The sequence below is a fragment of the Microcoleus sp. Pol7_A1 genome (genome assembly GCF_036701085.1).
Classification (GTDB): Bacteria; Cyanobacteriota; Cyanobacteriia; order Cyanobacteriales; family Microcoleaceae; genus Microcoleus; species Microcoleus asticus.
On sequence record NZ_JAUBQD010000037.1, the window covers coordinates 1 to 57,671 of the forward strand.

A 57,671-nucleotide genomic window follows, 5' to 3' on the forward strand; every position below is an offset into this window, starting at 1 on the left:
ACTGAGTATGCTTTCATTGGTATAATATTATTTTTAGTCGATTCTATTGTACCTCATAACATCCGGAAGTGCTGTATATAGGAATTATATTAATTCCGGTTGTACCGAAATGATAGTATGGAGGACACGGCAATGCCGTTTCCCTACCCCAAAATAATTATCAGCACGACCTGAGAAATTTAACCATCCCCCGATTAATTGTAGGGAAATGACACAGCCGTGTCCTGATTGTGGGTAATATCAATTCCGATGCCACCGGATTTGATCTAATAAAACGAACGAGATCTACAAACCCAAAACACAAACCCGGTTTCTCCAAGAAACCGGGTTTAATCATCCGCGTTAATCCGCGTTCATCTGCGCTTAAAAAATCCTACAACTGCTTCACCTCAGAAACCAATTTGGCAACCACATCCTTAGCGCTACCAAACAACATCATCGTCTTATCCTTGTAGAACAACTCATTGTCTACACCGGAAAAACCAGCACTCATCCCGCGCTTAATCACGATCGTATGCTTAGCCTTATCAACCTCCAAAATCGGCATCCCGTAAATCGGGCTCGCCGTATCGTGACGCGCCGCCGGATTCACTACATCATTCGCCCCGATTACCAAAGCTACATCAGTTTCGTCAAACTGCGGATTGATATCGTCCATATCGTACAACTGCGGATAAGGCACGTTTGCTTCCGCCAACAGCACATTCATGTGCCCCGGCATCCGCCCAGCCACCGGGTGAATTGCGTATTTCACGTCAACACCCATTTTTTCCAAACCGTCGGCTAACTCGCGTACGGCGTGCTGTGCTTGCGCTACAGCCATCCCGTAACCGGGAATAATTACAACCGATCGCGCATAACCCAACATCATCGCACTTTCTTCGAGATTGATGCTGCGAACAGTTTTGTCAGTAGCACCAGCAGCCCCAGCAGCAGCCGCAGCACTTCCGCCACCGCTACCAAAGGCGCTAAACAGCACACTACCCAAGGATCGATTCATCGCCTTGCACATGATTTGCGTCAAAATAATCCCCGACGCGCCCACCAATGCACCAGCGATAATCAGCATATTGTTCATCAAAATGAACCCAGCCACACTCGCCGCAATCCCCGAATAAGAGTTAAGCAGCGACACCACCACCGGCATATCGCCGCCCCCTATCGGTAGCACAAACATGATTCCCAGAATATTGGAAATCGCCACCAAAGCCAGGAATACCGGCACATTTTCGGGATTCGTCAGCATATAACCGCTGCCGGCTAAAAGTGCGATCGCCAGCATGGCATTAAACGGCTGTTGCAGCGGAAACGTCATTGGCGCACCCGGTAGCAATTCTTGCAGCTTCGCAAACGCCACAAGGCTACCAGTGAAAGTAATTCCGCCGATCAGCACACCCAAAAGGATCGTGATTGTCGCATCAGGCGCAGGCGATTCCGGGATGCTGAGATAGCGCCAGAATTCTCCCACAGCAACGAGTGCAGAAGCCGCGCCCCCGAAACCGTTAAGCAAACCCACCATCTGCGGCATATCCGTCATCGCCACGGTATTCGCCATAATCGTTCCCAAAATGGAACCGACGATAATTCCGACAGCAATCAATTCGTAGCTGACTACTTGCTTTTCCAGCAACGTACCGACGATCGCAATTAACATCCCGATCGCAGCTAACACATTCCCTTGACGGGCGGTTGCAGGGGAACCCAACTGTTTCAAACCGACAATAAATAAAGATGCCGCAACTAAATAACCTAGTTGAATGCCACTGGGCAGAAAATCGCTCACGCTTTAACCTCTTTTTTCTTGAACATTTGCAGCATTCGATCGGTTACTAAGAAACCGCCGACTACGTTAATTGTGGCCAGGGCGATCGCGATCGTCCCCAAAATCGAAGTAACAGTCACATTGCCTTGGCCTGAAATCAGAATTGCACCTAAAACCGCAATTCCAGAAATCGCATTCGATCCGGACATCAAAGGTGTGTGCAGCGTCGGCGGGACTTTATTGATTACTTCAAATCCTACAAACGACGCCAGAGTAAACACCACTAAACCTGCAATCAATCCTTCTGCCATAACAATTGGTAATTGGTAATTGGAAATTGGTAATTTGTCATGGACTCGTTCCCAGCCCGGAGGCTGGGAAAGCATTCATGGGAGGCTCTGCCTCGGGTATAGACTGGAGGCAGAGCCTCCTGGAGTACATTACAATGCAGAGCATTGTAACGATAGACATTATGATTTAGGTTCCCTATAATGACTCCTAACTATTGACTGCTGAAGCCTCAGCCGTCAAAGCATCGCGAACTCGCTGGTTGCTAATCTCACCGTCGCGGGCAACGCAAGCACCAGAAATGATATCGTCTTCAAAATCCAAATTGAGTTCTTTATCTTTCACCATCAACTGAAGTAAAGCCGAGATATTCTTCGAGTAAGTTTCGCTAGCGTGTACCGGCATCGACGAGGGCACATTAATCGGGCCGATGACATTAACGCCGTTCCATTCAACATCTTTCCCCGCTTCAGAACATTCGCAATTGCCGCCTTGTTCGGCCGCGAGGTCAACAATTACCGATCCGGGCTTCATTTGAGAAACCATTTCTCTAGTAACTAAAATAGGTGCTTTTCTGCCGGGAACTTGAGCGGTTGTAATCACTGCATCGGAAGCGCTGACGTGTTGGGTGAGCACTTGGCGGGTGTATTCTGTGGCTGCTTCTGATAGCTCTTTAGCATAACCTCCGGCGGCGACGGTTTCTTCCTTGAGTTCGACATCAAGGAATTTAGCGCCCAAACTTTGCACTTGTTCTTTTGTTTCCGGGCGGATGTCGAAGGCTTCGACTACCGCACCCAAACGGCGCGCCGTGGCGATCGCCTGCAAGCCAGCAACGCCCACGCCCATTACCAAGACTTTCGCGGGGCGAATCGTACCCGCCGCCGTTGTCAGCATTGGGAAATATTTCGGCAAAGCTGCTGCTGCGATCAGTACCGCTTTGTAACCGGCAACGTTAGCCTGAGATGACAGTGCATCCATGCTTTGAGCGCGGCTGGTGCGCGGGATCATTTCCATGCTGAATGCCGTTACTTTGCGATCGGCTAAACGCTGCACTAAAGCTGGATCTCCCAGAGGATTCAAAAATCCGATGAAAACGCCTCCTTCCCGGAGTTGATGAACTTCTGATTCTTGCAGCGCCCCGATTTTCACGACGACATCGGCTTCGCCCCACAGCTTAGCGGTATCGGCGACAACCTGAGCTCCCGCTTCTTCGTAAGCAAGATCCGAGAAAAAGGATTTTGCCCCCGCGCCGGCTTCCAGCCAAACTTCGACGCCTTGTTTTACCAATCGGGCCACAGCGTCGGGTACTAAAGCCACCCGGCGTTCGCCTGCTTCTATTTCTTTTGCGATCGCTAATTTCATGAACTCTCCTTATTTAAGCCTTCCCAGGGCGGTTGAAACCGCTCCTACACAGACAAAACCTGCCTCCGCAGGTTTCTTGAATTGCGATTTTTCACCGCCAGATGCCTTGCTTTACATTTGAGCCGCCGTTGCCCTAAACTTCTCTCGTTGATAGTAAAGCCGATCGCCCAAATTCGAGCCGTATCTTTAACTTATCTTATACATTCAAATTCGCTAAATTGTTAAGTTTGCAACCGATTATGATATAATATTCTGTCGGCTAGTTCTGTAGTTTGAATGTCAGTTATCAGTATTACGCAAAAAAAATTGACGATCGAGCAATTTGTTCCCAGGTTCCCAGATTCAGCGTTTCGCAGACTTAGGATGGAGGCATAGAAAAGCCTCGGGTTCTAACCAGCCCCCAGATTCATTCTCAAAGCAGACGGAAGTAAATCTAAAATCTAAAATCTAAAATCTAAAATCTAAAATCGGATCGCCCTCATCAAATTGCTGAGACATTCGATATATTGTAGGCACGATCGCAAATTTAGGGCGATCGATATTTAAGGTTCACCAAGAGTTTAATTAGAGGAGTTGTTATGCGACGATTATTTTCAGCACTAGCGGTTACAGGTTGCTTGGTGGCTGGGTTGCCCGCCATCAGTTTAGCCCAGTCCATGCCAGGATTCACGATTTTCGGTGGCCCCGAGCGCGCCAACCAATTAAACTATCGCTTGGATTACGGCAAAGCGGGGATGAGCGGCGATAGATATCGGCTGCGAATTCCTTCCAAAAAAGTAAGTCTGGCGATCGCCCAACTCAACATATCCTATCCAGACTACTACAAAGGCGAATTCGACCAAAAAGACATTAAAGTGCGCGTCAAAGACAAAACAATCCAATTGCAAGAAGTAATCTGGGACAAAGAAAATCGTTTCATAGAAATTTATCCCGCAGAACCAATTGCTGCCGGCAACAATGTTGAGGTTGTGCTCTCCAACGTCAGAAACCCATCTCCCGGCGGAATGTACCATTTCAACGTCCGCATCCGGACCCCTGGGGACGTTCCCTTGCTGCGCTACCTGGGTACTTGGCTGTTGAGCATTGATTAGAAGCAGCGCAATCGGGTTGCGATCGTAAAATGCTCGTTTCCTGGTTTTGGAAAACCGAAAAATAGAACCTCCGGCTCATATAGCAATCCTAAACGATCGGTAAAATGAGTTTAGGGACAATCCCGCCGTGCCATTTGTTTCAACTTAAGATTGAAACCCATAATAAATGTCGCTTGTAGTCGAGTCTATATCTCCCTAAATCCCCCTTAAGAAGGAGGACGAAATATCGCAATCTTATTCCCCCCTTATTAAGAGGGGCTAGGGGTATCTCGCAGTTCGATACAAACAAGAGAAACAGAGGGTTTTAGTCTTAATTTGACACCAAGGGCGCGGGGAAACTACCCCTAAAAAATATTGACAAATCCCATAGGATTGCTCTAGCCGTACTCTTGCATGAATCTACTAGCAAAAATCAAAACAATAAAACTTCCTCCAGCGCTGCGATCGAGAAATTATCGCCTGTTTTTTGCAGGACAAAGCATCTCACTGATTGGCAATTGGATGACGCAAGTCGCTACTGTTTGGCTTGTCTACAATTTGAGCGATTCACCTTGGATGCTCGGCGTGGTGGGATTTACAAGTCAAATCCCCACATTAATTTTACTGCCTTTTGCAGGAGTTTTAATCGATCGCTGGAACCGCCACCGAGTCATAATTGCCACTCAAATATTAGCGATGGTTCAATCCTTAGCGCTAGCATTTTTAGCGCTAACAGGAGTCGTTAACATTTGGCAGATCGTGGTACTGAGTTTCTTTCAAGGCGCAATTAATGCCTTTGACGCGCCCGCACGGCAAGCTTTTGTGCCCGAACTCGTGGAAAAGAAAGAAGATTTAGCAAATGCGATCGCCATTAATGCTTCGATGTTCAACGCAGCCAGACTAATCGGCCCAGCAATGGCAGGTTTGCTGATAGCTACAGTCGGCGCAAGTTATTGCTTTCTCATTGACGGACTCAGCTACATTGCTGTAATTGCAGGCTTATTAGCGATGCAGATCAAAGCCCGTAAAATTGCAGCAACTAATACCAAACCCTTACAAAGATTAAAAGAAGGATTCGTTTATGCCTTCGGGTTTCCCCCGATTCGAGCAATTTTACTGCTATTATCATTAGTCAGTTTGGCCGGAATGTCGCACACAGTTTTAGTCCCAATTTTTGCCACCAAACTCCTGCACGGCGACGCCCAAACTCTGGGCTTTTTGATGGCTGCTTCGGGAGTCGGAGCCTTTACGGGAGCGATTTATTTGATTTCGCGCAAAAGTATAATTGGCCTCGGCAAGTGGATTGCGATTTCACCGGCAATTATGGGATTCGGACTGATAGGTTTTGGTTTGTCCCGCGTCTTGTGGCTGTCATTAATCATGATGTTGTTCGTTGGCTTTGGTTTCATTATCCAATTTGCCGGAGGAAACACATTTTTGCAAACAATTGTGGAAGACGACAAACGCGGAAGAGTGATGAGCATATACACGATGGCATTTTTTGGAGTGACACCCTTTGGGAATTTAGTTGCCGGGGGATTGGCAAATTATATCGGCGCTCCCTATACAGTCATCATTGGAGGTATAATTTGTATTTTAGGCTCGGTAGTTTTTACCAAACAGTTGCCAGCTTTAAAAAACATAATCCGACCACTGTATCAAAAAATGGGTTTAATTTCGCAGTAGGGATTTAGCGTCAAATCACAAATGCCAACATTAAACAAGATTCCCAAAGCTAATATCTGACTGTATCTCTAGCAATCCTCAACAATTTGTAAACTTCTCTCTTCTATTTCTCTGCGCCCTCTGGGCCCTCTGCGGTTAAAACATCCAAATTAATTACGCAACCAGAGGTTAAACCAATGGCAAATACAAGTGCAATTCCACAGCAGAGCGACGATCGAGTTCCCTTAAAAACCTGGATCGGCGTCATGGGAACAATTCTCGGCGCTTTCATGGCAGTTTTGGACATCCAAATCACCAACGCTTCTCTCAGAGATATTCAAGCAGCTTTAGGCGCAACTTTAGAAGAAGGTTCTTGGATTTCTACCGCCTATCTAGTCGCAGAAATTGTAGTAATTCCGATTACGGGTTGGCTGTCGCAGGTGTTTTCTGTCCGTCGCTACATCTTGGTAAATGCCGCTTTCTTTGTCTTCTTTTCCATGTGCTGCGCTTGGGCGTGGAATTTGAATTCAATGATTGTATTTCGGGCTTTGCAGGGGTTGTCAGGCGGCATTTTAATTCCGATGTCTTTTACATTTTTGCTGACGAATTTGCCCCCTAAAAAGCAGCCAATCGGCATGGCGATGTTTGCAATGACAGCTACTTTTGCACCATCCATCGGGCCGACATTGGGAGGGTGGCTGACTGAGAATTACGGCTGGCAATATGTCTTTTATCTCAATTTGGTTCCAGGGCTGCTGCTGCTAGCTGCTGTGTGGTACGCCGTCGCCCCCGCACCGCTGAAACTCGAACTTCTAAAAGGGGGCGACTGGTGGGGAATTGTCTCGATGGCGATCGGCTTGGGTTCCCTGCAAGTTGTGTTAGAAGAAGGCAGCCGCAAGGACTGGTTTAGTTCTGATTTTATTGTGCATTTAAGCATAATTGCAGCAATATTTATCAGCGCTTTTTTCTGGATTGAACTAACTCGCAAACAACCGTTTATTAACTTGCGCTTGCTGACTCGCCGCAATTTCGGTTTAGCTAGTATTGTGAATATTTCCTTGGGGGTGGGATTGTACGGTTCGGTGTACATTTTGCCCCTGTATTTAGGTCAGATTCAGCAGTACAATGCCATGCAAATTGGCGAGGTGATTATGTGGGCTGGGGTGCCGCAGTTATTCATCGTGCCTCTGGTGCCGAAATTGATGCAGCGAATCGATATGCGGCTGATGATTGGTATCGGTGTGAGTTTGTTTGCGGTGAGTTGTTTTATGAATGCCAGCATGACTCATGATACGGGTATCGATCAGTTGCGTTGGTCGCAATTAGTTAGGGCATTGGGACAGCCTTTAATTATGGTGCCGCTGTCAACTATTGCCACTGCTGGTATGGAGAAACACGAGGCTGGTTCGGCTTCCGGTTTGTTTAATATGATGAGAAATATGGGAGGTTCTATAGGGATTGCGGCGCTAGCAACTTTGGTGACGCAACGCGAGCAATTTCACTCGAATCGATTGGGGGAATCTGTTTCTTTGTACAATCCGGCAACGCAGGAGCGAATTAATCAAATGACTCAGTATTTTGTGAGTCGCGGTGCTGATTTAAGCGTGGCAAAAGACCAGGCAATTAAAGCAATTGATAATATTGTCCGCCGTGAAGCTTATGTGATGGCTTTTAATGATTGTTTTTACTTTGTGGGAATTGCTTTGCTGTTAAGCGGGATTGCTATTTTGGGTTTTAAAAAGGTGAAAGCGGGTGCGGGTGCTGGGGGAGCTCATTGATTCTGTAGGGCGCGGAGTGCGCTGCATCTTTGGGGCGGGCAGGATGCTCATCCCACAATATTTTTAAGAGTTTTAAAAATGCAACGTAAATGTTTTTTAGCTTGTTCACCATTCTTGTTGGGCTTCTGCTTCTGCTTGGATTAAATTTTGCCGCAGTTGCCCCCAATTTATTTGATGGGAGGGCAAATCTTCGATGAGCTTTCCGCGCTGTAAATGCAGAATTCGCGTGCTAAATTGCTCGGCTAATTCTAATTGGTGGTTGACCATTACAATTGTGGTTTTGCCGTTGGTTAGCTGTGTCAATACTTGCAAAAGGTGGGCGGCTTTTCCTGCGTCTAGGGCGGATGTTGGCTCGTCTAAAAGCAAGATTTTTGGTTGCAGGATGATGCCGCGGGCGATCGCCACGAGCTGTTTTTGGCCTGTGGAAAGCTGGAATTCGCTGCGATCGAGCCATTCTTGGGGTATGTGCAGTTGTTCGATCGCCCCGCTAATTCTCTCAGCAATGTTTGATGCAGTCACGCCCCGCAGCTTCAAAGGATAAGCCAATGCTTCTCGCACCGACATTCCCAAAAGCTTGGATTCTTGCAGGATGAGGGTGATTTGTTTGCGGAGTTCGATCGCAGGTATTTGGCGATATTCTGTATTTTCCAGATAAATCGAGCCGCTGGTGGGACTGCTGAGCCGATTTAGCAACCGCAACAGCGTTGTTTTCCCCGCACCTGAAGGGCCAACAATTGCCACGCGATCGCCCTTGTGTACCTGAAACGATATATTTTCCAACAAATGACTTGAGGCTATCGGTGTTTTTAAACTAACATTATCAATTCGCAGTTGAGGATTTGTTTCTGTATTATTTTCCGAATAATTAGGCATTTAATTAATTAAAAACATGACCTTCGTGGAACGGGCATCTTGCCCGTTCTTGAGGCAGGCAAGATGCCCACTCCACAATCCAACTCACTCTTTGTGGAACGGGCATCTTGCCCGTTCTTAAGGCAGGCAAGATGCCCGCCCCACAATCCAACTCAAACTCAAACTTTTACAGCTTTTTCTAAAGGAAAACCCAGCTTTTCGCGCTGTTCTAAATAAAGCTGAGCAACTCGCCGCGCCAAATTGCGAATTTTGGTGATGTAGCGGGTTCTTTCCGTTACAGAAATCACACCTCTAGCATCGAGTAAATTGAAAGTGTGAGAACATTTTAACACATAATCAAGGCTCGGTAAAACTAATCCTTTTTTTGTCAATTGTTCGGCTTCTTGCTCGTACAATCCAAATAGAGTAAACAGCAATTCGGGATTGGAAGCTTCAAAGTTATAATTACACTGTTCAATTTCTCCTTGCAGGTGAACGTCGCCGTAAGTTATGCCATCTTTCCACTGAATTTTCGTCATGGCATCGACTTCTTGGAGATACATTGCGAGGCGTTCTAGTCCGTAGGTAATTTCAATGGATACCGGGCGACAGTCAATGCTACCGCACTGTTGAAAGTATGTAAATTGGGTGATTTCCATGCCGTCGAGCCAGACTTCCCAGCCGACGCCCCAAGCTCCGAGGGTGGGCGATTCCCAGTTGTCTTCTACGAAACGAATGTCGTGGTCTTCTGGGCGAATTCCTAATGCTCTGAGGGAGTCTAAATAGATGTCTTGGATGTTGGGAGGAGAGGGTTTAATTAAAACTTGATATTGATAGTAATGTTGGAAGCGGTTGGGATTTTCGCCGTAGCGTCCGTCGGTGGGGCGGCGACAGGGTTCGATGTAGGCGACAGACCAAGGTTCGGGGCCGATTGCTCTGAGAAAGGTGTGGGGATTCATGGTTCCTGCACCTTTTTCTGTGTCGTAGGATTGGGCGATCAGGCATCCTCGATCGCTCCAGAATTTGTTTAAGGTGGCAATGACTGATTGAAAGTTCACTGGTTTAAATATGGTTAGTATGTGTCTCCACTTATTTAAGCATACTCAAGGCACGGTTTATTGAAATAAATCATAGCGAAATTATATAAGACAGGATTCATAGCGAAGTGCCCTACTCGGCTTTTTCACGTTTGCGTTTTTCGATTTCGGCGATCGGTAACAATAATGTATCCTCAATCTCTTCCCTTACTTCATCGCTTACCACACAACCACTGTTCAGACAGTCTATTAGCAGCTTATTTGCATTGTAATACTGTTTAAGTATTTTTTCTTGAGAATCACTTAACTCCCAGTCATGACCAAGATTACGGAATTCTAGCATTATAGATCGTATTTTCTTAACCCAAGACTTACCATGATATTTCCACCATTGGTTGAATAAATATTCATCTTCTATATGGTAAGGTAATTTAGGCTCAAGCTTTTGCAATGATTTCTCTAATTCTGAATCTAACTCAGGCAAACTATAAGGAGCTGGATAATAGCCATGTGCAAACTTATAGTCAATTAAAAGATCGTTACAAAAACTATAATTATCATCCAATTTACACTGAATATTAAGTTTATTATCAAGGGACTGAGCTAAACTATCGTCAAAAAAGCTAGAAAGACTCTCGACATGACTAAGGTCAAGAGATAGACGATGATTGAGAGAGCGAACAATAGCAAAATAGAAAGCTCTTAAAGCAGCCGAGTTATATTCGGATTGAACAGTAAATACTTTCGCATTTATATATACTAGCATTTTTTGATACTTATTTTCAACTTGTAAAAAGTTATCTATTTTTAGCTTAAAATCGATTAAAAATCTATCTACAATTTGTGTTTTTTCAAAGAAGAGCAAAAATACTTCTCGCCAATGCTCGTTAAAAGTATAGTTTACTAAATTCGTACCACAACAAGAAGTCAAAAAATACTGAGCGACTAAATACTCTTGAAACGTCAGGTGTGAAAACGACCAAACTTTCTGACTTCGCTCAATCAACAATCCATGCTGCGCTTCCATCGCCCTCAACACCGCCCGACTATCCCGCTGCCCAATCCCCAAAAACTCCGCAATATACTCCTCAATTTCTGCCTGCTCAAATAGCACATATTGCTCTTTTTCAAACTTCTTCACTGCCAGAAAGCTCAATAATTCTAGCTTTCGCTCCACTGACAAATCGCGATAAATTTCATCTCGCTCGATTCCCCTACGTTCGTCCCACTGCTTTAGCAATAACTCCAACCCCTCTTCATAAAGCTTGGAACGCTTCGAGTAAAACTTCCCCGTCTGGTGAAACACCGCACAAGTCAAACTCAGCAAAATCGGCGTAATTGCTAACTCCCGAATCGGCTTATTCTCCTCCAAAAAGAGCAGCCCCAGAAACTCCTGCGCTTTTGCCAGTCCCCCCGACTCATCCCCCATCACCGCCTTATACCAATGTTGGGCAAAAGCCCGCGCCTGCGTTTGATTAAAATCCGCCACCTCCACATAATCAAACCGCTCAAACCGCGATTTCTGACTCTGCGTTCGACAGGTCACAATTACCTGCACCTGCGGATAAGCGCGAGCAAACCGCTCGATTTCCAGGGCGATGTTCTTCCCATCTTCTCCCGTCACTTCATCCAACCCATCCAGCAGCACCAGCGCCCCACCTCGATCTAACGCCAATTTAGTTTCGGCATCCGACAACCGCCAGCACCGCTGTAGATAACGCTCTAGCGAGTAGGCAACCTCACGCCCATCCTCGACAAAACGCCCATCCTCGACAAAATCTCGCAGTTTAATCAAAACCGGAATCCGGCGCGCTTGTAAATTACCTGCGTTGCACTCCATCACGACTCGCTGCAAATACGTGGTCTTTCCCGAACCCGGTTTGCCCACTACCATCAGGTTCGCATTCTTTGCCAGCACCTCTAAACCTGATACCGGTTTTCGCTTTTTGCCCAAACCAATGCGATCGAAACTGCGGTAGCTGCGATTTTGGCTAAAGTCCTGCCACAAGTCATCCAATTCCGATTTACGACTACTACTGAGTTCCTCCTGAATATTGACATCCACAAACAAGTCAGCCAAAGGCACCCAGCGATCGACCCCCCAAAGCGGCATAGTGCCGTGCAACCGTTGGATGTCATCGTGGAGGCGCGATCGTACCTGCTGAACTAACGCATCAATATTTGCTTGACCATTACTACATATCTCTCCAGGCATGGATAATTGCTGATTATTGTCCCGTTGCCATTCTGGAAAACGAGATTCCCAAAGCCATTTATACCCTTGCTCCCACGGACTTTGACCTTTAGGTGATCTCCCTCGTTTGGGTTTATTAAATGGGCAACCATTATCTTCCAAGATTTTGCAAATATTTTGTAATTCCTCTTGAAGTTTCTGAGACTTATCTTCCGGTTCCTTGTTCCATGTAATAAAACTTACCAAATTAGAATTTATTGTATTAGCATTTTTGGGATTAAAACGTGCCAAGAATGCCGCTCGTGGATCGCCTTTCAGGTTTAGTTTCAGGGCGATCGCTTCTAAAAACTGTTGTTCTTCTGCGGATTTGATCTGAGAATCCACCTTTCACTAAGCTCCATTATCTATTTATTCTATTTATTTCTATTTGCTTTTCTATTTGTTAGCACTTTTTTTTCTATTTGACCACTTCTAATCTTAAAGGTATCAATATTTTACGATTGAGAGTGACAGATGAAACCTTCTAACAAAAAGAAACTTCTGAAAGTAAGCGAGTTTGCGGTGGTGGGTGTTGCCACTTGGCTCAATCCCCAAGCAGGATTTCTGCTGTTTCTGCTCAAGCTGTGCTTTCAAATCCTGACAGCATTGCAGAAAGATGAGACGAGTCAAATAGATAAAAGCTAGAAATCCCCGATCGCCTTTGCGAAAAAATTCAACAGGGCGATCGGTTCCCCAAAGTCCTATAGCGATATCGCAATTTCAGCAGATTGATTTCCCCCATTACGAGGGCGAAGATGTAAAGTAATTTCCGTATCGAGTCGCTTGAGGAAAAGCAGTAGTTTGCCCTCGCTGAACCGTTGAAACTCTCCGTTCATTAAATGAGAGACTTCTGGTTGTGGAATGCCCAGTAACTCGCTCATTTCACCCTGTTCCAAGTTGCGCTGTTTCAACAGACGAAGTACCTGAATTCCGATTTTACCCCGCGCAAAAAGTTCGTCAGCATCTGCCAATCCAAGGTCAGCAAATACATTACCGCTGCTTTCTTCAAAAATGGTTTCTTCTGTCATAATTGTTCCTCCCTCGCTAGTGCGTCTTGATAGCGTTTTTTAATTAAGTCAACATCAGCCTGTGGGGTTTTAATCCCTTGCTTTGATTTCTTCTGAAAAGCGTGCAACACATAAATTTTGTCACCAATCTTGACAGCATAAACCGCCCTGTAAGTATCCGTATCGTAACGTTTGACGATTTCATACACACCGCTTTCCACCCCTTTAAAGGGCTTGGCTGACAAAGGTGTTTCCCCAGCTTGCACCAGTTGTAGCGCATAACCTACCGCTTTTTGTACCTCTTCAGGAAACTCGCGGATATTTTTGCGAGAGTCTCCCATCCAAACAAGAGGTCGTAAAGGCACTTCTATAGTATCTTTGTTATCGACCATTTTATACTAAATTTTCTGTAAAAATCAAGTTTGACAATAGCATAAAATGTTGCCCAGCCTAAAAATCGATTTCTCGCATAATCGGTTCTTGTGTCATGGTTGTTCCTGTCTTGCCACGGTTCGCTAAGGCATCAGAAAAAGCAGCAGTCACCCGAGAAAGTAGCGAATCTCAACTCGGCGATAGCCTCAACAAACAAGCTCTCAAAAATGCCATTTTATTGTAGCGCGATCGGCCATCTTTCTACTGGCAAATAAACTGAGGCAGATATTGCTCTCTTGCGTCAGGTGTTGAGTGGAAGCGATCGCCAAATTGCCACTAAAAAACAGAATAGTCAGAACCCCGACTTATTCAATAAGTCGGGGTTCTGACAGTGAAAAAGTTGAGATTACTTTCTAGTTTAGTCTGCGGGAGCGAGGGAAACTAACAGAGTGATGTTGTCAACGCCGATGACATAAACCGTGTCTCCCGGTGTGAGGGTGATTTGGCGATCGCACCGTGCGGGCCACCAGCTACCTTGGAAGCGGACGCGACCTGTTTGATTCGGGTAAATCGATTCATCAACGACTGCTTCTTCGTTGAAGTAGTTAAAATTGGTGTTGATGTAGTTATCCATTAATAGATTGTTTCCTGTGCTGTAGGTGTGAGGAGAAAAAATTGAACCGAAAGCTTTTACTACGTTAAACATTTTTCTGACTCCTTTTGTGTTAATATATATCGAAGTTTAATCGCCTATTTCAAGCTATTTGAAAAGTGGCATTTCCTGGTTGAGATTAATTCCCAGGTCGTTCATGCTCTGATTTAGTCTGCGGGAGCGAGGGAAACTAACAGAGTGATGTTGTCAACGCCGATGACATAAACCGTGTCTCCGGGTGTGAGGGTGATTTGGCGATCGCACCGTGCGGGCCACCAGCTACCTTGGAAGCGGACGCGACCTGTTTGATTCGGGTAAATCGATTCATCAACGACTGCTTCTTCGTTGAAATAGTTAAAATTGGTGTTGATGTAATTTTTGATTAGCATATTGTTAGCTGTGCTGTATCCTTGGGTGGAGAAAATCGATCCGAAAGCTTTTACTACGTTGAACATGATATTTACTCCTGTTGTGTTAAAATATATGGATGTGTAATTGTCTGTTTATGCTAGTTGAGAAGCTGCATTTACTCGGTTGAGATTGATTGATTGCCGGATATTTCATTGTTCTTACCTTCCGTGGTTTTATCAGGATAAAAGGCAAAGAATTTTTGAAATTTGGAGGGGATTTTAGAAGCGGTTGCGGGGAGCCTAACTCCAGTAATTCCGAGGTATTGAATTAAGGATTTAGTTGTTGAGCCGTTGGTGGGATTTGCCTCAAGGGTAGATGTTGTTAGCTACATTAGAGATTGTCTGATTCCGCATTACTGCTACTGTGAAAATGTTTTATTTTTGGGTTGAATTTTTGGGTTGATTTTTTTGATTGGGTTGTGACTCACTTGCTTTACACTTACTAATTTGCCAGGAGTCGAATATCTTTGGGGCGATCGCCAGTCCACTTTCCGAGTCTGGTACTGGCACATGACACTTTTCTACCTGCCAGCAACGATTTTCCAAAGGTTTTTGCCTACAGATCGCGCTTGTAGCTGTGCCAATTTAGCCAACTGGACTACCGCGAACGGTGAATTATGAACTTACGCATTCTCGATCGCCCAATCCGGAATATCCATAAATATCTAGTCTGTAACTTATGCACCAAAGCCCTAAAAACCCGGTTTCTGACAACCGGTGCGCCATTAGGGGCCCGTAAGCGGATCTGTGATACAAGCAAGTAAAGTTGGGCACTAACCCGCCCTCCCCATGCGATGTTGATTTGTACCTACCTATTTAGGCATAGAAAATAGGCGATCGAGATTGACGCAGATATCAGGAGGCGGTAGGAGTTTTTGATCGATGGAGGTCGATCGCACCCTGTTATCCAATTATTGAACAGGTCGAACTTAAAATCCATTCATAAATTCAGAATCTTAAATTCATAAAAGTCATAATTATAGACAACCTGCTTGATACTGCATAATTGTTACAGGAATTTTGAATAAAGTTTTAGCTAATTGAGACAAACCGAACTTGAATTTAAGCGACTGCGGCAGTTGTTGTACGGAAACTTCTACGAATCCAAAGCGAGTATAAAATGATGCGAGTCGCTTTCCCAAACATTCTAAATATAGCGGTTCTGTAGCTTGTTGAATTAAATATTTTGTGAGGTAGCTTCCCAAACCTCGATCGCGCCAATCTTTCGCCACCACCAAACTGCCCAATTCTTGCGCGCCCGCAAAGTTCCGCAACTGTCCGCAAGCTGCCAATTTTCCCTCGCATTCGATGACCCAGAATTGCTCCCAGCGCAACTGAGTTGGATCGAGTTTGGCGCTCCACACTAACCTTCCAATTGATTTGATATCTTGAACTGAGGCCTGGCGGATGGCGCATTCAGACGGTAAGGAAAAAGAAGTTTCAGTCATTAGTTATAGTTGGTAACTACAGCAGCAATTCGTTTAAAAATGCGGAATACCTCGTAAAAGTCATTAGCGCGATCGATTACGAACTCATAAGATAAAGCGTACTGCGGAGTGTCTTGTTTAATCAATTTAAGAAATCTGAAGTTGCTGCCATTTGTCAGAAGCCCAAAAGTTGGTCTGTCTGGATTGGGGTTACTCAGCATATAAAAGAGTAGCTGGGGAAGTCCTGCCTCAAGGGAGTATTGAGCTCGCTTGGCTTCGATTGCCACAACCCAAAAAGATTCCATTAAAAGCAGAATATCAATGCTTCCTCTGACAAGTATATCTTCATCCACTGTAACCAGTTCCACCGATTTTTCTGACTCTATGTGAAAGGGAGTCAGGTAAAAATCTGCTAAAAATAGCAAGGGAGCCAGTACCACCATTTTTACGGTATCTTCTATCATGGGGTACTCAGCACTGTTAGTGTAGCCAGCTTTTACTTTGTCTAGATATCGCTTTTCTTCATCAGTAATTTCTGGTAAATCGTCAATCCACTCCGGAAAAAATTGCTCGTATTCTGCAAGTTGCAAGTTAAATTTTGTTTTAACCTCACGCAGTGTCAGTGTTTTTGCTTGAAGTGATTGTGTCATAGTTTTTTGTAGCGATTTGCAAGTGGTAATTTATTGTAGCATATCAACTGTCGATCGCCTCCCACAAAACCTCCGCGCCAAACCTTACGGGATCGGTACAAGGCAATGCCGTTTCTGCTTGAACTTCAGCTATTGCTAACAGCGCTTCTGCCTCATTTAAGTGATGAGTGTTGAGAGCGATCGCGCTCACTTTTCCCCCTGCAAAAGCACCCGCAGCAGCGGCTACCATTTCGTACAATTCAACCACTTTTGATAATTTGGGAATCGATACGTGCGGGTGATTGCGAATGCTAGTTTGTCCGGCTCGGTGGGCTAAAATTAAGTGAGTTGGCTGCGAACCCCGCAGCAGCGGCAGAGTCGCCGTCGAACCCGGATGCAATAGCGAACCTTGCCCTTCTACGTGCAGAATATCGCATTCAGAACCCAATTTTATCGCCATTTGTTCGACAGCACCGGCGGCGAAATCAACTCGCACTGCATCCAAAGGAAGGCCTTCATTTCCGATCATTAAACCCGTTTGACCGGTTGCCAAAAATTTGGAACGCAAACCCCGCCGCAAGCAAGTGCGATTGAGTTCCAGACTGGTTGACATTTTGCCGACGCTCATATCTGTGCCGACGGTTAACACGCGGCGACAGCTTAATTGAGCAGCAGCAGCAGAGGCGATAGCCCCTATGTTTTCCGGTTCCTGACGCACGTCCCAAATCCATTGATTTTCGGTTAACGGAACTGTTATCAAAGGTGCAAGTTTCGCGTGCAAACCGTTGACAACTGACAAACCTGCTGCTACCGCTTGGTTAATTTCTGGCAGCCATTCCACAGGCAAAAAACCGCCGGAAGTAGCGATACCAATTAGCAGAATATCCGGCGCAAGTTGCAGTGCTTCTGCAACAGAAGCAACTATCGGTACTTGTTGAGTAATGCCCGTTAATTCAGGTAAAGATTCTCCGGCACATTGGCGGTCTATTACTGCTACAATTTGTGCTTCGCTGTAGCGCAAAAATGCTAAACCTGTTTTGCCGGAATGGCCGAGAATTCCCTCGTGCAGCAGGATGGCAACTTTGCCATTTTTGAGCGGATAGTTTTTAGTCATTGGTTCACTTTTGAGACGGGCGATTTTAAATTTTAGCTTCAATCTAAAATCTAAAATCTAAAATCTAAAATCTAAAATCTAAAATCTAAAATCGATTGGGTGTTAGCTGTGATTTGGGATTACTCGTTCAAAGCATTCGGATCTTCTCCCAATTCTCGCAATCTGGCCTCTAGTCGCGAGGCTCGCTGGCGTTCCTGTTCCGCTCGCTGTTGAGCGGCTTCCGCTTGTTGTTGAGCAGTTTCCGATTGTTGTTGAGCGGCTTCGGCTTGCTGTTGAGCGGCTTCCTCCGGCAACAAAACTAAATTGCCAGATTCATCGAAAAAACGCACCCAAGTTGCTGTTTCTCGATCGACAATTCCTTCCCAAGTACCCAACCAAAAACCTAACGTTTCGCACCACAGCCAAGCCCGCTCGTTGGGGACTAACGGCTGATAGCGCAGGGTGGCATCTAAACGCCATCCTTGCAAAGAATTAGGCTCGAAAGGATCGAAAACAAAGTAATCAGGAGTTCTAAAAACCTGCTCGTAAATATCCTTTTTTTTGCCTGTATCCTAATTTGCCGTTGACGGCGACAGCAGTTCCACAATGACATCCGGGTAACGTCCGTTTTCTTCCCAAACTACCCAGCCTTGTCGGGAAGTATTGCTGTCAACACCCAACACAGCGAAAAAATCCGGACCTCGGAAATCCTGATTCCGAATCTGTTTAGCGCTGTAATAAATAAACATATTGCCACCGACAAAAAAATCGTTCCGGTTAGCTAAACCTTGTTCTACGGAACGGATTAAAACCGTCATTGCTATACGGTGGCGGTTGCTTTCCATTTCTGCACCATCATCAAAAATTAAATCCGTCGGCGGCTTGTGTTTTTCAAAGAAAAGCTTGGCTTCTCTATTAATTTGCTCTCCTATTGATTCTACTGGTATCATACTCTCTCCAGATGTATTTTGAGCGATACTTCTATTCTACAATGTCAATTCGTCGCACTCCCAATCCCGATCGCGCGTTTGGCATCAAACACCCATTTTCGACGATCGCACCGGTGAAAGGATCGTCTAATAAATTTAAGTGACTGTCCAAATCCAAATAGTCAGCTAGCGGTGAAAGTTGTGCTGCTGCTGTATTTGCGATCGCGCTATCTGAATAGCAGCCGAACATTACTTGCAAATTGCAGGCTTTTGCTGTGTGAATCATCCGCATTGCTTCGGTCAATCCGCCTGACTTCATCATTTTGATATTGATGCCGTGCACGCAGTGCGCTAACTTGGGTATATCGGAACTATTAAAGCAACTTTCATCAGCAAAGATTGGCAGGGGCGATTGACGGTACAGTTCTGAGAATTCATCCATATCGGCGACGGGTGAAAGCGGCTGTTCGACATAATTTATCTGGTATTTTTCCAGCCAGCGACACATTTCGATCGCGCTGTTTAAACTCCAACCGCCATTAGCATCTACACTGATTTTAAGGTTAGCTGGTGCTTCGTCAAGCACTGCTATTAACATAGCTTTGTCGGCTTCGATTCCTTCGGGATTTCCTAATTTAACCTTAACGGCGCGGTATTTGATTCTTTTTGGATCTGTCGCATCTTTGCCAAACCAATCACGCACTCTTTCTCTTGCACCAGACGGCGAATTAATGCCGATTGTGACGGAGGTGGGGACGATGCGCGATCGATCTAATCCCCACATTTTCCACAGCGGCAAGCCTGCTTTTTTGCCCAGCCAGTCGTGTATTGCCATGTCGATGCCGGCGCGGGCGGCTGAGGGTAAGTTGACCTCTGTTAATACTTGTTCGATTTTTTGGCGATCGAACGGAGTAAACTTTTCTAGCAGCGGTGCAACTTCCTGCAATGCGGCTAGCAGAATTTCGGTAGTTTGGGGCCGAGAACCTGTGGAAAACGGCGAAGCTTCTCCCCAGCCTTCGATGCCTTCGTGTTCTAGCTTCACCCATAAATTGGTACTTTGGGCTGTTGTACCGCGGCTGATGGTAAGGGCAAACCGCTTGCGGACAGTGAAGGTTTCAATTTGAAGGTGCATTGTCAGTGATTGGTAATTTTTTGTAGATAAAAATCTGAGGGGGCGGATTGCGCCGCTCTTGCGATTTTTTACTTTTTACTTTATAGTTTGATTTTGCTTGTTCTAGTTTATCAAAAACTTGATGAAATTCCTGATTTCTGTTTCGCCGAAGAGAGTTGCTTTCTCTCTCAGCATTTGGGTGCTCTTCTTTGCTGTTGCTGGTTGCATCATACAAGTTCTGCGGTACGGTTTTAACTATCAAGAACGCTGGATTAATTTGTTTAATTTAGACAGAGAAATAAATTATCCTTCGTGGTACTCGTCATTTACTTTGCTGTTTTGTGCGATTTTGCTAGGTATTATTGCTAGTGCTAAGAAGAAGCAGGGCGATCGGTATTTTGGGCACTGGAAAGCGCTGGGGTTCATCTTTGTATTTCTTTCTTTAGATGAAATTTTGAGTTTGCACGAAATATTAATTATTAACGACTTGCGAAAAGCACTGGATTTAGGGGGACTTTTTTACTTCATTTGGGTAATTCCGGGGGCTATTTTTGTTGGGGTTATTGGGCTGGCTTATCTGAAGTTTCTCCTGCACCTACCCCGGAAAACAAGGAATTTCTTTTTACTGGCAGGCAGTATATATGTCGGTGGAGCACTTGGCATGGAAATGGTTTGCGGCTATTATGCAGATGCGGTAGGTCAGCGAAACTTGATCTACGGTTTGATGGCTTCTGTTGAGGAAATTTTGGAAATGGTAGGGGTGCTCGTATTCATCTACGCCCTGCTATCTTACATCGGTTCCTATCTTGAAGATATTGATGTGCGCTTGAAGATAGTGGAGAATCAAAAGAAGTAAAGCTGACGATCGACCAAGATTATTAGGGCGGTTGAAATCGGAGACATTATGACTATCTACTTCTACACCACTGGCAGCGAATACGGCTGTTTTTCTAATTTTTCCAGTCATGGATTCGAGTTAGACGGAGAATATTGGCCAACTACTGAGCATTATTTTCAAGCACAAAAGTTTCCCGCAACGGCTGACTGCGACCAAATTCGCCAAGCAAAAACACCGAAAGATGCCGCCAAAATGGGACGCGATCGCTCTCGTCCCCTCCGCAAAGATTGGGAAGAAGTAAAAGATGATATCATGGGAAAAGCCGTACTCCGCAAATTTGAAACTCATCCCGAAATTAAAGAAATTTTACTAGCTACTGGCGATGAGGAAATAGTCGAAAATGCTCCTAGTGATTACTATTGGGGTTGCGGCAAAGATGGCAGCGGCAAAAATAGGTTGGGACAGATTTTAATGGAAGTAAGGGAGATTTTGCGAAAACGCACCTCAGAGTAAAACCGAACTTAAATTTCCCACACTAAAGCAGGACTTATTTAATCCTAAGTCCTGCAAGGCTCCTCAGCGAGCATTTTCTCAATTTTCTTAAACACTGAACTTAAAAATCGGCCTGAGCAACTGTCAAAACCTGTGTCAATCTCGTCAGGCTGTTCTAGTAGAGGGTTTCGCCTCTCCTCAGAGACTGCGAAGCAGGGGAAACGGTAAAAACCCTGCACCACTTTTTTTGTTTTAACAACTACTCTTAACCGGAATTAACTTTTATCGTCGCAAGTACAGCATTCTTAACCAGTCGCCTCCCTGACACCGTTCTCCTGAGGTTGGCGACTCACAGGTAAAACAGCAAAACACCTGTTCTGGTTAAAGTTTGTTTTTTATTTATGCTGTATCTTTACTATTGTGTGCGATTTGTGGAAAGTGTTAGCTGTTGTACAGAATTCTTTACAATTTTGATTTATTTGGATACAATCGCGCCGCTCTGCCGCAGTTGCTGTTGAATTCGGTTGAATTCTTTCTGTTCTGCGCTTAGCAAATTATTGTCGATCGGCAATCGCATATCCCACTGCAATTCGGACAACAACAACAAACAGCCGGCCATAATTATTCCTGTGGTTAGATATTGCCAAGGTGCAACTAATGTTAATAGAGGGATGCTAAATAAATGAGTTAGTCCGATCAGGAGAAAAGTGCGCGATCGCAAACCGAGTCCCGTACAAAAATAGCCGATCGCGCTCAACCCCAACCACAAATCGCACAGATGCAGCAGCAAACCTCCCCAACCGGCAAAAATACTGCAATCGGTCAGAACCAAACCAGTTATCATCAAAATCGCCCAAGAGTAAAGAATCCAGCTAACTCGCTCGACTCTTACCCAAAACAAAGTCAAAACTGCCATTACCGCAGTGCCAATTAGAGTCAAAGTTGACCACAGAATCGCCTGAAAGCTCCAACTGATGGGGACAAACTGAGCGGTGAAAAAAATCCCCGCTGTCACCAAACCCCAAAGCAGAAAAGTTTGGTCGATGCGGGTATAAAGTCCTGAGAAAAGAGTAATATTTCCAATTTGCCAGCGGAGTTGCAACAGGCCTTCGCGGTCTTGTACGTCGAGATGTTCCTGTTTGCAGCGGATTAGGGGTTCGGAGGCGTTGAAAAAGGTCATCCAGTGTTGGGGAAAGTATGAAGTTTTGTGTATTGTAACAAGTCTTAAAGAATATTTTTCAGGTTTTTTCTTGTTCCCAGGCTCTGCCTCCCGCGAGTCTGAGACTTGCGAGGCAGAGTCTCTGGGTATCGATTCCCAGGCAGAGCTGGGGAACCAGGGAACCAGTGATTATTTGTGTTTTTTGTTCAGGGTTTTGGTCAACTGAGTAATCGAGTTGAGCAAAGTTTGGGAAAAGTAAGCCATCGCAATAATCACGGCTACTGCAACTCCTCCGTACATCAGTAAGGGCATGAAACCTCCAGTTTCAGGCGGTGTTGCCGAATCAGTTGGAGCCGTAGAAACCAGAATGACTTGGTTGGTGCTAACATTAGACATAGAAACTCCTTGGTCTATACAAAGACCGTAAAAATGGGAAATTGACGAGCGTTTCTGGTTGCAGCCAGTCGCTCTGAAAAAAACAAGCGATCGAAAGCGTCTCTAGTAAAAGCTAGGGGCGCTTGTTTGCTTGTTAACGGCAGTCTAACACTGCTTTTGAAAATATACAACAAATTTAACGTACATTTTTAAAACCTATGGTAAATTAGACGTATAACTTGTCAAAGCCTTATCTAACAAGCATTTTCTCCTTCCCGGCTCTGCTTGGGGACGCTGATCCGGAGGCTCTGCCTCCTGTTTTCCTCCGCAACCGACGAGGCAGAGCCTCTAGATATAGGTTCCCAGGCACAGCCTGGGAACCAGTTAAACCCAATAGATATTATGAAAAATACATTTATCTCTCGATTTACTCCGAGCTTGATGTCACCAGAAACCCTGGAAGCTATCTTAGTACAGCGTCACGCACTGGCAGAACGTTTAGTAGAGCTAATTCGGGTGAGCGCCCTAACAGATAACAAGCATTTTCAACTACTAATTGGGCCGCGCGGCATTGGCAAAACGCACTTGGTTTCCCTGATTTATCATCGCGTTGCTAAGATGGAAGATTTGCGGGATAAATTGCTAATTGCGTGGCTGCAGGAAGAGGAATGGGGGATTGCGTCTTTTTTGGATTTATTGCGGGGAATATTCCGGGCAATTGCTAAAGAATATGAGGCAGAATATGAAGCTGAGTTACATGATGATGTTGAAAAGCTTTATGATTTGTCGCCGGAGCAAGCTGAATTTAAAGCCGCAGAATTGCTGAGAGACTTTGTTGGTAAGCGGGTGATGTTGTTGATTGTCGAAAATTTAGAGGACGTGTTTAGCGGGTTGGGGGATTTCGGGCAGAAGCAGTTGAGGGCGTATATTCAAAATTATTCGTTTTTGACAATTTTGGCAACATCACAAAGCTTGTTTGATGGAGTCAAGCTCTCTAATCATCCTTTTTATGGTTTTTTTGATTTACATGAATTAGATGAGTTTAAGCTCGATGATGCTGTAGCTTTATTAAATCATATTGCCAACTTAGAAGGGAATAGTGATTTAGCATCTTTTATTCAAAGTTCAACAGGGCGCGATCGCATTAAAGTTGTGCATTACCTTTCGGGTGGCAGTCCTCGCGTCTATATTGTTTTTTCGGCTTTTCTGATGACTCCTGAATCGCTCGATAAATTGGTAGAACCGTTCATGGAAATGCTGGATAGCCTCACGCCCTACTATCAGGATCGGATGAAATATCTATCAAATCAGCAGCGAAAAATTGTTGACTTTTTGTGCGATACAGGTGGTGCCGCACCAGTAAAACAAATTGCTAAACGCTGTTTTATTGAGCAGCGAACTGTCTCTAGCCAACTTAAAGATTTGCGAGATAAGGGTTATGTCAAAACCGAGGAAATTGGACGGGAATCGTGGTATGAATTGCGGGAACCATTGATGCGTTTTTGTCTGGAGGTAAAGAAGCAGCGAAATAAACCGATTCGATTAATTGTGGATTTTATTCGGGTTTGGTATACGCGGAAAGAATTGCAGCAGCGATTGGGATTGAGGATGGCGGATGTTGATATGGCGGAGAAAGAAAGTCATTTTCTGTATGGGCAAGGTTTGAAACCCATTCCACCTGATGCTGTGATGGAACGAGAATATTATACGCGGGCGCTTGAGGCTATTGAGAGAAATGAGGAAGACCCGCGTCTGAAGGCTTATTTTGATGAAATAAAAAATTGTCGCGAACAAGAAGATTATGTTTCGGCTTTAGAATATGCGGAAAAATTGGTAACAAGTCGCGGCGAGGCAAAGGATTGGGTAGAAAAGGGACGCTGTTTAAATAGCCTGGAACGCTACGATGAAGCATTAGAATGTTTAGATAAGGCTATTGAAGGTGACTCCCATTATGCGAAGGCTTGGCGTATCCGAGGTGATGTACTCGACGACCTCGAACGCTATGAAGAAGCTTTAGTATCTTACGATAGGGCGATCGAACTTGATGCCAGTTATCAGTCTGTTTGGGTTTTACGAGGCAATGTCCTCCACAACCTCAAACGCTATGAAGAAGCTTTAGCATCTTTCGATAAGGCGATAGAACTTAGTGCCAATTATCAGTCTGTTTGGGTTTTACGAGGCTATGTACTCAACGACCTCGAACGCTATGAAGAAGCTTTAGCATCTTTCGATAAGGCGATAGAACTTGGTGCCAATTATCAGTCTGTTTGGGCTGCACAAGGAATATCACTCAACAGCCTCAAACGCTACGACGAAGCTTTAGCATCTTTTGCTCGGGCGATAGATCTAGACCCCAACGATGGGGCAGCTTGGGTGATGCAAGGCAGTGTATTCTATAAACTCGAATGCTACAAAGAAGCTTTAGCATCCTTTGATAGAGCGAGCGAACTTGATGCCAATCATCAGTCTGTTTGGGCTTTACGAGGTTATGTACTCCATCACCTCAAATGCTATGAAGAGGCTTTAGTATCCTTTGATAGAGCGATTGAACTTGGTGCCAATTATCAGGAGATTTGGGTATTACGAGGTAATATACTCAACAACTTCAAACGCTACGAAGAAGCCTTAGAATCTTTTGAGAGGATGATCGAACTTGATGCCAATGATAAGTTAGCTTGGCGTATCCGAGGCAATGTACTCAACAACCTCAAACGCTATGATCAAGCCTTAGAATCCTTAAATCGGGCGCTCGAACTTGATGCTAATGATGCTTGGGCTTGGGCTAATCGAGGCAATGTACTCTACAATCTCAAACGCTATGATGAAGCCTTACCATCTTATGATCGAGCGATCAAACTCAGTTATCAAGATTCATCTGTCTTCTTCAATCGCGCTATAGCCATTCTTGGATTAAATCGTTGGGATGAAGGCTTCACCGCCTTAGACGACGCATTTCAACGCCTCGAACCAGAGAACGAGGCTAGTTCCGAAGATGCCGAGTTAATTATCCGCAACCTGTTCATCAACACGCACGATCTAGCGATATCTCAAACTCGCATCACCAGCCTGATTGCCGTTTACAAAAAATACGAATATCTCTCAATCTTAGGACAGGGAATCGTGCGAAACATCCCCGCGCTAATGTCAGAAATGGTAAGCGACAAAGCTGCACGCACTTGGTTAGAATTGTGGCAAGAACTAACCAGCAAGTACGATGAATTCAAAATTCCCATCCGCCTGCTGAAAGCGGCTGTCCCCTATAAGGAAACCAAGGGCGACAGACGAGTTTTGCTAGAACTTGCCATAGAAGAACGCAATTTATTAGAACCATTGGTGTCAACAAAACCAGAATAAGCTGAAAACTAAACTTGCAATAATTTAGATAAGCAGCAATTTACACTATACACTTAACATTGTGTAAGTCCTTTTATGTAATATGTTATGCAAAATCCCCGCCAAATAGCCTTTCTCGCACTCCGCGAAGTCCACCGCCGAGGTGCATTCGCAGATGCTGCACTCGATCGCGCTTTCAGCAATTCTCAACTCAACGACCTCGATCGGCGTTTAGTGACAGAATTAGTTTACGGTAGCGTCAGGAGAATGCGATCGATCGACTTCATCATCGACAAACTAGCAACAAAGAAATCCTCCCAACAACCGCCAGAACTCCGCACCATCCTACATTTAGGCTTATATCAACTCGAATATCTCAACCAAATTCCCCCCTCCGCCGCCGTCAATACCACCGTTCAACTAGCAAAAGAAAACGGATTTTCAGGACTCAGCAGTTTTGTCAACGGTTTGTTGCGCCAATACATCCGTTTAACAGATAACAACTTAAACCCATTAACAGTTACGAATTATAAATCAACCGTTGAACGCCTAGGAATTCTGCACAGCTTCCCTGAATGGCTGGTAAAATTGTGGATCGAACAAATAGGCGAAACCGAAACCGAACAACTCTGTGAATGGTTCAACCAATCCCCCACAATTGACCTGAGAATCAATCCTTTAAAAAGCTCGATCGCCCAAATTGAAACCGCCTTCAAATCCCACAACATCTCAACTAGCAGAATCCCACACTTACCACAAGCATTAAGACTAAATGGCAGCATCGGCGCAATTCAAAACCTCCCCGGATACAGCGAAGGTTGGTGGACGATCCAAGACAGCAGCGCTCAATTAGTCACCCATTTACTAGGGCCCCAGCCAGGGGAAACCATTATCGACGCCTGCGCCGCGCCGGGGGGAAAAACCACCCACAGCGCCGAATTAATGCAGGATGAAGGCACAATTTATGCCTGCGACAAAACCGCCAGCAGACTCAAAAAACTTAAAGAAAATGCAGACAGACTCCAGATGAAATCCATTAAAATTCATACCGGAGACAGCCGCCATTTCCCAGAGTTTGTTAACCTTGCAGACAGAGTTTTACTAGACGCACCTTGTTCTGGCCTCGGAACCCTCCACCGCCGCGCCGACGCCCGCTGGCGCCACACGCCCGAAAACATTCAACAACAATCTCAACTGCAATCGGAATTGCTAGCAAATGCAGCCACATTTGTCAAGTCCGGCGGCGTATTAGTTTATGCAACTTGCACAATTCATCCCTTGGAAAATGAAACAGTTATTCGATCGTTCTTAGACAGCAATCCTCACTGGCAAATAGAACCGCCAACAATTGATTTACCCGTACAGCCATCACCCGAAGGATGGGTGAAAGTGTGGCCGCACAGACATCACATGGACGGCTTTTTTATGGTGAGGCTAAAGCAATTGAAAAAAAACTAAAGTCTTTACTACAAACCGATAGTTTAATATCCCGGTTCTTGATAAGCAGGCTCTTGATAAGCAGGCTCTTGATAAGCAGGCTCTTGATAAGCAGGCTCTTGATAAGCAGGCTCTTGATAGGCCGGCTCTTGATAAGCCGGTTCTTGATAAGCAGGCTCTTGCGGTGGGTAATACTTCGGTTCAGGATTAGGATTGTAAGGTACGATCGCACCATCCTCATTCACAATCATCCCCCGAATAATCCTCTTAGGCTCCACCGGTTTTGCCTTAATACTGCCTTTGCGGCCCTCCAACTCCGGCAACTTCGGAAACTTCTCTACCGGCATTCCCTTAACAGCTTGACTCATAAAATCGCGCCAATTATACGCCGCCGTACCGCTAGTTCCCCAAGTCGGATAATTGTCATCATTCCCCAGCCAAATCCCAGTCACAAGCTGTGGAATGTAACCAATAAACCACAAATCCCGGACATTTTCCGAAGTACCAGTTTTGCCCGCTACAGCGCGATCGTTTAAAGCAGCAGGCCCCCCCGTACCGTCTTGCACAACGCCCTCTAACATCCAAGTAGTAATCGCAGCACTATCCTTATCCAAAACCCGCTTCGGTTTAAATTTAGCCTGATAAATCACATCTCCCCGCTGATTAATCACCCGCTTAATTCCGTGGGCTTCAATAAAGTTCCCTTGCGCGGCTAAAGTACCGTAAGCATTGGTTAACTCCAGCAAATTCACTTCCGAAGAACCCAAAGCCAGGGAATAAATAGGACTCAATTTAGACTTAATCCCCATATTGTTGGCTAATTTTATCGCCGGTTCAAACCCCACATCCATCAACACCTTCACAGCTACGACATTCACCGAACTCGTCAAAGCATCAGAGATCGATCGCCAACCGCTAAATTTTTTGCCATAATTATTCGGTTGATAGCCGTCGATAATAATTGGTTCGTCTTCGTAACTGTCATAGGGAGAAAAACCAGCCGCCATCGCTGCCGCATAAACCAACCCTTTAAACGTCGATCCGGGCTGCCGCAAAGCCTGTGTAGCACGGTTAAATTGACTTTCCTTAAAATTTCCACCTCCTACCAGCGCCTTGACTTCCCCAGTCTTAGTGTCCATAGAAACTAAAGCGGCCTGTTCAAAACCCTGACTGCGACCATCAACTTCGATCGCATTTTTAACCACCTTTTCCGCTATTTTCTGCCACTTCAAATCCACCGTCGTCTCGACAGTCAAACCGCCAGCTTCCAAAGCATCCTGAGAAACATAGCGCGGCAATTCCTTCCGAATGTAACTAGCAAAATAAGGCGCGACTACTTTAAATCGCTTCGGGGCACTTGGTTTAACCGCCATAGGTTCCGCCATCGCCTCCTTCGCCTGAGCCTCTGTAATTACCTTAGCTTCCTGCATTTCTTGCAGCACAAGATTGCGGCGTTTCCTAGCTATATCCGGATTAACCAAAGGCGAATATTCGCTTGGTGCCGGCGGCAAACCCGCCAAAGTTGCCATCTCTGCCAAGGTTAATTTATCGACAGTTTTGCTAAAGAAAACCGCTGCTGCATCTGCCACTCCGTAGGCATCCGAACCTAAATAAACCAGATTTAAATATCTTTCTAAAACTTGGTCTTTATTCAACTCTCGCTCTATTTTCTGAGCTAAAAGAGCTTCCCGAACCTTCCGCCTAATACTTCTTTCCTGATTTAGAAAAACAACGCGAGCCAATTGTTGCGTAATTGTACTGCCGCCCTGCACTAAATCTCTCGCTATCAAATTAGAAACAATCGATCGCACAATACCTTGATAATCCACCCCGCGATGTTTGTAAAAACGGCGGTCTTCTATGGAAATAAAAGCTTTAACCAACAGTTCAGGAATTTCTTTAAGTTTCAGTTTATCTCTAGTTGCAGGCCCCGACTGCAACAAAATCGTATTATCTGCCGCCTTAATTGTCAGCGTTCCGTCGCGGTTAAACGCTGACAAATCGTTAACATCCGGCAAACCTTTGTCTAATGTGTACAAAATCCACAAACAGTAGATTAAAGCGCCCCCGCCTATACTGGCAACACCTAAACCTATCCAAAATCTAGGGCCGCGAGGTATCCGTTTTTTAGTATTTTCCTGCGGTGCGCTATTTTCCTGCGGTGCGCTATTTTCCTGTAGTTCCGTATGTCTCTGCAATTCGGTGTTGTGCGGTGCGCTATTTTCCGGCAATTCGCTACTATCCGATTTTTGGGTTAATTTAGTTTCCAGCAAACTCAATCCCGGCCGCAACAATTTTTTTCCCTGGGTTTGCAAGCTGGTAACTTGAGGTTCAATTTCCAACCAAGCGATTAAGCGCTTCAACCCTTCCCAATCGCGCTTAACTATTTGATACCTCTGAATCTCCGGGTCTAATTCCCAATTTATTTCCGACTCTTCTAGGGGTGCAGGATCTTCTTCTACCACATACTCCGATCCGGCCGCCGTTGTCCGTGTAAAAAATTCCGCCTCGGTTTCGGGCGAGTTGAGCTTATTACCCTTCGCAGCCTTGGGCGGTTCTCGATCGGAATTACCGCTTATTGCGTTAGTGACTTTGCTCAATTTACCTTTGATATTTGAGAAAAATTCTGCCACGTTCAGACCTTCAAACCTCATCAAGTCCGATTAAAAATTAAAAATTCACAAAGCTAGCTTTCTTCAATTTTTAATTTTTAATTCGACATTTTTTCTTGAATAACACGCTGCCTTGAATTAATTTTTTTGAAGTCAAAACTTTTTAATTCAAAACTCAAAATTCAAAACTTTTCTTAACGCTGCGGAGTTTGGTATTTTTTTTCTAATTGAATTAGATTTTTTGAATTAAAAACTCTTTAACTCAAACCTCCAAACTCTGCTTAACTCGCATTACCCAGTGCCAATGCTGCTACCAGCATACCCAAAACCAAGAAAGGCTGAGCACTTGCCTGATATTTAACATCATTTTCCAGGGGATTACGCAAAAAGTACATATCCTGAAAAGTGATTTGGGGAATTATCAGCAGCAGGAGAATCACAGCGTAAAGGTTTTGGTGGATACTGATCAGGTAGCCTGCAATCCCAGCTTGAAATATGTCGATCATCAACACGCAAATCCAAGCTGCGGTGCCGATGCCAAACATCACTGGCAAAGATTTTAACCCTAATTGCCGATCGCCTTCAACACTTTTGAAATCATTGACGATCGCAATCCCCAGCCCTGCCAAACTGTAAAACAGGGTCAAAATCATAATGGTTGGATCTAGTGTACCAAACAAAGCTTGACCAGCCCACCAAGGCAGGGCAATGTAGCTAGCACCCAGGGCATAATTTCCCAACCAGCCATTCTGCTTCAGTTTCAGCGGGGGCGCAGAGTAGATATAAGCTAGAAACGCGCCGCCGAGAGTCAAAACAGTCATTATCGGGAATTCATGACCCGCCCACAAGTCTAGAGCATAAGCCACCCCAATGCCAGCGGCTAATAATACCAAAATTTGCGCGACTACTTGGGGAATCGAGATCATACCGGAGGGAATCGGACGGTAGGGCTCGTTAATGGCGTCGATGTCGCGATCGTAAAAATCGTTCAAAGTTTGAGTGTAACCGGCCAGCAACGGACCTGACATCAACATACAAGCTGCTGCGATCGAGAAATTCTCTAGGTTCCAAACATAGTTTCCAGAAGACGCCGCCCCGCACACCACGCCCCAAATTAAGGGAATCCAGGTAATCGGTTTCATCAGTTGCAAGCGAATTTTCCAGATGGATGTTTCCCCGCTAGCGGCCCCTTTCATGCCCAACAGTTGCCGAGTTTTGGCAGTGCGGTTTTCGGTAGCAGCACTTTCCGGTGCTGCTTCTGGGGAGATTTGAGATGGAGGAGAGTCAGACATAAGTGTGATTTTAGCGTTACTGCTACTATTGTGTCGTTCTGCGTTTCAATAATAATTCTGATAGGATACCACTGATATTTACTGATATTTAAGGCATCGTCTTGAAAACTTACCCCGTCTTGGAGTTGATGCTAGGGAAAAGTACGGGTTTCATCAATACATTTTAATATCATTATTCTGTGTAAATGTCAAGAGGATCAATACTTTTTTAATATTTTTGCTGGGCCCGCCTGCTGGGGGATATTTTTGCTAGCAGGTGCATTGAATGTCAATTACCAGGAGGCGATCGAGTTTTTTTTCCATGCTACCATTGAATCATCTCATCTGGGCCAAACCGGCGGCAGAAAGTCAATATGCCTTCTATTTCTGCAATCAGATTTTCCCAGTCGATGTTTGAATAGTCGCGACCCCGCAACTTTTCCACAGTGGTTTCAATCGATCTCAGGTAATCTGTATCATACAATTTTTGTCGGTCAACTTCTAATTTTGTTGTCATAACCTGTTCGTGCTAACAACGGCTAATTAACAAATATGGCGGTATGAATCAAAAGGCAGTCCCGTCCGCCGCTTGACTTCGACAACTGATTTGTAAGCGCCTTTTCTCTGCCTTTCTCTAACTATTTTTTCGGCAACAACCCGATCTAAACCGCTGGCGATTAACTCTTCCGGCGAAAGAATATTTAACCGTTTCCAAGTAAACTGCAATTCTTTTTGATAATTGTAGCTGAAGCAAATCATCGGGGCGATGCGTCTGACGTGACTTTCGGGAACTCCGGCTATTTCTGATAACTCTTCGGCGTGGGTAAAAATGTAGCCTTCGTTTTGCAAAGATTCAATATCGTTGGCGTAGACGATCGGCAAACCCAAGATTCTGACCATATCGTCTTTGGTACACTCGTTAATATCTATTTTGCCGCGCACGTTTGCCAGTTCTTCGGCATTGGTTGCAGTTGCCGGAACCAGTAAACCTCTGGGTGCGGTTTTGATGAGATAGCGCTTTTTTAAACTAAAAGCAGTGACAATTTGAGCTATCCACACGATCGTACCCAAATTAACTGAAGAAGATACCGCTAGTGCTGCTAAAGTAATGGCAACACCCCATCCCATCCAACTGCGAATATTTGACTTTTGGCCTGCATAGGCGATCGCCAATCCGCCGAAGTAGGGAATAAAAGCATACCACACCCAGTTTGGAGTTTGACGCAGCCAGTATAAATCTTGAGACACTTTAATTTTATCCTTAAATAGCTGTGATCTCACACTTACTTATTTCACTCCCACTTTTTAAATAGTGGGCTTCCTTCTTCCTTCTTCCTTCTTCCTTCTTCCTTCTTCCTTCTTCCTTCTTAATTACAATTCTCGCAGCAATTTTTGGCGTTTTTCTTCATATTCTTCTGCCGTAATTGCGCCCATATCGTAAAGTTTTTTTAATTCGCCGATCGCCCCTGTTACATCTTTTGCCGCTCTGAGGGCATACCCCGACGGCAGCGTACCGCCATTATACTGTACCTGAAAAGCTTGTTCCGACATCAGCAGCAGGCCGATAAAATCGAAAAATGCGATCAGTGACGGAATTAATGTCCAAGAAAATAGCAAGTATAATACCCCTGCTAAGTTATTGCCCAAATAAAATTTGTGAACTCCGAAACCTCCAACAAAGAAAGCTAACACAACTGCTACTGTTTTATCTTTTACCATTTTTACTTTCCCCAGTTTTTTTATTTGAACTTCCGCGCTCGACCTTTAACTATCGACCTTAAACGATCGAGCTAAGTAATCTTACTAATTTTTACTCATTTATTTGGGTTTTTGCGAAACTTAGACATCGCAAAATACAGCAGAACTATACCGGCTTGAGCCTCTAGAATGACCAAGTAGCCTCTCAAGAAATAATTGAGTTCGCTGCCTGAATTGAGAGAAAATATTAAAATGCCTAGGGCTGCGTAGGGTGCGAAACGCATCCAACTCGGCGTTCCCTCTAACTTGCGGCTGTTAAAATTGCTCATTGGGTTTAACCCTCATCCTAAATTAAAATTTAGCTAGAAATTGGCAGGATTGTCAACTTCCGCTTGGTGCGATCGCCCGGGCCAGTCTCTCAATCATCAGCCGACAAGATATTACTTCCATGTTAAACCAAGTTTTTCCGCTAAAGTAAGCGACCGGGGCGGGTCGATCTGGATCTGTTGCTGATATTAAAGATGAGGGTGAACCAGCCCCTACTGGAATTCGGATTATTTTACCGAACTAGATATTAGGGGCGCACCGAGCACCCTACTGCTGTTTTTGCCCTTGTCGATCGCCCTCACGAAAACTGTCAAAAAAACAACGTTAAGTCACAATTATTAACAACCGCCCGAATTAAGTGGCGCCGCCGCCCAAAAGAAACAGACTCAGGAGAGTACCGCTGTTCCAAAGACTGTGGAGAAGCATAGGAGCGAGGAGATTGCGCGATCGCGTGTACACAAACCCCAAAACCGCACCCAAAGTCGCCAAAGGCAGAATCTCTGACACATTCAAGTGAGCCACGGCAAACAAGAAAGCAGAACCTGCGATCGCCCCCCAAACAGGCAAATAGCGAGTCAGAGAAGGCAGCAGAAAGCCCCGAAACACGATTTCCTCAAAAACCGGAGCGGCGATCGCAGCAGTGCCGAAAAACACCGCCAAAGCCACGTTGTCCCTACCTTCGAGAACGATCGGCAAAATCGGATTGCTGCCACCTTGTCCCTGCCAGAATTGCTGATTGATCAGCGACACCAAAACTACCAAAGGCAAAGCAACAAAATAGCCGCCAAAACCCCACAAAAACCAATTTCCCCGCCAATTAATCCGAAACCAACCTTCCGGCAAAGGCAAAAAAGACTTGACCGAAAAATACAGTACCGAAAGCCCCCCAGCCGACAGCAACAAATAAGTCGCAAAGATATAAAAAGCCTTGTTGCGCGGGTCAAAAGTAGCTGGATCGAGTTTTAAAACAGTCAGAGAAACCGGCAGCAACAAATAGGGAATCAAGATTTGCCCGACAAAGAAAAAGCCGACAACCAGCACCTGCCAAACAATCTCGCCGTCCCAAGGCACATCCCAAGTCAAGCTCGCATTTCGCGCCAACAGCGGGCCGGAACCTGCTGTATCTAACTGCTTCCGCTGCAACAGCCACTGCACGGTCAAACCAACCAGCAAAACCGTACCAATACAAAGTGCGATCGCCGGAACGCCAACTATAATTGCCAATTTTTCTACAGCTTGCTCAGCCGTTGCTTGCTCTGCTGCTTGCAGCGCCACCAGTTCTTTAGAACGTTCTTGCAGCTTGTAAAGTTGAGCCAGAGCGCGATAGCGAAACCAGCCATCCAAAGACTTTTTAATGTTTTGCTCGGCATCCGGCAGCAGTTGAGCCGGATTGCTCCAAATTCCCGTTAAAACTTTAGCAGTTACCGCCGAAGGGTCGTAATCAATTTGAGTGTTGTACCGCTCAACTAAATTTTTCCAAGTTTGGATCGCCGCCTGAGTTTTGCCGCTGCTTGCCTGCAAAATTCCCAGGCGCAAGTCAAGTTCGTTTAGCAGCACTGACTGTTGCTCGAACGACTCTGACAAAACCTTAGTTTGAGCAGAATTCAGAGTATTATCATCAGACTTGGAGGCGACGGGCGACTGAATTTCTTTAAATTGTGCTTGAGTTGTTTCGAGAGTTTTGCGCGTCGAGTCTCGCGCTTCTTGATATTGCGTCAAAGCCGTATTTAAAGGATCTGCACCGACAATATTATTGCGCGCCGAACTTAAATTAGCACTCTGATTATTTTCTCCTTGCCACTCGGAGGCGTGAAGCAGCAAATTTGTCTGGTAGAGTTCCAGCCGACTTTGAATTTGTGGCTGGTTCCAACTAGCAACTAAAGATAAACCGACCAGGGCGATCGCGATCGCCGTTAAAATACCTAAAATCACCCGCTTCAATGTCATTCCTGCTTTTCCGTCCCGCGCGAATCCGTGGCTAAATCTTTTCCGTCTTTAATCATAGGTCGTTGCAGACGAGAGTATCCCGACAACTGGTAAAATTTCACTGGCTCATCTTTTTGACTCGCCTCAACAAGACTTGCGCCACAAATCCTTGGCCCGCCATGTATGGGTAAGGTGCGCACTGCGCACCCGCAGCGGGGTAGCAGGCTAAATCTAAAATCTAAAATCTAAAATCTAAAATCGAATGACTCGCATTATCTTAGTCCGTCACGGCAAAAGCACCTACAATCAAGAACGCCGCATCCAAGGCCGCCTGGATAAATCGATTTTGACAGAAGCAGGCCGCAGCGCCGCCCTGCAAGTAGGCGACACACTCAGCAGTATCGCCTTTGATGCCGCCTATACCAGTCCCCTGCAACGAGCCAAAGAAACAGCGGAAATCATCCTGTCGCGCTTGACAAATCCGCCACAACTCGAGCCAACTGATAATTTGATGGAAATCGATTTGCCTCTGTGGGAAGGAATGCTGCGCCAAGATGCGATCGACAAATTCCCCGAAGCATATCAGCAGTGGCAAAGACAGCCAGACAAATTTTCCATGAAACTGCCATCTGCTGACGGAGACATCGAACACTTTCCCGTATTGGCAATTTTTGCTAACGCCCGTCATTTTTGGCAAGAACTTTTATCGCGCCACCAGGACGGCACAATTCTAGTAATAGGTCACAACGGAATCAACCGCGCTCTCATCGCCACCGCCTCGGAAATTACCCCGGATTACTATCAATCAATTCAACAGTCAAATTGCGGAATTAGCGTCATTAATTTTGGAACTTCCCCTGTTACTAACGACAAACTCGGAGAGCCAAAAAAGAAAGTTGCAGTTCAATTAGAATCGCTCAATTTAACTTCCCATACCGGGGAAATTTTTCCCAAACCGAGGGACGGACACCGAGGCCCGCGCTTGTTGCTGGTACGTCACGGCGAAACAGACTGGAATAAAGCAGGTAAATTTCAGGGGCAAATTGACGTGCCTCTCAACGATAACGGCCGCGAACAATCCCGGCGGGCGGCAGAATTTCTCAAGGACGTAAAATTAGATTTTGCGATCAGCAGTTCGATGCTGCGCCCGAAAGAAACTGCGGAAATTATTCTCAAATATCACGGCGGTTTGCAACTGGAACTGCGCGATGAGTTGAGGGAAATCAGCCACGGACTTTGGGAAGGAAAGTTTGAATCAGAAATAGAACAATCCTATCCGGGTTTGCTGGAGGAATGGAAAACATCTCCTGAAAATGTGCAAATGCCCGAAGGAGAGAATTTGCAGCACGTTTGGACTCGGGCGATCGCATCTTGGCGAGAAATAGTACAATCAGTTTCTGGTACTGGGATTGTCGTTGCTCACGATGCCATCAACAAAGCAATTCTCTGCCACCTGTTCAATTTAGAACCCGAACATTTCTGGAAATTCAAACAAGGAAACGGAGCCGTTAGCGTGATTGATTATCCCCACGGCCCCGATGGTTTGCCGGTATTGCAGGCGATGAATGTCACAACTCATTTGAGCGGCGGCGTTTTTGACCGAACAGCCGCAGGAGCACTGTAATTAGTAAAGTGTTCAGCGCGAACCCGTAGCGGAAGGAACGCCCACCGCTACGCTTCGCCCGCCTGAAAAATGTTTGAATTTTGATAACAACCGCGCCCGACGCTTAGGAATTTCTTAATTCCTGAAACTAATGCGGTGGATTGCTTCTTCCTTCTTCCTGACATCCGTTACATCCGTTACATAATCCGTTGCCGAACTTCCTTCTTCCTTCTGCTATATGAGCCGCGAACTGCTACAAAATGTACGAGTGCTAGATCCAGTTTCAGGGAGCGATCGCATCGCTGATATTCTGATTGCTGAAGGTAATATCAAAGCAGTTGAAGAAAAAATTGCTGAGTTTCCCGCTGACACGGAAGTGCGGGATTGCCGGGGACTGATTTTGGGGCCGGGGTTAACTGATATCTACAGTCACAGCGGAGAACCGGGTTTTGAGGATCGGGAAACCCTGGAATCTTTGATGCAGGCTGCGGCGGCTGGGGGTTTTACGCGAGTGGCGATTTTGCCGGATACCTCGCCACCTGTTGACAATTTGGCCGGTTTAGCTTTGTTGCAGCAACATATCCGCAATTTGTCGCCCGGGGGGTCCCGCTTGTATTTTTGGGGCGCGCTGACAGCGGGCGTTAAAGGGCAGCAGATGGCGGAGTTGGGCGAGCTGGCCTCCTCTGCGATAGTGGGGTTTGCGGACGGTTTACCGCTGTCTAATCCGGCTCTGGTGAGGCGTTTGCTGGAGTATATCAAGCCTTTGGGCAAGTCTGTGGCTTTGTGGCCGTGCGATCGAACTTTGGCAGGAAATGGCGCGGTGAGGGAGGGTGCGGTGTCGGTGCGCTTGGGTTTACCGGGAATTCCGGCGAGTGCGGAAACTTCGGCTTTGGCGGCAATCCTCGAGTTGGTGGCATCTGCGGGCACTCCGGTGCACATTATGCGCGTTTCTACGGCGCGCAGCGTGGAATTGATTCGAGATGCGAAGGCGCGGGGTTTGCCGGTGACTGCGAGTGTGACTTGGATGCACTTGCTGTTGAATGTCGGGGCAATTTCAGGAAACTCTAAAGATTCCGGCGGGAAAAATGCTTTGACTGCTTTGTTCGCCTACGATCCGAATTTACGCCTAGAACCGCCGCTGGGCAATCTCAGCGACCAATTAGCGCTGATTCAAGCTGTGAAAGATGGCGTAATTGATGCGATCGCGATCGACCACAACCCGCATACTTATGAGGAGAAAACTGTGGCTTTTGCTGATAGTCCGCCCGGGGCGATCGGCTTGGAATTAGCTTTGCCTTTGCTATGGCACGGACTGGTAGAAACAGGCGAATTTTCGGCTTTAGAACTGTGGCGGGTTTTGAGCGCAGGCCCTGCCGTTTGTCTAGGACAAACCCCTGCCACGGTTGCGCCGGGAGTCTCTGCTGAGTTGATTTTGTTCGACCCGGAAATGAGTTGGACTGTTGAGGGGCCAAGTCTGAAGTCGCGATCGGCTAATACGCCTTGGTTGGGAAAAACAATAGCAGGAAAAGTTGTACAAACCTGGATTTATTAACATTTGGGATTGCCCTTCATCTGTTGTATAAAAGTCATCTTGCCTGTTTCTGGGAATGCTGCATGAGGTGAGTCATAAGAGAAGATAAATACATGATTACTGCTTTTGATTCGTGGAATTCCCCACCGCTCGACTTGACATTAGATGTGGGCGAAATTCATGTTTGGCGCGTCTCTCTGGCTCAAACAGAATCTTGCTTGCAGAGTTTACAACAGACTCTCTCTACCGACGAGCGGACAAAAGCCGATCGTTTTGTGTTTCCCAAAGGTCGATCGCAATTTATTGTAAGTCGTGGCGCGCTGAGAGCGATTTTGAGCCGCTATCTTAACATAAATTCTCACATTTTGCGCTTTGACTACAATCCTTACGGCAAACCCTCTCTCATCGCCGCCCAAGGTGGAAATACCCTGCGTTTCAATTTGTCTCACTCTGGCGGAATGGCTCTAATTGCTGTTACCAAAAATCGAGATATTGGTGTCGATATTGAAGGTATAAATCCCAACTTTCCTTATCTGGAGATTGCTGAAAAGTTTTTTTCACCTTTAGAAAGCTCTGTGCTGCGAGCGCTCCCCGAGCATCTCCAACCCAAAGCTTTTTTCACCTGCTGGACTCGCAAAGAAGCCTATATCAAGGCAGTCGGTAAAGGACTTTCTATTCCCCTGAATCAGTTTGATGTCAGCCTCGCACCAGGAGAACCAGCAGCGCTGTTAAATGTTGAAGAAAACCCTGAAGAAGCATCAAGATGGTCTTTAATTGAATTAATTCCCTGTTCAGATATGGTGGCGGCTGTTGCGGTTGCAGGAGATTGCTGGAAACTTCATTGTTGGGAGTGGACAGGGGAGTTTTGAGTTATGGTTTGCAGCCAGGAATGCAAGTCCTTCATCATCGGCTTAGAGAGCACTGGGTGCGCAATGCCAGCCCGATCGGGAGTGAATGCCGAGCCTGGTCTAAAAGTCTTGCTGTAGAAAGGTGACGGTGGCGCGAGTCCGCAATCAAAGGTGGTTTTTTCTTTTTAGGCGAACGTGGCTACTTAGCGAAAAAGCTCGCGCCACACAACTTTAAAAATAGTAGGTTCGTCGCTTATTTCTCAAATTTACCCAGCGACGAACCACGAAAGTGCAAGGGTTTTGAGCCTCGCTTATGCTATAACTTGCAGTTGTTAGGTCAAAACAAGATTAAAACTTTTATCTGGCCAGCCTTATGCTTTTATTCAGCAAGCCCTACACAGACCAATAAGGACACAACATTGTTGTGTCCCTACGTCTATTCGACTGCAATTTGCCACCCTACCACGCATTTAAAAAATTAACCAAATCGATAGCCGAACCCGCGTACCGTAATAATATATTCCGGTTTGCCCGGATCGATTTCCAACTTTTCGCGCAGCCAGCGGATGTGCACGTCAACTGTTTTACTGTCTCCGATAAAATCTTGACCCCAAATTTTTTCCAGCAAATGATCGCGAGACCAAACTCGCCGCGGATTACTCATAAATAGTTCTAGTAAGCGAAACTGTTTTGGAGAAAATTTCACTTCCACACCGCGAACCAACACCCGGCACTCTTCAGGATACAGAGTTATGCTCTTATATTGCAGGCTCACGGGTTGCGGCAACTGACCGAGGCGCTGGCGCCGCATCAGCGCCCTACACCGAGCGATAAACTCCCGCATTCCAAAAGGCTTGGTCAGATAATCATCCGATCCGGCTTCTAAGTAAAAAGCGCAATTGTTGGCACTTCCTCTAGCACCGATAATCAAAATAGGGACGGGATTTCCTTGATGCCGTAACATTCGACACAGATCCAAACCGTTAATTGAATCCATAATTAACAGGTTAAAGGCAAATTCACCGTGGTATGAAGAAGAAGCCTGTACAGAAGGCAGAGCGTTGCGCCCGTCGCTAGTAACCACCACCTCGTAGCCCTGTTCTTTAAGGGCTAAAGCTAGCATTTCCCGCAACAGGTCTTCACCTTCCAATAACAAGATTCGGCCGGCTTGTCCAACAGCCAACCTCGAAGGACTTTCGCTTAATTCAGCAGAAGACATAAATATCCGTGGGAGTTATGTTTGTATGTAGCTAGCGAGAGGGGCCTTGTTCGGTAGCTGAGGCACTCTCGCGCTGCGATCGCTTGTACGATCGCGATATGTTCGATCGCTTAGAATCCTTCTCCAGTCCATCCCACAGACACGCGCTCGATCTTTGCTACTTGCTCGTGCAAGGAATACAACCGTAGAGCAGTTGCCGGAGCCGCGCTGTCTGCCTGCGTCTTGGCCTCAGAAGTCTGGTCATTTTTAGGGGTCGGTGTTAATTTCATAAAACATTGCCCGCTGTTAATCGACCAGGTAACACCCAATCTATAGGGAGATGCTTGTTATACTACTCTTAAAAGGTTATTAAAAGGTAAAATTTGGGTAATCAATTGGTTAAATTATTAAGGTTAAGTAATATAAATGTAAAGTTGCGCTCGCACTGTAAAGGTTTTTTTAAGAATACAATAATAAGTTGACCCAGAGTCCTTTTTTTCCCGTGCCCGCTACGATCGACTATAGCAAGTAAAAATTCTGTAGACTGCCTATCATGTTGCTGCATTTGAGTACCTGGCCCGAGGTAGAAGCTTATCTCGATAGCTCCCGAGGCATAATTATCCCGATCGGCTCCACCGAACAGCACGGGCCCACCGGCTTGATCGGCACTGACGCCATTGCAGCGAGTGCGATCGCCCGCGGTGTCGGCGAAGCTGCCAATGCCTTAATCGGCCCGACAATTAATGTAGGCATGGCCTTGCACCACACCAGCTTTCCCGGCACCATCACCCTCCGACCGCAGACGCTAATACTCGTAATCAGGGATTATATTACATCTTTGGCCAAAGCCGGATTTGTAAAATATTTTTTCATTAACGGTCACGGCGGCAACATTGCCACGATGAAAGCAGCATTTTCCGAGACTTACGCGCATTTGTCAGACTTGAATTTACCGAATGCCGATCGAATCCAGTGTCAAATCGGCAACTGGTTCATGTGTGGTTCAGTCTACAAATTAGCAAAAGAATTGTACGGAAACCAAGAAGGCTCCCACGCCACCCCCAGCGAAATCGCCTTAACCCAGTACCTTTATCCAGAAGCAATCAAGCAAGCTCCGCTTTCGGAAGAAGTCGCTTCCGGGCACAAAATTTACGGTGCTGCTGATTTCCGCCGCCGATTTCCCGACGGTAGAATGGGTTCAAATCCAGGCTTAGCAACCCCCGAACACGGTCAGCAGTTTTACGAATTAGCAGTCAAAGAATTGACTGATAATTATTTGGAGTTTTTAAGTTCCGATTAACGTTTTTTCTTCTCGTTACCAGGAATATCCTGGTAACCATAAAAAATCTCAAATTCTATCGCTTTTCCTAATTGTTGATAATTTGTCGTGTTGATAGAACTGAGAATAATTTTAAGTTTTGACCAGAAATTCTCAACGGGCGAGAAATCTGGCGAAGAGGGCGATAAGTATTATATCTCCCGATTAATCAATCGGGAGAATATCAAAACTACTCCACAATCCAAGGAGTTAAACAAGGTGTCCAAGCACTCAATTCTTCTTCCTTGAACCAGAGACTAATTTCATCACGGGCAGTTTCCACAGCATCAGAACCGTGAATAATATTGCGGCCGACATTCACAGCCAAATCGCCGCGAATTGTCCCCGGTTCTGAATTCAGAGGATTTGTTGCGCCAATCATTTTCCTAGCCGAGGCCACAACGCCGTCGCCTTCCCACACCATCGCCACCATCGGCCCGGAAGTAATGAAGTCTACCAGTCCCGCAAAAAAGGGTCTTTCTTTGTGTACGCCATAATGCTGTTCGGCAAGTTCGCGACTCGCCGTGATTAGCTTCATGCCAACTAGCTTAAAGCCTTTGGCTTCAAAACGACCGATAATTTCGCCGACGAGTCCGCGCTGTACGCCGTCGGGCTTAATCGCTAAAAAAGTCCGTTCCAAGATTAACTCCTATAATTTTCTTAACTGATCCAAAAGATAGAGTAACTCAGAACGCATCCAAAGGCAATTCGCCATCGAAAATTGTCATCTATACTCATTGCCACACAAGTAACTGTAGGTTAAGAGTACCCTGCTTCTCAACCCAGATTTAGTGGTGGAACACAATATGATGCAAATCACACTTTGTGCTGACTACAAACACAAATAAACATGATATCAAATACAAAGATATTTCCTACAATACCTAGATAATCAAGCCAGGTGTGGAACCCCAGTTTAAACAACTTAGTGAGAGTGCGAGGCTATGAAAGAAGTTCTAGAGTTTATTCAAACAAAAAAGCAAGAATTTGCACACTTACCCTTATTTGCATTTCTAGGCGATAGAAATATTTACCTGCAACAAAAACTAATTTTTGCACCTATTCTCGCTCCTTTAGCTGTGAGCTTGAGCGATTTAAATAAATATGTAATCCGAGATTTTTATAGTGATAACAAAGTTCAGGAACTAATTAATAAATATACTTATAACCAAAACTATTACTGGCACGATTATCTAGAATACCTAGAGGAACTGGGCTTTAACCAATCAATGACTTATGGTGATTTTAGACTGCTTTGGGGTGAAGAAACTAAAAAAACGCGCTCGCTGTGTTCAGTGATCGAACGCTACGCTTGGAAAGCCTCTCCCATTCAGAAACTGGTGTTAGTGGAAGTCCTCGAAGGAACGGCGACAGTTTTTTTTGAGGCGGCGCTAGCAGTGGTAATGGAATTACAGCAAATTACCCAAAAAGAATATGTTTATTTTGGAGGAGGTGATGTGGGTTTAGAAAATTATCACCTTTTAAACACGCCAGAGATGTTGCAAGTTTTAGCAGAAATAAACCTTACTAATGCGGAACGCCAATCAGCTTTAGAATTAGCAAAAAATGTATTTGAAGTGTTTACAGAAGCGATGAACGAGCTGTTCCGACACAGCCAAACAAATTCTTGCAATACTGTGCTGCAAGTATCCTCAATTTCTGCATTCGCTCATTGCGCGATCGACTGTCTCGATATGTAGCAGTTTAAACAATCACTAAATTATCTCGGTGCACCGCCGTTTCTACACCCGCATAGCCTAAAATTTCAGCAATTTTATCGGACTTGCAGCCCTGGATTTGTCTCAATTCTAAACTGCTATAATTCACAAGTCCTCTAGCAATTTGCTTGCCCGTTGCGTCGCACAACTGCACGGAATCATCAGCTTGGAATTCTCCTTCTACTTGAGCAATACCCGCAGCTAAAAGCGATTTTCCGGCGTTGGAAATTGCCTTGACAGCGCCCGCATCTAAATATAGTTTTCCTGCCGGAATTAGCACGTTAGCTATCCAGTGTTTGCGAGCGTTTACAGGGCGCGGTTGAGGCTCGAATTGAGTACCGATAGACTCTCCGTTAAGTATTTTCTCGATATTTCCAGGAAAGCAGCCGTCAGTGATGACAGTCCGCACTCCCGATGCAGTTGCTATTCTGGCCGCTTCAATTTTTGTCACCATTCCGCCGGTTCCCCAACCACTGCGGGAATCTCCTGTTTGCACCTGAAATTCTGTGAGCTGTGCCATACTTTGGACTAGGACGATCGGCTGCGCGTCGGGATTGCTGCGCGGATCGGCAGAATACAGCCGATCGACATCTGTGAGCACAAACAACCAATCTGCTTCTACCAAACTCGCTACTAGCGCTGAAAGCGTGTCGTTATCGCCAAATTTGAGCTCGTCTACGGCTACTGTATCGTTTTCATTGACGATCGGAATCACGCCCAACCTCAGCAGTTGCTGAAAAGTATTGCAAGCGTTAACATAACCGTTACGTTGCACTAAATCGCCCCTGGTGAGCAATACTTGAGCGATCGGCTGTTGCAAAGTAGTAAACAAGTCATCGTACACCCGCATCAGCCGCCCTTGGCCCACAGCCGCCACAGCCTGTTTCAGAGCAATATTTCGCGGGCGTTCCGTCAAACCCAAGCGCGCGCAGCCAACCCCAACCGCACCCGAAGAAACCAAAACTACTCGATGACCTTGCTGCCGCAAACCGGCTAAAATTTCGACTAATGCAGCAATAGTTGAAAGAGCTAAGTTTCCGGTAGTCGATCGAGTCAGCGTCGAAGTTCCTATTTTAACAACAATAGTTTTAGTCTGTTGTCTGTTGACTGTTGACTGTTGACTGTTGACTGTTGACTGTTGACTGTTGTCTGTTGCCATTAGTTACCAATTCCCAATTCCTAATTACCAATGCCCAATTCCCAATTCCCAATTCCCAATTCCCAATTACCCATGCCCATTTTTAATCTTTAATTTTTAGAGATGCTCCCAAAGCTTGAGAAACCCAAACTTCAAAAGAGCGCACCGGATACTTGCGAAGCGCATACCCAGCATCAACCATTGGTTCCACTAAAATAGTGAACATACCCAAACGATTGCCTGCCAAAACATCAGTAAAAAGTCGATCGCCCACCATCGCCACCTGTTCCACCGGCAAATTCATCGCCGTCACTGCTGTTCGCAACTTGCGGCGCGACGGTTTAGCAGCACCCGTGATGTAAGGTAGATTCAAAGACTCAGCAATCCGACCGATCCGAGTCTGGCTTAAATTATTACTCGCCAACCACAGCGATACCACCGGTTTAATTTCTTCCACCCACAGGGTGAGTTCAGGAGAAGCATTCATTGCTGTAATGGGAACGAGAGTTTCGTCCACATCCAAAACTAATCCTTTAATATTATATTTATGAAGAATATCAGCCGTTAATTTCATGACTGAATCGCCGAGAACTAAGTCAGGCTGTAGTATTTTACCCCAAGTCATAATGATTTTAGATGTTAGATTTTAGGTTTTAGATTGAGAAATAAGAAAGTGGAAGTTAAAGATTAAAAAAGTAAAAAATCAAAAGTGAATAATTATTGCTTTTTTTGTTACTTTTGACTTTTTACTTTTGTATTAGTCATTCCCTATCTATTGAGTCGATCGCAACTGCTGGTCAACTTTAGCAATCGCAGCATCGTGTTCCGCCTGCGTGCGGCTAAAAATGTGAGTGCCGTCGTATCGAGCCATAAAATACAGGTATTCTGTATTTTCCGGAGTCAGAGTCGCTTCCAGACTTGCTATTCCCGGAGATGCGATCGGAGTTGGCGGTAGTCCTGGATTTATATAAGTGTTGTAAGGAGAAGGCGTTTCTACTTGCTTAAAAGTCAGAGGCTTTTCCTTAGTTTGCCTGATGCCGAGAGCGTATTCAACTGTCGGGTCAGAACCCAACGCCATACCCTTTTTCAGACGGTTGTTGAACACTCCAGAAATGCGGTTCCGCTCTGAAGCAACCACAGCTTCTTTTTCTACAATACTCGCCAAAGTCACCCATTCTTTGAGAGAGAGCTTGGTATTATTCTGATTTTTTTGATATACCGGCAAAGCTGTCTGCTCGAAACGGGTGAGCATTTGTGTGATCGCAGCTTGAGGAGTAATTCTATCGCCGTCTAGCTGATAAGTATCCGGGTACAAAAAACCTTCCAAATGAGGCAATCCGCTCGGCAGCCAAGGGTATTGAGCGTAAGGAATTTGACTCGCGGCCGCCATAAAATCCTTAGCCGGAAAAAAACCTTGTGCTTCAAAATAAGCACCCATTTGTTGCAGCGACCACCCTTCTGGAATCGTGAAACTCTGCTGTACGACTTCGCCCTTCCAAATTTTCTCAGCAACTGCACTCAGAGGCTGAGTCGGCGACAGTTGGTAAGTTCCTGCTTGAAAACCTCCCTCGCGGTTTTGCAGAGTCAGCCAGCGGGCCCACATATTCCATGCCGAGCTCGATCGAATCAACCCCGCGGCCTCTAAATCCCTGCCGATTTTTTGACTGGGAGTACCCTCCGGGATTTGAATAGAAACAACAGCATCCTCTGGCGTGGAAGTTGACGTTTCAGCTATTTTAGGAGGCGCCGAAGCCCAGCTCCACCAAGCCCAGCCTTGCCAAGCGCAAACTCCCCAGATTGCCGGCAGCAACGCCAGATAAAACAACCATTTAGAGACTTGCGGAGTACCTTTTCGGCTCTCGCGCGCGCTGCCTTTTGTCATTTGTTCTTTATTCATAGTCCGTTGTCCTGGATAAGCGGCGGTTAACTAGCGACTCATGACTGATGACCTGCGATTGATGACCGAAAAGTTACGAATACAAGCCCTTTAAAAGACCCAATTCACGCGGCCCAATTCAAAAGCCCGATCGCGAAGGCAGAAGCGGCCACCTCGAAAAAGTTCGATTTGGCGAGCAGTTTACTGTTTTATAAAATAGTAAAAAATTCTGCTTTTTGCCATCAGGCCTTGTGCCTGCAATTAATATCTAATCAAGCTCGTCAAAGAACTGGTCTTCCAGCATAGGTAACATCGGTTCCAGCCTTTGGAACTCTTCTTCCGAAAGCAATTCTGGCTTGCCGTCGTCATCCATTCTAGCCAAGATAAAGAACGGGTCGAGAGGCGTATAAATGGCATATTCCTGTTCTTCGTGGTAGAAGCTGGTCAGCCACATCAGCTCCTCGAACTCCGACTCCTCATCTGGATCGACATCGGATGCCATATCCTCTTCGGGAAATTCTGGCAACTCGCCAACCACAGTCAGCGTCACCGCCGTGCGTAGGAGCGTCAAGTTCTGCTCTTGCAGCACAACTTTAGCTGTATCAAAAATTTTGTCAATTTCGGTCTCGTCTTCTACAGGAATTGCTGCTTCGTCGTTATCGTCTCCCTGCCAAGTAAAAATTTCTACTGGCGAGTCAATTGGAAGCAGCAAAGCGTATTCTTGACCTTCTAGATTCATAGAATATTCTATGTTGCAAGTCAGCGATCGCCCAACTTCATCCGTCAGGGTGACGGACTCTTCGTTGGAATTGCCATTCTCTTTTTTGCGGTATGGGGATGAGGACATCGCGTGTATCTTATTTTCCGTCAATAATTCAGTAACGTTTGCTTGACAATGGGGAATTTTCGTGGCGATATTCTGGCTAAGTGGGCGATCGCCAGTCCACCAGCTTAAACCGCGAGACTCGCGGCCTTTTCCACAGGCGAGGAGTGCAGCGTTTAAATCTCAGTCGAGTCAGCAAGCGACACTGAGGACAAATCACGATTGTGTGCTTCTTCAGTACCGAGGTACAGCAGAATTTTCTCCAGTTTGTCAAGGGTTACAGGTGTGCGTAGCAAACTTGCACAACCAGGATATCACGCCTTTGTTACCAGCTATCAAGGATGGAGAGGGGCGGAGATATTTTGCCTCCGCTCGTCTAGCCACTGCTGCAAAATCAGGGCCGCTGCTTTGCGATCGATCGAACCCTTATTTTGCGACAGCGAAATCCCTTGTGCTTTCATCAATTCCTCTGCCTCAACCGAAGTCAGGCGCTCGTCCACGTACTCTAGGGGGAGTTCTAAGGCTGCGGCGATGCGATTAGCATATTTCTGCACCTGTCGGGCTTGAGCACCCAATTCTCCGCTCAGGGAGTAGGGCAAGCCTGCAACCAAAATTTGCACTCTCCGCTCTCGGACGAGCTCTCTGAGATAAGCTACGTCCCGATCGAAGGACGATCGTACCAGAGTTGTAATGCCCGTAGCTATTAAACCGGTGCCGTCACACCCGGCGATGCCGACTCGTTTGAGACCGATATCCAATCCCAGAGCTGAAATCCATAATTTATCGTTGGACATTCAATTTTAGATTTTAGATTTTAGATTTACTGTTTTTTTGCGGAAATAATCTTCTTTAACGAACCGCGAAGACGCGAAAAACGCTAAGCAAGAATAGAATAAAGCAAGAAGAATATAGGTAATCTTAAGTTGATATCAATCAAAAGCAGAAGGGATATTTTCGGATTATGACAGAAAAAAAGGAATTTCTTGGATGATTAATTTTCTTTTTTTCTGCCTTCTACCTTCTACCTTCTGCTTTCACTTATTAAGAATTGAGTTCTCCGGGCCAGCCTCCGTCTAGAGGCAATTCAGGCAATTTTAGAGGCAAAATGCTGCTGCTATCTGTTGCTGCTGATTCGGAATTTTGGAAGTTCAAGGGGTTAACTTGATTTGTTTGGCTGTTTCCTGAGTCAGCCAACAGGGGTTTAATCTCACAGGACGGGGGCCCTGCTGTCGCTTCCCCAGCCATCGGGCCGAGCCAGGACATCCGGCCCGGTACGGGTTTGCGAGTTGGCTGGAAGCTTTGCAACATTTCTGATAGCTGGAGTCCTTCGAGAGAGACCAACTTGGACTCGCGCAATTTGTGCCACACCGATCGAGACATCAGCAAACTGTGTTCCACGCGTACTGCTCCAAATTGCTCCAAATAAGCTTCCCGTTCCGGCTGATAGTCAGCCGAAGCCAGTTGCAGGCTTTGAACCGGGAAATCTTGAACGAGTCGCGCCATCTGGGATAGCAGTTCTGGGTAAAGCCAAGTGTAGGCCGGGTGTACCGTCAACTGGGCGACGTGCGGTTGGTGGCCGTTGCGGGATAGCTGCACCTGAAAATATCCGATCGCGGCTTTGCGCTGCGGTTCAAACACGTAACCGCTGACTACCTCTGTTTTGCCCAGCCACTGTCTGGCACCTTCGACTAAAGCGCCGAAAAAACTGGTTTTGAAATCTTGAATGTGGCGATCGAATACTTGGCGCACCAGCGGCGGCATAGAGGCGGTATCCAGTTGGTAGAGCAACTGAGCGTCGGCGTTGCTAACAGGCAGCAGGTTGGGCAAATCTGGCGTCGAGTTTGCCATTTCTTGAAGGCGTTCTGGGGCGATCGTCCAGTATGTCATCTGGGCCAAAGGCTGAAACCCGTTCTGCCGATACAAAGCCAACGAAGTTTTGTCGCCGACATTCACTTCCAACAGCCACGTCCGCGCCTCCCAGACTGCCTCAAAGCAGTAGCGCAGCAGCATGGAACCAATTCCTTTGCTGCGGGCTTCCGGGTCTACTCCTATGCGATCGATCCGCCAAGTGCTGCGGGTGCGGTTGAAAGGAGAAATCTGAATTATGCCCTTAACGCTCCCCTCTTCTTCGGCAACGTGGGCCCGGAACAGAGACTGACAAGGGTTGGGAAACCAGCTAAAAATCTTTAGCAGTCCGTACCAGCGGCGAATCTGCTGCAACTTTCTACCTAGTACCACGTCGCAGCTTCCGCCCTTGCGGTTTTCTGGCTCTTCGGCTGTTTCCGCGCACAGTTGTTCCATCACCTCGATGTCGCGATACTGAAACGGGCGAATCACAACCTGGTTTTGGTTTTGGGAGGGAAATGAAGTCATAGCAGGAAAGTGGGGAATGGAAATTTAAAAATAAAAATTCAGAAAGGGGAAGAGTTAGAGAAGTTTTGAGTTTTGAAAGCGTATATTTTGAGTTCAAAACTTAGAACTTTTGATTCTTCTCCCTTTCTCGATCGATCGAAAATTAAAAATTTCAAATCATCTTTTTGAATTTTTAATTTTCTGTTTTCAACTCAAGATTTTTGTGGCAGAGGTCGAATTAAAACGACCGGTGTGCGCTCGTCAGCATTCCCAGCGGGGTTGCTGCGCAAGGCTTGCTCTAAAAATGTTACCGATAAATCGGAGGTCGCTGCTAATATCTTAACTGCTTTCAAGTCATTAGCGTCTACGATCGCCGCCGCAAGTCCGGTTTCTCGTTGAATTTCTTCTACAACTTGCTGGGGATTGTCCGGGCCTAGGACAATAAATTGGTCGAAGGGCGGCAAAGTCCCGGTAACGTCGTCGATCAGCCTGGCTTGTTCGCCTGCTAGTTGGTAAAAGACTCCCGGTTTGCCGAATATTTTGGCCGCAGCGCCGATCGCAAATGCTGCTACTACGCGCCAAGGCCCAACTACATCCACCAACGTCTGCATTCCGCAAGCCGTGGCCAAACTCGACGTGGGCAAGAAAAACAAGCACACTCGCTTTGCCGCCCATCCGGGTTTGACTTCGCTGGGATGGCGGTAGCGTCCCTGCATCAAAGCTAGGGGAGTTTCTGCCAGGGCGACAATATCGCCTTTCTGGGCGCGCGGCAGCACGTACCGCTTGACAATTTCGACGGGATTGTCCAGTTCCGCCAGTATGTGGGTGCGAATCGGCAAGACTTCTGCAACTCCAACATTTCTGGCGATGGGTACGGTGTCCGAGTTCGGAAATTGCAGCGGGACTACTACGTTACGGACTTTGGGGATGCGCCCGCCCGGGCCGTAGGTGACGAAGTGTACTTGCACCCAAGCTGACTGCAATTTGGTTAAATCTTGCCCTTGAATGTCTACAGAAACTTTAATTTTCGTGGTTTTTTGGGCTTTAACAATATAGCCGAACCAGTAATCGTCTGCTCTGGCTGCTGCCTCTTTGTGGCAAGGAATCACCTTGGTCTGGGAAGTAACGCCATCCAAACTTCCGTCTGACAACAGTTTCACCTGTGCCCGCACTTCCGGCAACATAATCTCAAAGCGCTGTGTCAGGTTGCGGAACTCCATTTCCCCGACTAAAAGATAGCGGTTGGGTTCGGAGATGGCTAAGTGCCATTCTCCGGCTGTTAGTTCTAGTTTATTTGCACTCCCAGTCCGGCGATAGTTCAACTCTAGGCCCAATCCGCCCAATGCTAGCAGCGAACCGGCTGCTGCGATTCCTGTTGCTAAAGTCTCAATCACTCAAATCACCGCCAATAATATTTTGTGTTTACTGTAGTCGATCTCGGGTACTTTGAGCGACGATCCGGTAGTAATTGGATTGCGATCGGTTTGTTGGGGGCGATCGAACTTATGCCCAATTACACGTAAGTGCGATCGCGTCTAACGCCTAAAGCGGTCAATTTGCTGTTCAAAGAACTCGTTCGTGAGTTACATCGCTCCCAAATCTGGCGTTGCTTAATCAGGGTATGAAAAAAATAAGTTTAACATCCCGAAGCTTTGTGGATACTGGTTTCTCTGACTTGCCTATTTAGCGTTTCATAACGGAAATCACCAACGCTTACACCAAATGACTTAATTCAATAATATAATATTATAACTTTTATAAAAAACGATATAATATTATATTTATATCGTTTTTATACCTTAACTTATAAGCTGGCATTCAACATTTTTCTACAACTTTTGTTAAGGATTTACACCTATACTTATAGATGTTTAATAAATATTGCTTAGTCTGAGATATAAACAGTTAATCTGCTACCAAGTCTGTATACATAAGTTATTTTTGGATGGCTAACCTAAGACTGTGCCAGATGTGCGATCGCCTCCAACTTCTTCAAAGCCCAGTGAACATGGAATGAACGCCAGCGCTGCTAGCGTAATCAATGAGTAGTGCGATCGATCTACAACTGACCAATTCTTGTTTTTCCAAGCCAGTACAGTAAATAATGTGGGTAATCCCAAAGTCATGCCAGCAGTCACGGTGGAATATAAAGCAAGCCAATGATTGTGGCAGGTACACCATACAATAGTTTCCATACACCAATTCGCCAAGCTACTAAAGGTAGACCAATCAAGAAAACCAGATTCAGAATGCCGAGAGGCTGATAACTAAAAAAACCCGGTTTCTTTAATAAACCGGGTTTTTCATACTCAAACTGCGTGTTTTCGATACCAATCAATCGTATTTTTCAAACCTTCCTTAAACTTTACCTCAGCAACAAAACCAAACTTTTGCTTAGCCCTTTCCGTATCCAAACAGCGGCGCGGCTGACCGTTTGGTTTGTCTGTTTCCCAAACAATTTCTCCCTCAAATCCCATCAATTCGCAAATCGTTTCCACTAAATCGCGAATTTTAACTTCGCTATTCGTTCCCAAATTAACCGGGTCAGATTCACTGTAAAATTGAGCCGCCATCACAATTCCCCGTGCGGCATCTGTGGAATATAAAAACTCGCGGCTAGGGCTGCCGTCGCCCCAAACTGGCAGTGTTTTGTCTCCCCTTTGTTGCGCTTCGTGGACTTTGCGAATTAATGCGGGGATGACGTGGGAACTTTTCGGGTCAAAGTTATCTTCCGGGCCGTACAGATTTACTGGTAGCAAGTAGATACCGTTGAATCCGTACTGCTGGCGGTAGGATTGCAGTTGCACTAATAAGGCTTTTTTGGCAATTCCGTAAGGTGCGTTAGTTACTTCTGGATAGCCGTTCCACAGGTCATCTTCTTTGAAAGGAACTGGGGTGAAGTTGGGATAAGCGCAAATCGTGCCGATGCAGACAAATTTTTCGACTCCCGCTTCGTAGGCCGCGTGGATTAGTTGCGTGCCCATCATCAAATTGTCGTAAAATAATTCAGCCGGCTTGAGTTGGTTTAAACCGATGCCGCCCACGTGGGCGGCGAGGTGAATGATGAGATCTTGTTGGTCGGCGGCGCGCTTGCAGTTTTCCAGGACGCGGAGGTCGCAGTCGCGCGATCGAGTCACCGCAATTTTATCAGCATCGGCCCCTGCTTTCACTAACTGGTCGATTACCTGACGGCCCAAAAAACCGGCGCCGCCCGTGACTAGAATGCGTTTGCTGCTTAAATCCAAGCTTGTCATAATTTTAGCCTCGGGATTTTGAATAAGGGTCGATCGACAATTTCAATTCTAAAATTGTTGCTTTAGCAAAAAAAGCTTTCAACTACAGGACGCGGTTGCCCGCAAATCAGTTTTAGCTGCTGCAGATAGGGAAAATGTGAGCCGTGCACACCCGAAAGTTAGATTTATGAGTCGCGAGTCCTCAACTATCATTTTAATGTTTTTGTTAGCCCGCACATCTGAAAATTTTGCGAGCAATTAAGCTGGTTCTTTGAATGCCGATCGCGCTAATGAGTAGATGCTCGAAAAAAACCATAGTATATTGTGGGGGCGAGTACGGCTTAAGAGCGCGAGATACAAGCGAGTAGAGCAGTGAGTTCACCCGTCCTCCCATGTAGTGTTTATTTGTCGCCACCTACTTAGCTGTAACAATCCTCTAATCCTTTATGGATTGTGTGCAGGGGCAACCCCCCGGTGCGCGCCTTTCGCGAAAGGGGGTAGACACGCGGCACTACCCCTACAAATTGTTCGCACTGACGGCTTTGTTTAGCTACTCAATCAAATCCGTTGCCCGAACCCCGACCTTGCTGGTCTAAAGCTTTCATGTCAGCATCTACCATTAAATGTACTAACTCCTGAAAAGTTACAGAAGGTTCCCAATTTAATTGCTGGCGCGCCTTAGTCGAATCGCCAATCAACAGTTCGACTTCTGCCGGACGCAAGTAGCGTTCGTCAAACTCCACATATTTTTGCCAATCTAAATTGACGTAAGTAAAAGCCAAATCGAGAAATTCCTTAATGGAATGGGTCTCGTTAGTAGCTATGACATAATCGTCAGGCTTGTCTTTTTGCAGCATCAGCCACATCGCCTGCACGTAGTCTTTAGCATAGCCCCAGTCCCGCTTGGAATCGAGATTGCCCAAGTAAATCTTTTTCTGCTTGCCTGCGACTATTCTGGCAACGGCGCGAGTAATTTTTCGAGTTACAAAAGTTTCACCGCGGCGGGGAGATTCGTGATTGAACAAGATGCCGTTGCAGGCAAAAAGTCCGTAAGATTCGCGATAATTTACTGTTTGCCAGTGACCGTAAACTTTGGCGCAGGCGTAAGGACTTCTGGGATAAAAAGGAGTTGTTTCCTTCTGCGGAACTTCCTGCACCAAACCAAACATTTCCGAAGAACCTGCTTGATAGAACCGCACTTCTATGCCGGTGCGGCGCTGATAGTCCCGAATTGCTTCTAGCAGGCGCAATACTCCCATTCCTACTGTGTCAACCGTATATTCCGGCGAGTCAAAACTGACTCGAACGTGAGATTGAGCGCCTAAGTTATAAATTTCTACCGGCTGAACTTCTTCCAATATCCGGCGCAGAGTAGTACCGTCGGTTAAGTCGCCGTAGTGCAGAAACAACCGCGCTCCCTCGCTGTGAGGATCTACATAGATGTGGTCAATTCTATCGGTATTGAAACTGGAACTGCGCCGGATAATGCCGTGAACTTCATATCCTTTCTCTAACAGTAACTCGCTCAAGTAGGAGCCGTCTTGGCCTGTAATACCTGTTATTAGCGCTCGCTTGCGTTGCGTCATCTGATTTTCCTTTGACAGGCTGTGTTAATTCACTTCGGACTTTGTGGGCAGAGGCTGTTGTTGCCTGTAGATCCTCTTCTCAAACTCTACGTTAACTCACAATTCTTCGATCGGCATCAAGGAACTGTTTAGTTTTGACAAAGAGTTTGTCGCTTGCTGTCAGTAGTCAGCATCAGTGGCTAGTAACAAATAAAACTAACTACTGATTGCTGACTGCGGACAAAAATTAATATGCGCCGTTATTTTTGGGAAATATCACAACTCCAATTGTTTTGAATACAATCCACATATCCATCCAAAGGTTTTTGTCATTTGCATAATAGAGGTCGATTTGGACTCGGCGGGGATAGGGAATGTCGTTGCGACCGGACACTTGCCACAAGCCTGTAATTCCAGGTCTTATGGTGAGAATTTTGTTGATGTGACGGCCGTATCTCGGCAGTTCTTCTTCAACTAAAGGTCTCGGCCCGACGACGCTCATATCTCCTTTTAAAACATTCCAAAACTGAGGAAATTCGTCTAAACTTGTCATTCGTAAAAATCTTCCAATCCAGGTAATTCGAGGGTCTTGTTTCAGCTTGAAATTGTCCTCAAACTCTTGACGCAAATGCGGAGAATTTTCCATGATTTCCAGCAATATGTCGTCCGCATTTTCCACCATCGTTCTGAATTTAAGGCAATAAAACCTTTTACGGTTTTTGCCTACTCGTTCCTGTACGTAAAAAATAGGCCCGGACGAGCTTAAGGCGATTAAGAAAGCCAAAAGCAGGTAAACCGGAGCAAACAGGATCAGAACCGATAAGGAAAACAGGATGTCAAATAACCGCTTGAAAAGTTCTCCGTCGAGGCTCTGTAGAGAACGACTTATTCGTCTATCTCCTTGCAGGACAGGCCCAAAACCGCGTCTTGCGATCGCTCGAATTACCTTGCCGGAGATTAGTTGGCTGTCGGCAGTCATCTTACTCCTTCACTTCACACCACACACAGTCCTGATCATAAAGCCTCAAGACGCTTTGTTCTCTGAATTATGTTTCAAATACTCAATTTTCTGCATTCTGAATACTTGAGAGGGCAGAATGCAACTGTGTTAAAGGCAGCGGAAGCTTAAGGCATAAGGCTTCTGAAGGAAGAAGTCCGATGGAAGCGGTCAAGAGTAAAGAGGGCACAAGGCACTTATGCAGAGGGCTTCTGAAGGCACTTATGCAAAAGGCACTTATGCCTAAGTAAGATTTTCCCCTTCTGACCTTCAGGTCTTCAGGCTTTCTCCCACTCTCCCCCTCTCCAACTCTCTCAACTCCCAGACTTGGTAAAATCGCGGGATTGAAATTCCTGATAGCAGTGTTCCACAAAAGCTAGATAGCGCTGCCCAAAGACTTCGGGGGCAAACTGTTCAGCGCGCAACCTGCAGATTTCTGGCTCAAATTTGTCTTGCAACTGCTCAAATTCCTCGACAGCTTCGACTAATGCTGCTGCGGTTTGGGAAGAAAAAAATAAACCTGTCCCAGTCTCTGGATGTTGGCGAATGTCGAGCACTGTCTCCAAAGCGCCACCTGCTGCATAGGAAATTACCGGCGTTCCGCAAGCTTGAGCTTCTACTAAAGCTATGCCAAAATCTTCGCAAGCTGCATAGACAAAAGCTTTCGCCTCTGCCATGTACTTTTCAACTATGGAGGCGGGCTGCCAGCCGAGCACTTGCACGTTGGGTTTGGCGATTTGCCGAATCATTTCTAATTCTGGCCCGGTGCCGATGACAATTAGAGTATGCCCGAGTTTATTGAATGCTTGGACGATCGCACTAACGTTTTTGTAACTTACCAACCGGCAAACTGTGACGTAAAAGTCTTGTTTTTGCCGCATCAAGGAAAATCTATCGATGTTTACCGGCGGATAAATCACCTGGGCCCGCCGCCGGTAGCACCGCCAAATTCGGCGCGCCGTGTGTTGGGAGTTGGCGATGAAATAATCAACGCGGTTGGCGGAAATTACGTCCCACTGCCGCAGTCGATGCAACAAATATCGCGTCAGCAGACCTGGGATGCCCCGTCCGGCTTTGCTGCTGCGCAAATAGTCAAAAGTTAAGTCCCAAGCGTAGCGCATGGGCGTGTGGCAGTAGCAGACGTGCAGTTGCTGAGGACTGCTGAGGATGCCTTTGGCGACGGCGTGGGATGATGAGAGGATGATGTCGTATTCTCGCAGATCTAGTTGTTCGATCGCGATCGGCAGCAAGGGCAGATATTTTTGGACACCGCTGCGGGCTCCGGGAAAGTGCTGCAAAAATGTTGTGCCAATCTGTCGCCCGAAAAGATAGCTTTCGGGATTGGCCGATTCAAAGTCGATGAGGGCATAGACATCTGCCTCGTCTACGTGTTTGAGGATTTCCTGCACTACGAGTTCTGAACCGCCAGTAGCTAAGGGCGTCAACCATTCGTGAACTAGGGCGTATTTGAGTTTTTTCACTTGTTATGTAGCCGATCGAACGATTTGTTAGCGCCAGTTCTGTCAATATTAATCTTACCGAGGGATCACTTACGCACCCTCAACCCATCAACCGGGTTTCTACGTAGATATCGAGATCGAACCAAGGATTTTTGAAATCAACGGGGGTGTTTTGAAATCAGAGACAGCCAAACCGCAATCTGCGACAACGATTCCCCCAATTGTTGACAAGAAATACTATGAGGCGGAATACTGAAGGTGATTTGCGAGCGCCTAAATCTGCGGAACGGGCGATCGGCTCAATGTGGTGTGAGGGAAAAATGTCCAAATTTTTGTGGAAGGGACTTTTAGTTAGTCCCGCTGTATTGGCAGCAAGTTTAGTCGTATCTTCGAGGGCGCTAGCAGCAGAGCAACCTGTAGAAATTGCCGCGACAGCTCAAGCTCATCAATTGCAATTAGCAGGTGCTGCAACCGAGGTGGCAAAGTCCGAGACGGCAGCGGTGACGGTCGAACCAGCGCCACTAGCTAGCAACTTGACTGTTGAAACTATTGAGAAAGAAAGTGCGAACCTTTACGAGGGCTTCGCTAACGAAGCGATCGCCCCAGTTGCCGAACAAGCAAAAGCACCGGAAGTTGCAGCAGCAGATTTAGGCGAAACCAAACCCGCAGTCGCGCCCGCAAATTTAAGTGCCGAACAACCAGTCGCGGAGCAAATCCCCGCAGTCGCGCCCGCAAACTTAAGCGAAACGCAACCCGCCGCCCCACTGGCTAATTTAAACGCAGAAAAAGCGGGAGCACAACCCGAGCCGATTGCCCAATCGAGCGATCCAAGTGCCCAACCTCAAGCACAGTCAAATGTTTTAGAA

Annotated in this window: 52 protein-coding genes and 3 pseudogenes (1 of these 55 running past the window's edge); 15 read left to right on the plus strand and 40 right to left on the minus strand. The window is 46.0% G+C overall.

Annotation, left to right across the window (positions count from 1 at the left end):
• Positions 1-373 precede the first annotated feature (373 nt).
• The 3 genes from QUA20_RS19855 to QUA20_RS19865 form a co-directional block, all read right to left on the minus strand.
• Positions 374-1,783 (minus strand): NAD(P)(+) transhydrogenase (Re/Si-specific) subunit beta, encoded by a 1,410-nt coding sequence (locus QUA20_RS19855; RefSeq protein ID WP_333190784.1) that lies wholly within the window; start codon positions 1,781-1,783, stop codon positions 374-376.
• Entirely contained in the window at positions 1,780-2,073 is a 294-nt protein-coding gene (locus tag QUA20_RS19860) for an NAD(P) transhydrogenase subunit alpha (RefSeq protein WP_006633295.1), read from the minus strand. Before QUA20_RS19860 ends, QUA20_RS19855 begins: the two co-directional genes overlap by 4 nt.
• A 187-nt stretch (positions 2,074-2,260) precedes the next feature.
• On the minus strand, positions 2,261-3,412 hold the full coding sequence (locus tag QUA20_RS19865; protein ID WP_333190785.1) for a Re/Si-specific NAD(P)(+) transhydrogenase subunit alpha: 1,152 nt from the start codon (positions 3,410-3,412) through the stop codon (positions 2,261-2,263).
• Between the two features lie 578 nt (positions 3,413-3,990).
• Between QUA20_RS19865 and QUA20_RS19870 the strand changes: the two genes are divergently transcribed.
• From QUA20_RS19870 to QUA20_RS19880, 3 genes are all read left to right on the plus strand, one after another.
• Positions 3,991-4,503 carry a DUF2808 domain-containing protein gene (locus tag QUA20_RS19870; protein WP_333190786.1) on the plus strand — a complete coding sequence of 171 codons (513 nt, stop codon included), beginning with the start codon at positions 3,991-3,993 and terminating at the stop codon, positions 4,501-4,503.
• 393 nt (positions 4,504-4,896) lie between these two features.
• Positions 4,897-6,168, plus strand: coding sequence for an MFS transporter (locus QUA20_RS19875; RefSeq protein ID WP_333190787.1), 1,272 nt, complete (start codon positions 4,897-4,899; stop codon positions 6,166-6,168).
• Positions 6,169-6,344: 176 nt separating this feature from the next.
• Positions 6,345-7,925: a DHA2 family efflux MFS transporter permease subunit gene (locus QUA20_RS19880; RefSeq protein ID WP_333190788.1), complete on the plus strand. Its 1,581-nt coding sequence runs from the start codon at positions 6,345-6,347 to the stop codon at positions 7,923-7,925.
• Between the two features lie 105 nt (positions 7,926-8,030).
• Here QUA20_RS19880 and QUA20_RS19885 read toward each other — a convergent pair whose 3' ends face one another.
• The 3 genes from QUA20_RS19885 to QUA20_RS19895 form a co-directional block, all read right to left on the minus strand.
• Positions 8,031-8,798 carry an ATP-binding cassette domain-containing protein gene (locus tag QUA20_RS19885; protein ID WP_333190789.1) on the minus strand — a complete coding sequence of 256 codons (768 nt, stop codon included), beginning with the start codon at positions 8,796-8,798 and terminating at the stop codon, positions 8,031-8,033.
• 158 nt (positions 8,799-8,956) lie between these two features.
• The gene (gene glyQ / locus QUA20_RS19890; protein ID WP_333190790.1) at positions 8,957-9,835 is read right to left on the minus strand and encodes a glycine--tRNA ligase subunit alpha; all 879 of its coding nucleotides are present in this window, start codon (positions 9,833-9,835) and stop codon (positions 8,957-8,959) included.
• Between the two features lie 112 nt (positions 9,836-9,947).
• Complete coding sequence (locus tag QUA20_RS19895; protein ID WP_333190791.1) at positions 9,948-12,392, minus strand: NACHT C-terminal helical domain 2-containing protein; 2,445 nt, start codon at positions 12,390-12,392, stop codon at positions 9,948-9,950.
• Between the two features lie 129 nt (positions 12,393-12,521).
• Between QUA20_RS19895 and QUA20_RS19900 the strand changes: the two genes are divergently transcribed.
• Positions 12,522-12,692: a hypothetical protein gene (locus QUA20_RS19900; protein WP_333190792.1), complete on the plus strand. Its 171-nt coding sequence runs from the start codon at positions 12,522-12,524 to the stop codon at positions 12,690-12,692.
• Positions 12,693-12,748: 56 nt separating this feature from the next.
• Here QUA20_RS19900 and QUA20_RS19905 read toward each other — a convergent pair whose 3' ends face one another.
• Both QUA20_RS19905 and QUA20_RS19910 read right to left on the minus strand, forming a co-directional pair.
• Positions 12,749-13,075, minus strand: coding sequence for an XRE family transcriptional regulator (locus QUA20_RS19905; RefSeq protein WP_333190793.1), 327 nt, complete (start codon positions 13,073-13,075; stop codon positions 12,749-12,751).
• Positions 13,072-13,446 carry a type II toxin-antitoxin system RelE/ParE family toxin gene (locus QUA20_RS19910; protein ID WP_106150423.1) on the minus strand — a complete coding sequence of 125 codons (375 nt, stop codon included), beginning with the start codon at positions 13,444-13,446 and terminating at the stop codon, positions 13,072-13,074. Before QUA20_RS19910 ends, QUA20_RS19905 begins: the two co-directional genes overlap by 4 nt.
• Positions 13,447-13,541: 95 nt before the next feature.
• Here QUA20_RS19910 and QUA20_RS19915 point away from each other — a divergent pair, with 95 nt between their 5' ends.
• Positions 13,542-13,670 carry a hypothetical protein gene (locus QUA20_RS19915; protein WP_333190794.1) on the plus strand — a complete coding sequence of 43 codons (129 nt, stop codon included), beginning with the start codon at positions 13,542-13,544 and terminating at the stop codon, positions 13,668-13,670.
• 174 nt (positions 13,671-13,844) lie between these two features.
• On the opposite strand, the gene QUA20_RS19920 is transcribed toward QUA20_RS19915, so the two are convergent.
• From QUA20_RS19920 to QUA20_RS19950, 7 genes and pseudogenes are all read right to left on the minus strand, one after another.
• On the minus strand, positions 13,845-14,132 hold the full coding sequence (locus QUA20_RS19920) for an NfeD family protein (RefSeq protein ID WP_333190795.1): 288 nt from the start codon (positions 14,130-14,132) through the stop codon (positions 13,845-13,847).
• A gap of 113 nt (positions 14,133-14,245) precedes the next feature.
• Entirely contained in the window at positions 14,246-14,533 is a 288-nt protein-coding gene (locus QUA20_RS19925) for an NfeD family protein (protein ID WP_172191372.1), read from the minus strand.
• A gap of 932 nt (positions 14,534-15,465) precedes the next feature.
• The gene (locus QUA20_RS19930) at positions 15,466-15,936 is read right to left on the minus strand and encodes a GNAT family N-acetyltransferase (protein WP_333190796.1); all 471 of its coding nucleotides are present in this window, start codon (positions 15,934-15,936) and stop codon (positions 15,466-15,468) included.
• Entirely contained in the window at positions 15,936-16,565 is a 630-nt protein-coding gene (locus QUA20_RS19935) for a restriction endonuclease subunit R (protein ID WP_333190797.1), read from the minus strand. The genes QUA20_RS19930 and QUA20_RS19935 overlap by 1 nt, the downstream gene beginning before the upstream one ends.
• A 43-nt stretch (positions 16,566-16,608) precedes the next feature.
• On the minus strand, positions 16,609-17,658 hold the full coding sequence (locus QUA20_RS19940; RefSeq protein ID WP_333190798.1) for a DUF1611 domain-containing protein: 1,050 nt from the start codon (positions 17,656-17,658) through the stop codon (positions 16,609-16,611).
• A 119-nt stretch (positions 17,659-17,777) separates the two neighbouring features.
• A pseudogene (locus QUA20_RS19945) lies at positions 17,778-18,587 on the minus strand (Uma2 family endonuclease).
• A gap of 31 nt (positions 18,588-18,618) precedes the next feature.
• Complete coding sequence (locus QUA20_RS19950; protein ID WP_333190799.1) at positions 18,619-19,698, minus strand: dipeptide epimerase; 1,080 nt, start codon at positions 19,696-19,698, stop codon at positions 18,619-18,621.
• Between the two features lie 121 nt (positions 19,699-19,819).
• Between QUA20_RS19950 and QUA20_RS19955 the strand changes: the two genes are divergently transcribed.
• Positions 19,820-20,533, plus strand: coding sequence for a hypothetical protein (locus QUA20_RS19955; protein ID WP_333190800.1), 714 nt, complete (start codon positions 19,820-19,822; stop codon positions 20,531-20,533).
• A gap of 48 nt (positions 20,534-20,581) precedes the next feature.
• Entirely contained in the window at positions 20,582-21,028 is a 447-nt protein-coding gene (locus tag QUA20_RS19960; RefSeq protein ID WP_333190801.1) for an NADAR family protein, read from the plus strand.
• Positions 21,029-21,482: 454 nt separating this feature from the next.
• Here the strand turns inward: QUA20_RS19960 and QUA20_RS19965 are convergent, their stop codons facing one another.
• On the minus strand, positions 21,483-22,187 hold the full coding sequence (locus QUA20_RS19965; RefSeq protein ID WP_333190802.1) for a hypothetical protein: 705 nt from the start codon (positions 22,185-22,187) through the stop codon (positions 21,483-21,485).
• Positions 22,188-22,355: 168 nt separating this feature from the next.
• Positions 22,356-22,562 (minus strand): hypothetical protein, encoded by a 207-nt coding sequence (locus QUA20_RS19970; protein ID WP_333190803.1) that lies wholly within the window; start codon positions 22,560-22,562, stop codon positions 22,356-22,358.
• Positions 22,563-22,943: 381 nt separating this feature from the next.
• Between QUA20_RS19970 and QUA20_RS19975 the strand changes: the two genes are divergently transcribed.
• Both QUA20_RS19975 and QUA20_RS19980 read left to right on the plus strand, forming a co-directional pair.
• Positions 22,944-25,895 (plus strand): tetratricopeptide repeat protein, encoded by a 2,952-nt coding sequence (locus QUA20_RS19975; protein WP_333190804.1) that lies wholly within the window; start codon positions 22,944-22,946, stop codon positions 25,893-25,895.
• Between the two features lie 87 nt (positions 25,896-25,982).
• Positions 25,983-27,332 carry a 16S rRNA (cytosine(967)-C(5))-methyltransferase gene (locus tag QUA20_RS19980; RefSeq protein WP_333190805.1) on the plus strand — a complete coding sequence of 450 codons (1,350 nt, stop codon included), beginning with the start codon at positions 25,983-25,985 and terminating at the stop codon, positions 27,330-27,332.
• Here the strand turns inward: QUA20_RS19980 and QUA20_RS32060 are convergent.
• The 8 genes and pseudogenes from QUA20_RS32060 to QUA20_RS20015 form a co-directional block, all read right to left on the minus strand.
• Positions 27,309-27,446, minus strand: a pseudogene (locus QUA20_RS32060) (hypothetical protein); the annotation flags it as partial. The gene QUA20_RS19980 and the pseudogene QUA20_RS32060 sit on opposite strands and share 24 nt — an antisense overlap.
• A 116-nt stretch (positions 27,447-27,562) precedes the next feature.
• A pseudogene (locus tag QUA20_RS19985) lies at positions 27,563-29,965 on the minus strand (transglycosylase domain-containing protein); the annotation flags it as partial.
• 239 nt (positions 29,966-30,204) lie between these two features.
• On the minus strand, positions 30,205-31,215 hold the full coding sequence (gene chlG, locus QUA20_RS19990; protein ID WP_333190807.1) for a chlorophyll synthase ChlG: 1,011 nt from the start codon (positions 31,213-31,215) through the stop codon (positions 30,205-30,207).
• 304 nt (positions 31,216-31,519) lie between these two features.
• Complete coding sequence (locus QUA20_RS19995; RefSeq protein WP_333190808.1) at positions 31,520-31,711, minus strand: DUF29 family protein; 192 nt, start codon at positions 31,709-31,711, stop codon at positions 31,520-31,522.
• A gap of 26 nt (positions 31,712-31,737) precedes the next feature.
• The gene (locus QUA20_RS20000) at positions 31,738-32,442 is read right to left on the minus strand and encodes a helix-hairpin-helix domain-containing protein (protein ID WP_333190809.1); all 705 of its coding nucleotides are present in this window, start codon (positions 32,440-32,442) and stop codon (positions 31,738-31,740) included.
• Between the two features lie 123 nt (positions 32,443-32,565).
• Positions 32,566-32,913, minus strand: a complete 348-nt coding sequence (locus QUA20_RS20005) for an NINE protein (protein WP_333045272.1) — start codon at positions 32,911-32,913, stop codon at positions 32,566-32,568.
• 95 nt (positions 32,914-33,008) lie between these two features.
• On the minus strand, positions 33,009-33,221 hold the full coding sequence (locus tag QUA20_RS20010) for a hypothetical protein (protein ID WP_172188922.1): 213 nt from the start codon (positions 33,219-33,221) through the stop codon (positions 33,009-33,011).
• Between the two features lie 352 nt (positions 33,222-33,573).
• Positions 33,574-35,166: a type II CAAX endopeptidase family protein gene (locus QUA20_RS20015; protein WP_333190810.1), complete on the minus strand. Its 1,593-nt coding sequence runs from the start codon at positions 35,164-35,166 to the stop codon at positions 33,574-33,576.
• A 241-nt stretch (positions 35,167-35,407) separates the two neighbouring features.
• Here QUA20_RS20015 and QUA20_RS20020 point away from each other — a divergent pair, with 241 nt between their 5' ends.
• The 3 genes from QUA20_RS20020 to QUA20_RS20030 all read left to right on the plus strand — a co-directional run bounded on the left by QUA20_RS20020 (position 35,408) and on the right by QUA20_RS20030 (position 39,148).
• Positions 35,408-36,769 carry a histidine phosphatase family protein gene (locus QUA20_RS20020; RefSeq protein WP_333190811.1) on the plus strand — a complete coding sequence of 454 codons (1,362 nt, stop codon included), beginning with the start codon at positions 35,408-35,410 and terminating at the stop codon, positions 36,767-36,769.
• Between the two features lie 217 nt (positions 36,770-36,986).
• The gene (locus QUA20_RS20025) at positions 36,987-38,300 is read left to right on the plus strand and encodes a dihydroorotase (RefSeq protein ID WP_333190812.1); all 1,314 of its coding nucleotides are present in this window, start codon (positions 36,987-36,989) and stop codon (positions 38,298-38,300) included.
• 92 nt (positions 38,301-38,392) lie between these two features.
• Complete coding sequence (locus tag QUA20_RS20030; protein ID WP_333190813.1) at positions 38,393-39,148, plus strand: 4'-phosphopantetheinyl transferase superfamily protein; 756 nt, start codon at positions 38,393-38,395, stop codon at positions 39,146-39,148.
• Between the two features lie 457 nt (positions 39,149-39,605).
• On the opposite strand, the gene QUA20_RS20035 is transcribed toward QUA20_RS20030, so the two are convergent.
• Together QUA20_RS20035 and QUA20_RS20040 are read right to left on the minus strand one after the other, a co-directional pair.
• On the minus strand, positions 39,606-40,346 hold the full coding sequence (locus tag QUA20_RS20035; RefSeq protein ID WP_333190814.1) for a response regulator transcription factor: 741 nt from the start codon (positions 40,344-40,346) through the stop codon (positions 39,606-39,608).
• Positions 40,347-40,456: 110 nt separating this feature from the next.
• Positions 40,457-40,615, minus strand: coding sequence for a hypothetical protein (locus QUA20_RS20040; protein ID WP_333190815.1), 159 nt, complete (start codon positions 40,613-40,615; stop codon positions 40,457-40,459).
• Between the two features lie 263 nt (positions 40,616-40,878).
• Here QUA20_RS20040 and QUA20_RS20045 point away from each other — a divergent pair, with 263 nt between their 5' ends.
• Complete coding sequence (locus QUA20_RS20045) at positions 40,879-41,625, plus strand: creatininase family protein (RefSeq protein ID WP_333190816.1); 747 nt, start codon at positions 40,879-40,881, stop codon at positions 41,623-41,625.
• Between the two features lie 208 nt (positions 41,626-41,833).
• Here QUA20_RS20045 and ndk read toward each other — a convergent pair whose 3' ends face one another.
• Positions 41,834-42,283: a nucleoside-diphosphate kinase gene (ndk, locus tag QUA20_RS20050; protein WP_333190817.1), complete on the minus strand. Its 450-nt coding sequence runs from the start codon at positions 42,281-42,283 to the stop codon at positions 41,834-41,836.
• 304 nt (positions 42,284-42,587) lie between these two features.
• Between ndk and QUA20_RS20055 the strand changes: the two genes are divergently transcribed.
• Positions 42,588-43,343: a hypothetical protein gene (locus QUA20_RS20055; RefSeq protein ID WP_333190818.1), complete on the plus strand. Its 756-nt coding sequence runs from the start codon at positions 42,588-42,590 to the stop codon at positions 43,341-43,343.
• Between the two features lie 4 nt (positions 43,344-43,347).
• Here the strand turns inward: QUA20_RS20055 and proB are convergent, their stop codons facing one another.
• From proB to QUA20_RS20115, 12 genes are all read right to left on the minus strand, one after another.
• Positions 43,348-44,520, minus strand: coding sequence for a glutamate 5-kinase (proB, locus tag QUA20_RS20060; protein WP_333190819.1), 1,173 nt, complete (start codon positions 44,518-44,520; stop codon positions 43,348-43,350).
• 82 nt (positions 44,521-44,602) lie between these two features.
• Positions 44,603-45,124 (minus strand): YqeG family HAD IIIA-type phosphatase, encoded by a 522-nt coding sequence (locus QUA20_RS20065; RefSeq protein WP_333045285.1) that lies wholly within the window; start codon positions 45,122-45,124, stop codon positions 44,603-44,605.
• Between the two features lie 147 nt (positions 45,125-45,271).
• On the minus strand, positions 45,272-46,396 hold the full coding sequence (gene mltG / locus QUA20_RS20070) for an endolytic transglycosylase MltG (RefSeq protein WP_333190820.1): 1,125 nt from the start codon (positions 46,394-46,396) through the stop codon (positions 45,272-45,274).
• 247 nt (positions 46,397-46,643) lie between these two features.
• Entirely contained in the window at positions 46,644-47,222 is a 579-nt protein-coding gene (locus QUA20_RS20075) for a DUF3727 domain-containing protein (protein ID WP_333061470.1), read from the minus strand.
• A 311-nt stretch (positions 47,223-47,533) separates the two neighbouring features.
• Positions 47,534-47,992, minus strand: coding sequence for a Holliday junction resolvase RuvX (gene ruvX / locus QUA20_RS20080; RefSeq protein ID WP_333190821.1), 459 nt, complete (start codon positions 47,990-47,992; stop codon positions 47,534-47,536).
• 247 nt (positions 47,993-48,239) lie between these two features.
• The gene (locus QUA20_RS20085; RefSeq protein WP_333190822.1) at positions 48,240-49,571 is read right to left on the minus strand and encodes a GNAT family N-acetyltransferase; all 1,332 of its coding nucleotides are present in this window, start codon (positions 49,569-49,571) and stop codon (positions 48,240-48,242) included.
• A gap of 191 nt (positions 49,572-49,762) precedes the next feature.
• Positions 49,763-50,944 (minus strand): F420-0:Gamma-glutamyl ligase, encoded by a 1,182-nt coding sequence (locus QUA20_RS20090; protein WP_333190823.1) that lies wholly within the window; start codon positions 50,942-50,944, stop codon positions 49,763-49,765.
• Between the two features lie 555 nt (positions 50,945-51,499).
• Entirely contained in the window at positions 51,500-51,745 is a 246-nt protein-coding gene (locus tag QUA20_RS20095; RefSeq protein WP_333190824.1) for a hypothetical protein, read from the minus strand.
• Between the two features lie 114 nt (positions 51,746-51,859).
• Positions 51,860-52,804 carry a GDP-L-fucose synthase gene (locus tag QUA20_RS20100; protein WP_333190825.1) on the minus strand — a complete coding sequence of 315 codons (945 nt, stop codon included), beginning with the start codon at positions 52,802-52,804 and terminating at the stop codon, positions 51,860-51,862.
• 533 nt (positions 52,805-53,337) lie between these two features.
• Complete coding sequence (gene gmd, locus QUA20_RS20105) at positions 53,338-54,369, minus strand: GDP-mannose 4,6-dehydratase (protein WP_333190826.1); 1,032 nt, start codon at positions 54,367-54,369, stop codon at positions 53,338-53,340.
• 226 nt (positions 54,370-54,595) lie between these two features.
• Positions 54,596-55,327, minus strand: a complete 732-nt coding sequence (locus tag QUA20_RS20110; RefSeq protein ID WP_172188878.1) for a sugar transferase — start codon at positions 55,325-55,327, stop codon at positions 54,596-54,598.
• A gap of 332 nt (positions 55,328-55,659) precedes the next feature.
• Positions 55,660-56,826: a glycosyltransferase gene (locus QUA20_RS20115; protein ID WP_333190827.1), complete on the minus strand. Its 1,167-nt coding sequence runs from the start codon at positions 56,824-56,826 to the stop codon at positions 55,660-55,662.
• A gap of 299 nt (positions 56,827-57,125) precedes the next feature.
• Here QUA20_RS20115 and QUA20_RS20120 point away from each other — a divergent pair, with 299 nt between their 5' ends.
• Positions 57,126-57,671 carry the 5' end (the start) of an iron uptake porin gene (locus QUA20_RS20120; RefSeq protein ID WP_333190838.1) on the plus strand. The gene runs 1,542 nt beyond the window's last position, so the window shows 546 of its 2,088 coding nt (coding positions 1-546); the start codon lies at positions 57,126-57,128; the stop codon falls past the right edge of the window.

Bases quoted from the DNA above. Each gene is read 5' to 3' on its own strand.
- QUA20_RS19860 (WP_006633295.1), bottom strand. From the start codon at position 2,073: ATGGCAGAAGGATTGATTGCAGGTTTAGTGGTGTTTACTCTGGCGTCG.
- QUA20_RS19865 (WP_333190785.1), bottom strand. From the start codon at position 3,412: ATGAAATTAGCGATCGCAAAAGAAATAGAAGCAGGCGAACGCCGGGTG.
- QUA20_RS19870 (WP_333190786.1), top strand. From the start codon at position 3,991: ATGCGACGATTATTTTCAGCACTAGCGGTTACAGGTTGCTTGGTGGCT.
- QUA20_RS19875 (WP_333190787.1), top strand. From the start codon at position 4,897: ATGAATCTACTAGCAAAAATCAAAACAATAAAACTTCCTCCAGCGCTG.
- QUA20_RS19880 (WP_333190788.1), top strand. From the start codon at position 6,345: ATGGCAAATACAAGTGCAATTCCACAGCAGAGCGACGATCGAGTTCCC.
- QUA20_RS19885 (WP_333190789.1), bottom strand. From the start codon at position 8,798: ATGCCTAATTATTCGGAAAATAATACAGAAACAAATCCTCAACTGCGA.
- QUA20_RS19900 (WP_333190792.1), top strand. From the start codon at position 12,522: ATGAAACCTTCTAACAAAAAGAAACTTCTGAAAGTAAGCGAGTTTGCG.
- QUA20_RS19905 (WP_333190793.1), bottom strand. From the start codon at position 13,075: ATGACAGAAGAAACCATTTTTGAAGAAAGCAGCGGTAATGTATTTGCT.
- QUA20_RS19910 (WP_106150423.1), bottom strand. From the start codon at position 13,446: ATGGTCGATAACAAAGATACTATAGAAGTGCCTTTACGACCTCTTGTT.
- QUA20_RS19915 (WP_333190794.1), top strand. From the start codon at position 13,542: ATGGTTGTTCCTGTCTTGCCACGGTTCGCTAAGGCATCAGAAAAAGCA.
- QUA20_RS19920 (WP_333190795.1), bottom strand. From the start codon at position 14,132: ATGTTTAACGTAGTAAAAGCTTTCGGTTCAATTTTTTCTCCTCACACC.
- QUA20_RS19925 (WP_172191372.1), bottom strand. From the start codon at position 14,533: ATGTTCAACGTAGTAAAAGCTTTCGGATCGATTTTCTCCACCCAAGGA.
- QUA20_RS19930 (WP_333190796.1), bottom strand. From the start codon at position 15,936: ATGACTGAAACTTCTTTTTCCTTACCGTCTGAATGCGCCATCCGCCAG.
- QUA20_RS19935 (WP_333190797.1), bottom strand. From the start codon at position 16,565: ATGACACAATCACTTCAAGCAAAAACACTGACACTGCGTGAGGTTAAA.
- QUA20_RS19940 (WP_333190798.1), bottom strand. From the start codon at position 17,658: ATGACTAAAAACTATCCGCTCAAAAATGGCAAAGTTGCCATCCTGCTG.
- QUA20_RS19950 (WP_333190799.1), bottom strand. From the start codon at position 19,698: ATGCACCTTCAAATTGAAACCTTCACTGTCCGCAAGCGGTTTGCCCTT.
- QUA20_RS19955 (WP_333190800.1), top strand. From the start codon at position 19,820: ATGAAATTCCTGATTTCTGTTTCGCCGAAGAGAGTTGCTTTCTCTCTC.
- QUA20_RS19960 (WP_333190801.1), top strand. From the start codon at position 20,582: ATGACTATCTACTTCTACACCACTGGCAGCGAATACGGCTGTTTTTCT.
- QUA20_RS19965 (WP_333190802.1), bottom strand. From the start codon at position 22,187: ATGACCTTTTTCAACGCCTCCGAACCCCTAATCCGCTGCAAACAGGAA.
- QUA20_RS19970 (WP_333190803.1), bottom strand. From the start codon at position 22,562: ATGTCTAATGTTAGCACCAACCAAGTCATTCTGGTTTCTACGGCTCCA.
- QUA20_RS19975 (WP_333190804.1), top strand. From the start codon at position 22,944: ATGAAAAATACATTTATCTCTCGATTTACTCCGAGCTTGATGTCACCA.
- QUA20_RS19980 (WP_333190805.1), top strand. From the start codon at position 25,983: ATGCAAAATCCCCGCCAAATAGCCTTTCTCGCACTCCGCGAAGTCCAC.
- chlG (WP_333190807.1), bottom strand. From the start codon at position 31,215: ATGTCTGACTCTCCTCCATCTCAAATCTCCCCAGAAGCAGCACCGGAA.
- QUA20_RS19995 (WP_333190808.1), bottom strand. From the start codon at position 31,711: ATGACAACAAAATTAGAAGTTGACCGACAAAAATTGTATGATACAGAT.
- QUA20_RS20005 (WP_333045272.1), bottom strand. From the start codon at position 32,913: ATGGTAAAAGATAAAACAGTAGCAGTTGTGTTAGCTTTCTTTGTTGGA.
- QUA20_RS20010 (WP_172188922.1), bottom strand. From the start codon at position 33,221: ATGAGCAATTTTAACAGCCGCAAGTTAGAGGGAACGCCGAGTTGGATG.
- QUA20_RS20015 (WP_333190810.1), bottom strand. From the start codon at position 35,166: ATGACATTGAAGCGGGTGATTTTAGGTATTTTAACGGCGATCGCGATC.
- QUA20_RS20020 (WP_333190811.1), top strand. From the start codon at position 35,408: ATGACTCGCATTATCTTAGTCCGTCACGGCAAAAGCACCTACAATCAA.
- QUA20_RS20025 (WP_333190812.1), top strand. From the start codon at position 36,987: ATGAGCCGCGAACTGCTACAAAATGTACGAGTGCTAGATCCAGTTTCA.
- QUA20_RS20030 (WP_333190813.1), top strand. From the start codon at position 38,393: ATGATTACTGCTTTTGATTCGTGGAATTCCCCACCGCTCGACTTGACA.
- QUA20_RS20035 (WP_333190814.1), bottom strand. From the start codon at position 40,346: ATGTCTTCTGCTGAATTAAGCGAAAGTCCTTCGAGGTTGGCTGTTGGA.
- QUA20_RS20040 (WP_333190815.1), bottom strand. From the start codon at position 40,615: ATGAAATTAACACCGACCCCTAAAAATGACCAGACTTCTGAGGCCAAG.
- QUA20_RS20045 (WP_333190816.1), top strand. From the start codon at position 40,879: ATGTTGCTGCATTTGAGTACCTGGCCCGAGGTAGAAGCTTATCTCGAT.
- QUA20_RS20055 (WP_333190818.1), top strand. From the start codon at position 42,588: ATGAAAGAAGTTCTAGAGTTTATTCAAACAAAAAAGCAAGAATTTGCA.
- proB (WP_333190819.1), bottom strand. From the start codon at position 44,520: ATGGCAACAGACAACAGTCAACAGTCAACAGTCAACAGTCAACAGTCA.
- QUA20_RS20065 (WP_333045285.1), bottom strand. From the start codon at position 45,124: ATGACTTGGGGTAAAATACTACAGCCTGACTTAGTTCTCGGCGATTCA.
- mltG (WP_333190820.1), bottom strand. From the start codon at position 46,396: ATGAATAAAGAACAAATGACAAAAGGCAGCGCGCGCGAGAGCCGAAAA.
- QUA20_RS20075 (WP_333061470.1), bottom strand. From the start codon at position 47,222: ATGTCCTCATCCCCATACCGCAAAAAAGAGAATGGCAATTCCAACGAA.
- ruvX (WP_333190821.1), bottom strand. From the start codon at position 47,992: ATGTCCAACGATAAATTATGGATTTCAGCTCTGGGATTGGATATCGGT.
- QUA20_RS20085 (WP_333190822.1), bottom strand. From the start codon at position 49,571: ATGACTTCATTTCCCTCCCAAAACCAAAACCAGGTTGTGATTCGCCCG.
- QUA20_RS20095 (WP_333190824.1), bottom strand. From the start codon at position 51,745: ATGGAAACTATTGTATGGTGTACCTGCCACAATCATTGGCTTGCTTTA.
- QUA20_RS20100 (WP_333190825.1), bottom strand. From the start codon at position 52,804: ATGACAAGCTTGGATTTAAGCAGCAAACGCATTCTAGTCACGGGCGGC.
- gmd (WP_333190826.1), bottom strand. From the start codon at position 54,369: ATGACGCAACGCAAGCGAGCGCTAATAACAGGTATTACAGGCCAAGAC.
- QUA20_RS20110 (WP_172188878.1), bottom strand. From the start codon at position 55,327: ATGACTGCCGACAGCCAACTAATCTCCGGCAAGGTAATTCGAGCGATC.